Origin of the sequence: Amycolatopsis sp. NPDC051102 (genome assembly GCF_040682815.1) — a bacterium.
Classification (GTDB): domain Bacteria; phylum Actinomycetota; class Actinomycetes; order Mycobacteriales; family Pseudonocardiaceae; genus Amycolatopsis.
Map to the genome: position 1 here is coordinate 879,229 of NZ_JBFBBT010000002.1, position 57,671 is coordinate 936,899.

Consider the following 57,671-nt stretch of genomic DNA (forward strand, 5'->3'; position numbering starts at 1 on the left):
CGGCCTGGCGGGCAGCCGGCCGACGTGCTCCCCCGCCGACGCGTACGCGTTGTTCGACGGGCTGTTCCAGCAGGCCTTGCTGCGCCACCTGGCCGGCGAGGAAACGGCGCTCGACGACCTCCGCCGCGGCGTCCGGGAACTGTTCCCGCGCCTGGTCGATTGACGTTGCGCCAGAAGGGATTTCGTGTCCTCCCGAGCCACCCGTTAGCTTCGGTTTCATGGAATGGAGCTTTCAGCCGGCCGGGGAACTCGCCGCCGCGTTGCGCGCCGGTGCCGTCACCTCGGCGGAACTGACCGACGAGGCGATCGCCCGCATCGAGCGCGACGACGAGCTGATCAACGCGATCTGCGTGCCGGACTTCGACCGGGCGCGAGCCGCGGCGCGCCGGGCCGACCAGGCCCGCGCCCGGGGCGAGGACCGGCCGCTGCTCGGCGTCCCGGTGACGGTCAAGGAGTCGTACAACGTCGCCGGCCTGCCGACGACGTGGGGCATGCCACCGCACCGGGACTACGTGCCCGCCGAGGACGCGGTCCAGGTGTCGCGCCTGAAGTCCGCGGGCGCGGTGATCCTCGGCAAGACCAATGTCCCCTTGGGACTGCAGGACATCCAGAGCTTCAACGAAATCTACGGCACCACCAACAATCCTTGGGATCGCAGTCGCACCTCCGGCGGCTCCTCCGGCGGGTCGGCGGCGGCCCTGGCCGCCGGCTTCGGGGCGCTGTCCATCGGCTCCGATCTCGCGGGCTCGCTGCGCACCCCGGCGCATTTCTGCGGCGTGTACGCGCACAAGCCGACTCTGGGGCTGGTGGCCCGCCGCGGGATGGTCCCGCCGGCCGAGCCGGCGTTGCCGGCCGAGTTCGACCTCGCCGTCGTCGGCCCGATGGCCCGCACCGCCCGCGATCTCACGCTCCTGCTCGACGTCATGGCCGGACCGGACCCCCTGACCTACGGCGTCGCACACCGGCTGGCCCTGCCGCCCGCCCGCCACGAGCGGCTCGGCGGCTTCCGGGTCCTGGTCCTCGACGACCACCCGCTCATCCCGACCGGGTCCGCCGTGCGGGCCGCCGTGCACCGGGTGGCCGCCGCCCTCGACGGCGGCGGCGCCCGCGTCGAACGGCACAGCCCGCTGCTGCCCGGCCTCACCGAAGCCGCGACGCTCTACATGCAGTTGCTGATCTCGGGCACGACGGCACGTTTCCCCATCGCATCACTCCAGCAGCCGAGCGCGGACGACGACAGCCTCGACGCCGTCCGGCTGCGCGCCATGGCGTTGAGCCACCGTGACTGGCTCGTGGCCGACAGCCGCCGCGAGGTCCACCGCCACGGCTGGCGGCAGCTGTTCACCGAATTCGACGCCGTGGTGTGCCCGATCACGCCGACACCGGCGTCCCGCACGACCACCACCCCAACCCGATGGAACGGCGCATCGACGTCGACGGCGTCGAGTACCCGTACTTCGACCAGTTCGTCTGGGCGGGCCTGGCCACCATGCCCGGCCTGCCCGCCACCGCGATTCCCGCGGGCCGCTCCCCCGAGGGCCTGCCGGTCGGGGTGCAGCTGATCGGCCCGATGTTCGAGGACCGCACCCCGCTGCGGCTGGCCGAACTGCTCGAGGAGGAGATCAGCGGTTTCCGGGCGCCGGAATAGGGCATACCGGCCGCACGGGACGACTGCGGGCAGCCGCAACCGCGCCTGGGCGAGAACGCCAGGCGAACGTCAAGCTGCCGTCATGGAGGTTTCGCCCGGGCGCGCCCGGGATGTGGTGCAACGGCAAGGGAGAACGGGCAATCGCCCGCCCCTTGCCGGTCACCGCATCCCGCTCCCGGACCGAAGGGCGCCACCATGTCCAGAATCGCCAAGATGGCCGCTGTCGCGGCTCTCGCCGTGCCCGTTCTCGTGGGCGCCGCCGGAACCGCGGAAGCCTCCACCCCGTCCGGTTGCTCCAGCGTCACCCAGATCGGCAGCACCGCGTACCTCGACGTCGACGGTCAGACCATGGCGTCGGTGAAGCAGTACAAGGGCTGCGGCAAGAACTACGCCTACATGTACATCTGGGCCGGCTACCGCTCCACCCACAGCAGCTGGGAAGCGTGCACGTCCATCGTCACCGGTGACGGAAACACTTACTGGGATGCCTTCTGCGGTGGTGTCAACCCCGTCGAATTTTGGTCCTTCGGCGCCGCCAGCCTGGCGGAGTGCACCCGAGCCCGGGGATGGAACGGCAACTTCCCGGCTGAACCCGGGGACGTCAACGCATTCACCGACGTGCGCTGCTGACCGCACCATGCCGCTTTCGACTCCGCGCATCGCCGCCGGACCGGCCGCGCTCGCGATCTTCGCTGTCCTGGCCTGCCCTGCGTTCGGCGCGACGCAGGCTTCGGCCGCCACCCCCGCCATCCTGCCGGCCGTCGACATGGAAGCCGTCGTGCTGGCCGCCCAGATCGATCCCCGGCGCGCCGACACCACGCTGACCCCGGGCGCCAAGGACTCCGTGCTGGCCGTCGAGCGCGCCCTCCAGGCCCGCAACCTGCTGGACGCCCGCTGGGTCGACGGCTACTTCGGCACCACGACCATCACCGCGTACTCGGCCTACCAGCGTTCGCTCGGGTACTCCGGCCTGGCCGCGAACGGGCTGCCCGGCGCGAGTTCGCTGACCGCGCTCGGGCAGGGCCGGTTCACCGTCACCCGCGTGATCGGGCCGGGTGCGCGGGTTCAGCGTGACGGGTACGTCGTCGACGCGCGGACCCAGGCGATGCTCACCGAGACCGAACGGCTGCTGGGCTTCCGCCTCGTGCTGTCGCAGGGCTCCTACAACCCCGGCGGCGACCCGACCTCCGCCGGCACCCACGACGGGGGCGGCGTCGTGGACATCGACGTCGGCGGCATGTCCGCCGACACCCGCACCGCCGTCGCCCGTGCCCTGCGCCAGGTCGGGTTCGCCGCCTGGATCCGCAATCCGGCCCAGGGCGACTGGCCGTGGCACATCCACGCCGCGGCGATCAGCGACACCGACCTGTCCACGCAGGCCCAGAACCAGACCGGTGACTACTACCTCGGCTTCGACGGCCTCGCCGGACACGGTCCCGACGACGGGCCCCGGATCCCGATCCACACCTGGGAGGACTACCAGCGCACGCACTGACCAGACACACCCGATCACCGAAACTGCACCCAAGGGGAGAACCGTGAAGAACACCCGCATGACGTTCACCGTTGCCGGCGCCGCACTGGCCCTGGCCGTCCCGCTGCTCGCCGCCACCGCCTCGCCCGCGTTCGCCGCGGCCCGGGACGGCGTCTGCGACAGCGGCGAATTCTGCTACTACTACAACAGCAACCAGACCGGCTCGGTCTCCGACTTCACCGGCTCGGTCAGCGACCTCGGCGCCACCGAGCCGTCCTGCTACGACTTCAAGAGCGCCGGCGCCGGACAGGGCATCTGCGTCAAGAACAACGCCGCGTCGGTGTGGAACCGCAGTTCGCAGACCGTGCGGGTCTACTACAACAGCAACTTCGGCGGGGCGAGCCAGGACTTCGCCCCCGGCGAAGCCGCCAACCTCGACGCCACGCTGAAGAACAACGAGGCCAGCCACCAGTTCATCGGCACGGGCGGCGGCTCGCAGACCCCCGTCAACGACTACGACGGCAACGCCCGCGGCTTCGCCCAGAACAACTGCACCGCCTTCGCGGCCTACCGGATCGCGAGCAGGCTCGGCGTCCGCAGCTTCAGCAACTCCTACGGCGGCACCACCTGGGGCAACGCCGGCACGTGGGACGACGCCGCCCGCCGCGTCGGCGTCACGGTGAACACCACGCCGGCCGTCGGCGCCATCGCCGTCAACGACGTCCACAAGGTCGGCCACGTCGCCTACGTCAACGCGGTCCACTCCGACGGCTCGTTCGACGTCGAGGAGTACAACTGGAACAACCCGTTCGCCTACGGCACCCGCACGCACGTCCACGTGAGCGGCGCCCAGGCCGACTTCCAGTGGATGCTCCACTTCTGAGCCCGCCCGGGGTGCCGGCGACCACGCCGGCACTCCGCCGCCCGTCGGTTGTTTCCGGTGATGTCCGGTCTGTCCACGAGTGAATTTCCCCCTGCGAGAACGTGGTTGAACCCGCACAGCCCGCTGATCGAGAATGGTCGGACTGGCCTGTGCCGTTTCGGCGGCTGACCGTTTCCAGGGGGAGGAAATGGGCGGTAACGCCTTCGGGGAGCTGCTGCGCGCCTGCCGGCTCGCGGCCGGGTGGACGCAGGACGAGCTGGCCGGCCGGTCGGGGGTGTCGGCGCACTCGATCAGCGTGCTGGAGGCGGGGCGGCGCCGGCCACGGCTGTCCTCGGTGGGCATGCTCGCCGAGGCCCTCGCCCTCGATCCGCGCCGCCGCGAACAGCTGCTCGCGGCGGCGCGCACCGAGGCCACCCAGGCCGCACCGGTCCCGGAGCCGGCTCCGCGGCCGAGCGCCGCGGTACCGCGTCAGCTGCCCTGCGCGGTGGCGGGTTTCACCGGCCGGGCCGCCCAGCTCAAAAAACTCACCGCCCTGCTGGACCGGAACGACACCGTGGCGATCAACGGCACCGCGGGCGTCGGCAAGACCGCGCTCGCCGTGCACTGGTCGCACCAGGTGGCGGACCGGTTTCCCGACGGGCAGCTCTACGTCAACCTGCGGGGGTTCGACCCCGGCGGTCAGCCGGTCCGGCCGGCCGAGGCGATGCGCGGTTTCCTCGACGCGCTCGGGGTCCCGGCCCAGCGGGTACCGGCCGGGCTGGCCGAGCAGGCGGCGCTGTACCGGTCCGAGCTGGCCGACCGGCGGATCCTCGTCGTGCTGGACAACGCCCGCGACACCGGCCAGGTGCGGCCGCTGCTGCCCGGCTCGGCCGGGTGCCTGACCGTCGTCACCAGCCGCGACCACCTCGGCGGCCTGGTCGTCAGCGAAGGCGCCCGGCCCCTCCCGCTGGACCTGATGACCACCGCCGAAGCCCACGACCTGCTGGCGAGCCGGCTGGGCCCGGAACGGCTGGCCGCCGAACCACGGGCCGCGGGCGAGCTGATCGAGCTGTGCGTGCACCTGCCGCTGGCGCTGAGCATCGTGGCCGCACGCGCCACCCTCACCCCGGCCCTCTCGCTGACCGAGCTGGCCCGGCAGCTGCGCGACGTCCGCGATCGGCTGCAGGCCTTGGACATCGGCGACACCAGCGTCGACCTCGGTGCCGTGTTCTCCTCGTCCTACCGGACGCTGAGTGCCGCGGCGGCCCGGATGTTCCGGCTGCTGAGCCTGCACCCCGGCCCGGTCATCTCGCTGTCCGCCGCCGCCGGCCTCGCCGGAGCCGTCCGGGGGAAAGCCCGCACGGCCTTGTCCGAGCTGGTCAGGGCCCAGCTGCTCACCGAGCCGGCCGCCGGCCGGTTCACCTACCACGACCTGCTGCGGGCCTACTCGGCCGACCGGGCACGCGACGAAGAGAGCGAGCAAGCGCGCCACACCGCGCTGCACCGCATGCTCGACCACTACCTGCACACCGCGCACGCCGCGACACTGCGGCTCAACCCGCCCAACGACCGCCTGCCCCTGACCGGACCCGAGCCGGGGGCCGTCGTCGACGAATTCGCCGGCGACGGGCAGGCGTGGCAGTGGTTCAGGACCGAGCGCCCGGTGTTCGCGGCCGCCGTCGACCGCGCCGCCGACGCGGGTTTCGACTTCCACGCCTGGCAACTCGCCTGCAGCGTCTCGCTTTTCTGCATCCGCGCCGGGCATTGGACGCAGATGGTCACCACCCAGCAAGTCGCGGTCGCCGCGGCCGAGCGGGCCGGTGAACCGCACGGGCAAGCGTGGTCCCTGCGCGAGCTGGGCCGCGCGTACATCCGTCTCGGCCGCCATTCCGACGCCGAGGCGACCCTGCAACGCGCGCTCGAACTGAGCGAGCGGCTCGGCGACCCGGTGGGTCAGGCCCGCAGCTACAACAACCTCGGGATCGTGTCCTACGCCGAAGGCGCGCACCCGAAGGCGCTGGAGCAGGGCAAGGCGGCCTACGCGCTGTTCCGCGCGGCCGGGCACCGGGCGGGCCAAGCGGAGGCGCTGAACGCCATCGGCTGGATGGAGACCCAGCTGGGCCGGCACGCCGAAGCGCTGCGATATTGCGCCGAGGCCCTCGAACTGCACCGGGCGGTGGGAAGCAGGCACGGCGAGGCGGACACGTGGGACAGCCTCGGCCACGCCCACCACCACCTCGGCGACCACCACCAGGCCGCCACCTGCGACCGGAACGCACTGGAGCTGTTCCGGCAGCTGGGCGCGCGCCACCCCCAAGCGGACACCCTCATCCGCCTGGGCGAAACCCACCAGGCAGCAGGCAACTCCGCTGCGGCGCGCGAAGCCTGGCAGCGGGCCCTGCCCATCCTCGACGACCTGCACCACCCCGACGCCCAGGTCCTCCGAGCCCGTGTCCGGCAACGCTGAACCCGGCCCGCGCGGACGCCGGCGCCTGGCGCCGGCGTCGTTGGTTGCGCCGGTTGTCGCCGAGGAAACTGCACTTCAGCCGGGCGTTCGGGGCCGGTTCGAGCTGCCGGGCTGCCCGTTCCGGTGCTCAGCCGTCGCTTCGGCATAATCGCGGTCATGCCGTTCTCCGACTACTTCCGCGCTGCCGACGCCGACGCTGTGCGGCAGGTGCTGGACGCCGAGGACGGGAACTCGCCGGCGGGCGGGGTCTTCGACGGGATCGAGGCGAAGGGCGTCGATCCGACGGTCGTGCTGGCCATGCTGGTCGCGGCGATCCAGCAGGTGCCGTGGCGCGCCGACCTCGTGAGCGACACGCTGGTGTGGCCGGCGGGTGCGGAGCAGGACACCGAATACGACGGCCCGTGGGTCTCGGAGTTGCCCGCGTCGACCTGTGACGTGCTGGCCCAGGCCGGTGATCTGCCCCACTTGGCGGAGGAGTGGGCACGGATCGAGGAGTTCGGCGGCGGCATCGACGTCGCGGACGCGCAGGCGCTGATCGAGGCGTTGGCCGGGCTCGCCCGGCGGGCGCGGGAAGCCGATGAGCACCTGTTCTGCTGGTCGAGCCTCTAGCTCGAAGGCGGTCTCGACGACGGCGGGCCGTCTCCCTGGCTGCAGGGAAACGGCCCGCCGTCGGGAACCGGAACTCAGCCGCGGGCCGCGGCCACCGCGGTGCCGGCCTGCTGGCCGGTGGCCGGCGGCATCAGCGTCGGGTACACCTTCTGGAACTTCTCGATCATCGTCGCGGACGGGATGATCCGGTTCGGGTTCGCCTGGCTCGTCGCCTGCTTCTCGCCCCATGCGCCGGCGGCTTTGCGCTGGTCGGGGGTGCCGTGGCTGTGGTAGCAGTCGCCGATGGAGGCGTCGAGATAGGTGACCTCCTGCTGGGTGCGGGCGTTCCACGCGTAGCCCTTGGCGTGCGCGACGAAGTAGCCGCCGTAGGCGTCGGGTCCCATCTCGGAGGACTCGTTGCGCGGGTAGTTCTCGTGGGCGAAGTCGACTTGGTGGCCGTACTCGTGGCCGACCACGGACTCCACCGAGACGTCGTCGAACCCGAGGGCGTTGACCGTGTCGAGCAGGCCGTCGCCGAGTGCCACGCGCTTGCCGCCGAGGCTGCCGGCCGGCGCGGAGAACGCGTTCAGGGTGATCAGCGGGTTGCGGCCGCCCTGCAGCGCCGGAACTTCGTAGAGCACCTTGGTGGCGAGCGCGGCGGCGCTCTTCACCTTCGCCGGCGCGAGACCGAGGCTGAAGGTCTGCGCCATCTTCGCCTGGCTGCCGAGGTCGGTGCCCTTCCAGGCGACGAGCTGGATGTTCCAGCTTTCGATGTCCCAGAAGCCGCGCAGTTTGTCGATCGTGGCGGTGGCGCGCGCGGTGTACTGGCCATCGGTGCCGAATACCTGCGGGCTCTTGTCGGAAGTGACGCCCTGGACGTAGAGCTGGCTGAGCCCCGACAGCGCGTCGAGCGCCTGGCCCTCGAGCGGGGTGAGCTGCGCCGCGAGCTTGTTCGCGTACGTCAGCAGCGAACCTTCGGTGCACCCCGGGATGGGGCCCTGCGCGGCCTGGGCCCGGGGGCCGATCCGCGGGATGGGCGACTCGATGAGCCGGTCGACGCCGCGCAGCGCGTCGGCGGGCAGGCCTTCGTAGAGGTCGATGACGTCCTGGTACAGCTGCGCGACATCCTCCTCGACGGTGGATGCCGTGGTCGCGGCGGCGGGAACGGCCGTGGCGAGCACGAGCGCCGCCACGGTGCCCGCTGCCGCGAGCGTGTTGCCGAGAAATCCGGTCCGCTTGGGCAAGATGGTTTCCCCTCTGCTGGTCCGTTTCAAGATCACCGATCGCCGCCACAGTAGGGCGGTGCTTGGCGGCGAAACCGGCGCCGGGAGAAGATCCCCGAGATGGCTCACGTCTTTCGGAGGGTTTTGGCGCTGCGGACATCGGCCGAAAGTACTAGGAGCCGCCACGTCGGGAGGCCGGCGCGAGAGGTGCGCGGATCGGCCTCAGCCAGGTCCTCAGCCCGATGACCGGCTGTGGGCGTGGGCCAGCTCGAACACGCAGTGGGCCTCGTTCTGCCCGTCACCGAGTTCGACGAACAGTGAGCAGGCGGCGGCGAGCACGTCGGTCGCCGCCGCGATGTCGCCGAGCATCGCGTAAGCCCGGCCCAGCTGGAGCCGCACCCGCGCGGTGCAGCGCCGATCGCGCTGGCCTTCGACGATCTCCAACGCCCGCGTCAGCTGCCGCAACGCCTTCGCCGGCGCGTTCTGCTTGAGGTTGAACTCGCCGCAGCGGGTCAGCACGGCGGCCGTGCGGTGGTCGTCGCCCAGCGTCATGGCTCGCTCCAGCGCCTCTTCCAGCAGCGTCCATGTCCGCTCGGGCCTGCCCTCGGCCAGGTGCAGCGCCGCCGCGCCCGCGCGAAGCTGGATCTCGAGGTGGCGGGCGCCGGTCTCGATCGCCAGCGCGGTCGCGCGCGCGTTGAACTCCAGCGCCGCGTCGGCCTGGCCGGTCACCCGGTAGGTGGTGGCCAGGCCGCCGAGCGCACGCGCGATCCCCGGCACGTCACCGATTTCCTCGCTGATCGCCAACGACTCCCGCAGCGCGGCGAACGCCTCCGGGAACCGGTCCCAGTAGATGTGCAACTGCCCGAGCCCGAGCAGCAGCGCCGCCCGGCCGCGGCCGCCGGGAACCCCGGTGAGCGCTTCGGTGGTGAACTGGAACCACAGCTCGTTGCGGCCGCTGTGGTCGAAGTACTGCTGGCACATGATGGCCAGTTCCCAGCTGTGGCCGGTCATCCCCTCGGCCACGGCGATCTTGACGGCCGCGTGCAGTGCGGGCAGTTCGGCCTCGAACCACTCCGTGGGGTCGGTGATCGGCTCGCTGTCGGCCGGCCACCGGGTCGCGTCGCCGGGCGCCGGGGTCAGCACGCTTCGCGGCAGCCGGGCCGCCGCCTGTTCGCTCAGGTGGAGCCACCCGCCGAGGGCCCTGGTGATGCTCTGCCGGCGTTCGGGCTCCGGTTCCTCCTCGGCCTTCTCGGCCGCGAAGCACCGCAACAGGTCGTGCAGCCGGTAGCGGGCCGTGCCCGCCGCCCGGCCGGCGGGTTCCACGAGGTGGCAGCCGACGAGGTCCTCCAGCATCCGCTCGGCCGCGCGCGCGTCGATCCCCAGCACCGCGGCGGCCAGCCACGCGCCGAAGGTCGGCACGCACAGCAATCCCAGTCTGCGGAACAGAAGCCGGTGCGTGGCGGACAGCTGGCGGTAGCTGATCGAGAAGCTGGCGCGGACGGCGAGGTCGCCGACCGCCAGCCAGTCCAGCCGGGTCCGCTCGGCCGTCAGCCGGCCGGCCAGGTCCGCGGTGGTCCAATGGGGGCGTTCGGCGAGCAGTGCGCCCGCGACCCGCAGTGCCAGCGGCAGGCCGCCGCAGTGCGCCAGCAGCGCCTCGTCGGGGCCGTGCCGCACGCCGGTGATCGTGCTGAGCAGGCCGGCCGCGTCCACGTCACTGAGCAGGTCGAGCCGGACACGCCGGCCCTGCTCCAGCCCGCCGAGCGTGTGCCTGCTGGTGACGAGGACCGCGCAGCCGGGCGCGGCGGGCAGCAGTGGCCGGACCTGGCTTTCGTGCTGGACGTTGTCCAGCACGATCAGCACCTTGCTGTCGACGAGCAGGTCACGCAGCAGCGCCGAGCATTCGTCCTGGTCGGCGGGCACCATGTCGACCGCGACACCCAGCGCGCGCAGGAACCGGGGAAGCACCGTCGCGGCACCGGAGTCCCCCAGCGTCGCGAACAGCTGCCCGTCCGGGTACGCGTCGCGGACTTCGTGAGCCAGCCGCACCGCGAACGCCGTCTTGCCCAGCCCGCCGACGCCGGAGATGGTCAGCACCAGCGGCTCGCGCCGGTCCGGCGCGCGCAGGTCGGCCGCCAGCTCGGCCAGCAGGCCGGCCCGGCCGGTGAAGTCGGCGAGATCCACCGGCAGCTGCCGTGGCCGGCTCACCTCGCGGGGGGCGGTGACCGGGGGGCGCAGCGTCGGTTCGCCACGCAGGACACCGGCGTGCAGGGCGCGCAGCGCCGGTGACGGCTCGACACCGAGTTCGGTGACCATGGTCCGGCGCAGGTCCAGGTAGACCTCCAGCGCCTCCGGTATCCGCCCGGAACGCGCCAGTACCGTCATCAGCTGCGCCCGTGGCCGTTCCCGCAGCGGGTGGGCGGCGGTCACCTCGGTCAGCTCGTCGACGAGCCCGTGGGTGCGCCCGAGCCGCAGGTCCGCCTCGACCCGGTCCTCGATCGCGGCCAGCCGCAGCTCGTCCCACCGGTCGGCGGCCACCCGCGCGGACGGCACGGCGATGTCGGGCAGCGCCGGGCCGCGCCACAGTCCGAGCGCGTCGTTCATCAGCCGGGTGCCCTCTTCGAGCCGATCCTCCGCGATCAGCTCGCGAGCCGCAGCGGTGAGCGTCGTGAATCGCCCGATGTCCAGTGCTTCCGCGGGCAGCTCGAGGACGTATGCCGAGCGCCGGGTGGTGATCAATGGCCGGGGAAGTGCGCGGCGCACCCGCGAGATCAGACCATGGATTTGCGTTTTCGCCGTGGCCGGCGGGTGCTCGTCCCACAGCTCGTCGGCGATTCTTTCCCAGGTCACCGGCTGATTCGCGGACAGCAGCAGTACCGCGAAGACGGCACGCGCCTGTGGAGAGCCGAGGTCTGTTTCGATGCCTTGCCAGCCCACCCACAGCGGTCCGAGAACATGGATGTCCCAGCTCCCCTCTGGCATGCCGGAACCGTACCAGCCGACGTGGCCCATACCAGAAAAAGCGGCCGGGTACAGGACCGATTGAGTGAATCAGCACTGTGTGAATTCCCTTCGGCCGTACAGCGTTCGAGAAGCGGCCACTGCGAGCATTCCCCCACCACAGGAACGTGGGAAGCGTCTCTTGGAAAGGACAAACAACGATGAAACTCGGCCGAGGTTCCGCCTTGGTCGTCGCGCCGGCGGCCGGCTACGCAAGCACGTCGGCGGCTTGTCCGGTCACTCCGTTCCGCATGGAACACGGCGCCAGCGTTCTCGCCGGCTCCATCACCTGGTACGACCGCAGCATTCACGCCACGGGCTTCGTCAAAGCGGTCTCCTCGGGAAAGACGGCCGTCTTCCAAGGCGAGTCCCCCAACTGCCTGTCGGGTGTGGAAACACGAACGGCATCAGGCGGCGAGACCCGGAATTTCGTCGTCGACCTCCCCTGCGACTTCCCGGGCGGGATCACCGTCGTCCACGTCGAACTGTGGGACACGCAAGGTACTCCCCTGCACCGCGCCATCTGCCTCAGGAACGGTTGCGCCGTCAGGGACTAGCCCGGCGTGACGGACGTTTGCGACTGCCGTCGAACAATGCCTGCTGGCCGCGTATTTCGCCGCCGTAGTCGGTCACGTCTGCCGGATTTCCTCGGGCGTGGGCTGGGTCGGCTGGGGCAGCTCGCCGGGGGCCCGGATCGACTCCGTGCTCGTCGGCACGAGCGCGTCTGGCCGTCTGAGGTCGACTGGCTCGCGGCAGAAGAGGACGTTGAGGCAGAGCTGACGGATCACATTGGGCTGCGGGGCGACCGGGCCGGTAGCTAACGACGTTTGCGGCGACGTAGTCGCCCTCGTGGTCCAAGGGGACCGGGGTACGTGATTGCGGTGGCGGACGTGACTGTCACGCCTTGTCCGGTGGCTCCTCCGGAGAATAGACCAGCGAAACCTCGAGTTCGTCCAGATCCGGCGATTCATTCTGGAGCAGCAGCATCAACTTCGCGTTCCTGCGACGCTCCTGCTGGGTGGTTTGCGGCCGGCTCAGCCCGAGATGCCGGTACAACGCGAACCGGTCGAGGTCGATGATCGTCGACACAGCGGTCATGAACTCGTCGGCCGCCGAGACCGCCGCACGGTAGGCGACGTAAGCCAACGCATAGGGGATGAGTGCGAGTAAGAGCCACAACCCGTCCGTGAGCGTGGCAGCAAACGTGATCACCGTGGCCAGCAGCGACACCGAGCACAACCGGACGGCGAGATCGAGCTGCTCTCGCGAGTCGTGCAGGTACGCGACATGGCTCTCCGGCGCGATGAGCGCGAGGTGTGGTGCCACGGTGATCGCGTCCAGCCCGTACTGACGCCCCGCCCTGTCCTCCACGGCCCGCAAGGCGTTCCCGAGCCGCGTCGGCATCATGCGTGCCGGTCTCGGGAACCGTCTCGTCGCCTTGGCGTAGATGTCCTCGGCCACGGCATGCGACAAAGCGTGGTCGTCTGCCTTCTCGGCGAGATATCTGGCCATCTCGCGCTGCCATTCGTCGGTAGTGAGCTTGCTGGCTCGTTCGCCGAGGTGGTCGTTCAGCTTGAACTGGAGAATGTCCTGGTGTTCCTCGAGCCGGTCTTCGATCTTCTGCGCTTTGGCCCGGTAGTGCGCTGCGCGTAGCTTCACGGCGGCGCGAGCCAGCCGCGACGGACCCCAGTACCCTTCGAGCAGTTGCACTGTCGGGAATTGGAGCGGATGGATGAACAGTCCCACGAGCACGGTGGCGAGCGCCAGCCAGGCAGCCCCGGCCAGGGACCAGTGGGCGAAGGCGTCGCGCACCTCGCCAAGGCGCGGCTCGTGGGCCCAGGCGCCGCTCACGTACAGCGCGTAGACCCACAGCGTGAGGTACAGCGACGGCGCCACCGTCACCACGCTGAAATTCCGGCCGATCTTGCCCGCGACACCGAGCGTCGCATCAGGCAGTGAAGGCGTCGACACTCACTGCCTCTTCGTTTCCGCGTAGTCGAGCACCCTGCCGCACTCGCGGCAGAAGAACTTGCCCTTCTCCTGACCGGCTCGGGTGACGACGGAGCCGTCGTACAAGCAGCGGCGTGGCTTTCGCCTGGGATTTCCTGAGCCGGGAACGCGACGCGAGCCGCCTCGGGTCATGTCACCACCGCCTCCCCAGTGGCCGAACCCCTCCATGGTAGGACTGTCGATCGTTCGAGTCGATGGGAGATTGATGGGCGCGCTTCGCAGGGGCGGCCGGTCGGTACTGGTGGTGGCGCTGCGACGGCCGTGGGTGCCGCCCGGTTTGGCGGTCATGACGGTCGCGATCGGTGGTCAGTTCGGCCGTGGCTGGCTGTACGCGGCCCTCGGCTTGGTAGTCGCCGGCAGTTTGGGGCTTGCGGGCGGACTGTGGTGGTTGGGACGCGAGAATTCGTGACCCGCGCGTGATTCCAGTTGCCACAGATCGGGCTTCTCCTGGGCCTCTCATCGCGCACCAGGCAGATTCGGACGAAAAGTTCGCTCCGCGCGCGCCGGCATGAGCGCGTGTCACACGGGATAGTCACCGGCGGATCGGCTGTCAGCTCCCCGTGTAGAACCCCTGGGGACGGAATCGGTTCGGTCGCTCGCGGTACTCCTCCAGCGCGTGCGCCAGCCACCCCGCGGTCCGCCCGATCGCGCGGATCGTCTCGCCCGCCCCCGGCACCATGTCGTGGGCCTCGGCCAGCACCGCGAGCGCGAGGTCGACGTTCGGCCGCATGCCGGGCCGGGCAGCCACCAGGTGATCCACCGTGGGCCCGATCAGGGCTGGGGCGTCGACCAGTTCGAGCAGCCGCGCGGCCCGCGGGTCGCCCTTGGGATAGCGGGGTTCCCCGAAGCCCGGCACCCGGCCCGTCTCGTGGACGCGGTCGGCTACGGCGGCCATCGGGTCGGGCAGCTCGGCCGCCGAACGCAAGAAGCGGCGCACCGCTTCCGTCGCCGCCCCGTGCGCCGGACCGTCCAGGGCGCCGAGCCCGGTGGCGACCACCGCATACGGATGCGCTCTGGTGGACGCGGCCGTGCGGACGGCCATCGTCGACGACGCAAGATCGTGGTCGGCCAGCAGGACCAGCGCGGCACCGAGTGCGCGGATCCCGTCTTCGTGCGGTTCCTTGACGGTCAGCGCCGACCACAGCCGCACCCCGAGCGGATCCGCCGGCCGGGCGTTCCCGTACGAGGGCAGGGCGTCCACCATCACCGCGAGCAGTGCCCGTCCGGTGCCCACCACGATGGCCGGCTCCACGTCGTAGCGCAGGGGATCCGCCGTGGCGGCCGCGCCGACGATCACCGGCAGCAGGTCCACCGGCCGGGCGTGCTTCGCGAGGGGCCCGATCACCGCGCGTGCGAGTTCGCGCACTGGTTCGGCCGCCACGAACGCCGCGCTGTCGTCCAGCACGCCTGTCCACAGCAGATTCGTGACGGCCTCGAACGTGTTCGTACCCGCGAGTTCGGCAGCGTTGCGTCCCCGGTAGTACAGCGCGCCGTCGCGGATGACGGTGAGCGACGTCTCGATGGGGACGGGTTCCGTTCTCCCCCTGCGGTTTCTCGCCGCGAGGCGCCGGACTTCCTCGGCGTCGAACCGGCTCGTCCGCCCGTCGGCGGCTCGGGTCCGGCTCAGCAGCCCGCGGCTCACGTAGGCGTACACCGTGTCCGCCTTCACCCCGAGCAGGCGGGCGGCCTGCGCCGTGGTGAACGTTCGATCGGTCATGCCGCCAGCGTCTCACATTGATTCCATCAAGATTGACGATATTGATCGCGGCGGCGAAGCTCGGCGGACCGGATCGGGTCGACAGGGGGCGTGGTGTTCGAGAGCCGTATCGCGTGGCGTGGGTTGCCGCCGCTGGCCGTGCCTGCCTACCGGAAGCTGTGGATCGTCGCGGCGCTGTCCCACTTCGGTACCTGGATGCACAACACCGCGGCAGCCGCGCAGCTCGCGCTCTCGTCGCCATCGCCGCTGATCAACGCGCTGCTGCTGGCCGCGGCCACGCTCCCGGCTGTGGTCCTGTCGTTCCCGGCGGGCGTGCTGGCCGACCGGATCGGCCGCGGCCCGGTCCTGTTCTGGGCCAACGCAACCAGTGCTCTGGTGGCGGTGCTCTTCGCCGCGTTCGGGCTGTGGGGCGGCCTCGGGCCGGGCGTGATCCTCGTGCTGACGTTCGCGCTCAACGCGGGGTGGGCCGCCGGCTATCCGGCGTGGAACGCGGAAGTGTCCTCGGTGCTGCCGGCGGATCTGGTGAAGGACGGTTCGGCGCTGAACAGCCTCTCGTTCAACCTCGCCCGCACGCTCGGCCCGGCGGCGGGCGGCTTCGCCTTCGGCGCGGTCGGCGGGTTCCCGGTCTACCTGGCCAACGCGCTGTCCTTCGCCGGTTTCGTCCTGTGCTTCCGGAAGACCCGGACGGTCGTGACGTCGAACATGGCGGGCTCGTGGCGGGATTCACTTCGGGAAACCACGGCGTTCCTCCGGGCCACGCCGCGATACCACGAACTGCTCGTACGCGCGGCGACATTCTTCTCGCTGGCTCAGGCAATGTCCGCGTTCGTTCCGGTGTACGTCCTGACCGTCCGGCACCTTTCCGCCACCGGCCTCGGGTTCGTGCTGGCCGCCTTCGGGATCGGCGCGGTCTGCTCGGCGGTGGCCTACCCGAACCTGCGCCGCCACGTCCCCGAGCGGGTGCTGCGGTCCGCGTGCGCCCTGTTCGCCGCGCTCGCACTCGCGGCGCTGCCCTGGCTCGGCTCGGTGCCGGCGTTGTTCGCGGCAGGCCTGGTGTTCGGCGCCGCGCAGGCGTCGATGGTCACGGTCAACAACGGCTTCCTGCAGGCGACGGTGGCCCTTTCGCTGCGGTCGCGGGCGGTGGCGCTGTACATCGTCGTGCTCTACGGCGCCCAGACCATCGGCGCGGTCACCGCGGGCGCCCTGTCCACGTGGTGGGGCGTCGGCCCGGCGGCGTGGACGATCGCGGCACTGCTCGCCGCATGCGCACTGCCGAGCAGAGTCGCCTGAGACTGCGGCTACCCGCTCAGCGGTTTCCGTTGCCGGCGAAGCTTTTTTCCACCGCTTCCAGCCTGGGTACCGCGACGCCCAGGCGTCGTGCTTCAGCCAGGGTGTCGCGGCAGACCGCCCGCGGCTCCTCGGCTCCGGGGTCGGCGTGGCCCTCGAAACTCCGGCGCATGAGCGGGACATGAGCGGTCAGCCACGCGAACGCGGGGGCCGTCAGGCAGGTCGGTGCCCGGAACCCCAGCGTGCCACTCCGGTGACGCCGCAGGTCGATCCCGCGGGCTTCGAGCACCGGCAGCAGCTCGCGGGCGGCCAGCAGCGCCTCACGCAAGTCCCCCGTCGCGCCGGCCAGTTCGGACAGCGTTCCCAGCCGCAAGCCCTGCGAATGCAAGGCCGCGTTCATCACGAAATGGAGCCACAGCCAGGCACGGAAATCGCGTTTCTCCTGCAGCCGGAAACCGGCCTCGCGAAACACCCGCCGCGCGACCCTCTCACGCTCGGTCGGGGGCCGGCCGAGGGTGCCGAAGACGACCGCGGGCAGCAGCGACGCGCGGAGCACGCCGTCTTCGCCGAAGCCGCCGCCGGCCAGCGGGAAGCCCCACGCCACCTGATCGATGGGAAGAGCGCCGATGGCGGCCAGTGGCTCGGCCCAGATGTTGCCGAACACCAGCACCGTGGCGTTGCCGGCGCGTGGTGCCAGGAAAGCGGCCGCCTCCGCGAGGCGGTGGTGCGGCACGCTCAGCACGATCAGGTCGAAGTCGTGGTCCGGCGCCAGCTCCTCGCGGTAGCGCACCGGCCATGCCTCGACGACGCGCTTCCCCCGGATCCGCTTCCGCGCGTCGAGCAGGTCGAGTTCCAGCGAGCCGCCGTAAGCCGATGCGCGGCCCGGCCGGACGTAGAACTCGATGTCATGACCGGCGCGTTCCAGTGCCCAGCCGTACACCGTGGCGATCACGCCCCGGCCGAACATGAGGATCTTCATGCGCCCCTCGTCGGGTATGCTGAAATTGGAGGTCATCTCCACTTAGCACGCTATTGAGGTGGTACCCGCTTGTCAACGCGAGGTGGTGAATGAACGCCGGCAAGCCGCTGCGTGCCGACGCCCGGCGCAACCGGGATGCGGTGCTGGCCAAGGCGCGGGAAGTCTTCGACGACGGCAGCTTCTTCGACCTGCCCTTCGACGATTTCGCCCGCTTGGCCGGAGTGGGCACGGGCACGCTGTACCGCCACTTCCCGACGCGGGAAGCGTTGGCCGAGGCCGTCTACCGCGAGGAAGTCGCGACGTTGTGCGGCCGCGCCCGCCGGCTGCAGGCAACGCTGCCCGCGGCGGAGGCCTTGGTGAGCTTCCTGCATGGCATGGTCGGCTACCTCGACACCTACCAGGGCCTCGCCCGGACACTGGCCACGCTCATGACGACCGATTCGAGCGCCCTCGCCGAAGGCAGCCGGGAGCTGGAGCAGGCTGTCACCGACCTCGTGGCCGCAGCGGTGAAGGAGGGCTCCATCCGCGACGACGTGGGCGCCGGTGCGGTGATGATGGCCCTGCACGGCATCTGCGCGGCGTACGACCGCCCCGGCTGGCGAACCGAGGCCGACGGCGTCATCACCCTCGTGCTGGCCGGACTGCGCCGCTCACCAGCCGGCTAGCCAATCGGGTAGCCGGTTGCGGCGACGCGGTCGGCGACGGCGGCCAGGGTGGTGGCGGAGTTGAGCGCCGTCACGACGCTCGCGGTCAACGGTTCCCCGGCGTAGACGTGCCGCACTGCGTCGATGTCGATCGGCATTTCGTAGTAGTCCTGGGCCCAGTCCTGGAACGCCTCGGGCGTGCGGTCGGTCAGCAGCCCGAACAGCCAGTCGGCTCCGTCGTCGCCTTCGTCGGGGAAATCGATGACGCCATGCCGCCAGCCGGGATCGTGGTGCTCACGCCACAGGCACACCGTGACCTGCGGTGTGCCGAACTCGTCGGAGAACGCCGGTTCGGCCACGCAGTCCCGGAACAGGTCGGGCACGGCATCGAGCACACCGGGCCAGGGCTTCTGGTCGTCGGTGGCGTGGGGACTCATCGGCGACTCGTGGTCGAACCCGCGCACGTAGGCGCCTGCGGCCGTGAACGTTATGGAGTACTCGTTGCCTGAGCCGTCCCGCATGGACGCCAGCTCTTCGCCGGGCGCCCAAGCGGTGTCGTAGCGGTGGTGCCGGTCCTCGCTTTCGGGGTCCAGCACGACGTCCAAGGCGGCCAGCGCGCGGCACAGCGCGCGCAGCTCCGGGATGTCGGGCAGGCGACGGGCGAGGTCGTACACGGTCACACCGACATCCAACCAGCCGCGGATGCCCGGCTCACCCCGCGGTGCGGCGTCACGGGTTCGCGATCGTGGTGCTGTGGTGGAAAAGCGCCCGGTACTCCTGGGGTGAGGTGCCGATGTGCCGGTGGAACGCCGCCCGCACCGAAGACGGCGCGCCGAGTCCGGTGAGACGGCCGATCCGCTCGACGGGCATGGTGGTCGTCTCCAGGAGTTCGCGTGCGCGGTCGATGCGGGCGTCGGCCAGCCAGGCCATCGGGGAGGTCCCGGTTTCCTGGCGGAACCGGCGGATGAGCGTCCGCCGGGACATGTGGGCGTGTTTCGCGAGAGCGTCGACGGTGAGCTCGTCGGCGAGGTTGTCGAGCATCCAGTCCCGCAGCGGGGTGAGCTCGTCGCCGGTCGCGTCGGCTCGGAGCCGTTCGATGTACCGGGCCTGGCCGCCGGTGCGCCGCGGCGGGGCGACCAGCGCACGGGCGCGGGTGTTGGCCGCGGCCGGGCCCTGGTCGCGGCGCACCAGGTGCAGGCAGAGGTCGAGCCCCGCGGTCACGCCGGCGGAGCTGAGGATGTCGCCGTCGTCGACGTACATCCGGTCCGGCACGACCTCGACCTTCGGGTACTGCCGGCGGAGCTGGGCGGCGTACTGCCAGTGCGTGGTCGCCGGGCGTCCGTCGAGCAGGCCGGCCGCGGCGAGGGCGAAGACGCCGACGCAGATGGAAACCAGCCGGGCGCCGCCGTCGTGCGCCGCGCGCAGCGCGTCCAGGACGTCGGCCGACGGTGGTGTGTCGATGTCCTGGTAGCCCGGGACGATCACGGTGCCGGCCCCGCTCAGCGCGTCGAGGCCGGCCGTGGCGGTGACCGTGAAACCCGCGCCCGGCACCGGTCCGGGGCCGCCTGCTGTGCACACGATCAGTTCGTAGTGCGGATCTGCCGCGAAGACCTGGGTCGCGATACCGAATTCCAGCGCCGGGACGCCGGGCAGGACGAGGACCGCGATCCGGTGGGTCATGGCCCGATGATAGCGGTGGCTGGCCCTCGGGCCACTGTTCGGCGTGGCGGCCGGCTCCTACGGTTCGGTGCATGACCAACGCACTTGCGCTGCCCCGCGGCCCACTGGCCGATGCGAGCCTCGCTCTGACGCGGCAGTCGGTCAGCGCGCCGATCGCCGACCACAGCATCCGCAGCTTCCTGTTCGCCCGCCTGCTGGCCGAGCAGGAAGGCGCCGTGCACGACGCGGCCTACGACGAGGACCTGCTCTTCGCCGCCTGCGTCCTGCACGACCTGGGCCTGGGCACCCTCGCGGCGGGCGAGGCGCGGTTCGAGGTGGAGGGAGCGGACCTGGCCGCGTCGGTGCTGACCGAGCACGGCGTCCCCGCCGCGGACGTCGACCGGGTGTGGGAGGCGATCGCGCTGCACTCTTCCCTGGGCCTGGCCGACCGGCGGGGATTGCTGACTTGCCTCACGCACAAGGGGGTCTTCATCGACGCCGGCCGCTTCGACGACCTCGACCCGGATCTGTTGCGGCCGGTGTACGCCGGTTATCCGCGACCGGCCGATGCCCGCTTCATCCAGGACGCGATCGTCGAGCACGCCGCCCGCTCGGAGGCGGCCGCTCCCCCGTACTCGATCGCGGCCGAGCTGCTGCGTCAGCGACGTGCCGAGGCATGAACCCGTTGCGGTGATTCACGTAACGGGCGGATGCGGGACGACGACCTCCTGCTGAGCGGTCACGAGCGGATCCGGTGCCCGGCCGCTGTGTGGGTGGCGTGGCTGGGGGGTGGATGGCCGAACACGACCCGGTTCCCGGCGCCGGCGGGCCCGACGTGGTGTCGCAAGTGCACAACACCGTGTCCGCCGAGACTGCTCCGGGCGTGGTGATCCAGGCCGGCACCATCGCCGGTGTCGTCCACCAGCAGCTGCCGCCGTACCGGATGCCGGTTCCGCGGCAGCTGCCGCCCGGGCCCGCCCGGTTCGTCGGCCGCCAGGCCGAACTGGCCCGGCTCAGCGCCGTGCTGGACGCCGAGGCGGCGCCGGGCGCCGCCGTCGTGATCTCCGCATTGGCCGGCACCGGAGGGATCGGGAAGACCGCGCTGGCGCTGCACTGGGCGCACGCCAACCAGGACCGGTTCCCCGACGGCCAGCTTTTCGTCGACCTGCAGGCGTTTTCGCCGGTGGGCGCGCCGCTGGAGCCGGCGGTCGCGGTGCGCGGGTTCCTGGACGCCTTCGGGGTGGATCCCGCCCGGATCCCCGGTCCGCTGCACGCCCAGGTCGGCCTGTACCGGAGCCTGGTCGACGGCAGGCGCATGCTGATCATGCTGGACAACGCGGCCGGCGTCGAGCAGGTGCGGTCCCTGCTGCCGGGCAGCCCGGCCTGCACCGTGATCGTGACCAGCCGGCACCGGCTCATCGGGCTGCTCACGGCCCACGTCCGCCTGCTGGATCTCGACGTGCTGCCTTCCTCCGACGCCAGGAGCCTGCTGGCGAGCCACCTCGGCCCGCAGCGGATGGCGGCCGAGCCGGAGGCGGTGAGCGATCTGCTGGCCTGCTGCGCGGGGCTTCCGCTGGCGATCCGGATCGTCGCCGCCCGTACCCAGCACCAGCCGGGCTTCCCGCTCGCGGTGCTGGCCGAGGAACTGCGCGACACGGCCGCCCGGCTGGACGGGCTGGACGCCGGGGACCTGCACTCGAACCTGCGCGTCGTCCTGTCGTGGTCGGCCCGCGCGCTGAGCGGTACGGCGGGGCTCCTGCTGGGTTTACTGGCGATCGCGCCGGGCCCGGACATCAGCCTGCCCGCCGTCGTGGCGCTGGCGGCACTCCCCGTGAGCCGGACGCGGCTGGTGCTGCGCGAGCTGGAGAACGCGTCCCTGGCCCAACAGCACTCCCCCGGCCGGTACCGGATGCACGACCTGATCCGCCTGTTCGCCGCGGACCCCTGGCGCGAGGACCTGGAGACGCGGGAAGCGGCGCTGCGGCGGGTCATCGACTTCTACCTGCACGTCGCCTACGCCGCCGACCGCATCCTGCACCCGCACCGGCCGCCCATCCGGCTCGAGCGGCCCGCGCCCGAGGTGCGCCCCGAGCTGCGCGCCGACGCATCGATCGCGATGGCGTGGCTGGAGACCGAGCACCCCACCCTGCTGGCGGCCCACCAGGCCGCCGTCGACAACGCCTGGCACGACGCGGTGTGGCAGCTGGCGTGGGCGTTGGACACGTTCCACTACCGGCGGGGACACCGCCGCGACCGGCTCCGGGTGTGGCAGCTGGCGGTGGCCGCCGCGGAGCACCTGCCGGACGCCGTCGCCCGCATCGACGCTCACCAGCACCTCGGCCACGCCCACACCGCCTTGGGCCGCACCGAGGAAGGGATCGATCACCTGCAGCGCGCGCTCGACCTGGCCAAGCACCACCACGACACCGACCGGCAGGCCCAGACCCACCGGCACCTGGCGTGGGCCTGGGAGCACGGAGGGGACAACCGGCAGGCGCTGGAGCACGCCGTGCGCGCCCGGGACCTGTTCCGCGTCCTGGACAAGCCGGTCCTGGAAGCCTTCGCGCTCAACGCGGCGGGGTGGCTCGCGGCCCAGCTGGGCTGGTACGACATCGCCCGCCGCCGCTGCCTGACCGCACTGGCCCAGCACCGGCGCCACCGCAACCCCCTCGGCGAGGCGAAGACCCTGGACAGCCTCGGCTACATAGCCCACCAAACCGGCGACGACCGGCTGGCGATCGCCTACTACCGGCACGCCGCGGGCCTCCACCGAGCCCTCGGCAACACAACGGAAGCCGTCAACACCCTCGACCGCCTCGGCCACCCGCACGTGGCCCTGGGCGAGCACGAACTGGCCCGAGCGGCGTGGCGGGAGGCCCGCCAGATGTACCACGACCAAGGCCGCGACGCCGACGCCGACCGCGTCCAGCACCTGCTCGACGACCTGGACGGTGGCGCCCGTTCGAGCGAGTAGTCCGATCCGCTTGACGCGAGGTGGCGTGAACGAAGTTTGTAACTGCTGACTATCCACGGTGACTGACGTGTCGTGAACACAGCATCGCTCGTTCTTTCGATCGTCGCCGTCGTCGTGTCGGTGCTCAACGGACTTCGCCAGTGGCGGCTCTCGCGGCACGCCAACTCGCTTCGGGTGGTAGTGGACCTCGCCCCCATCGCGGGCCACCTCGGGGAATCAGCGGTCGTCGCCTGGGAAAAGCTGCTTCAGTGTGTGAGTTGTTCACAGCGCGGTCGCACAGCCGACGGAGACGGCTCCGAAGACCGGGTGGCCGGATACTGGACTGATGGTGACCGATGAACTCGTGCGCGAAGTCGCGTTCCCGAGTGCCGAGGTGGTGTTGGCGGGGTCGCTGGCCGTTCCCGATAGCCGTGCCCCGGTTCCGGGGGTGGTCATGGTCGGCGGCTCCGGACCGTCCGACCGGAACAACGACACTTTCTTCCCGCCGATCCGGCGGCAGCTCGTGGAAGCCGGGTTCGCCGTGCTCTCCTACGACAAGCGCGGCGTCGGCGCGTCCTCCGGCGACTGGCTCGCGGGAACTATCGACGACTTCGCGGTCGACGCCGCCGCGGCGCTGGAGTTCCTTCGCTCCCACCCTGACGTCGAGGCCGAAACCACCGGCCTGTTCGGCCACAGCGAAGGCGGCTGGGTCGTCCTGCGTGCCGCGGGCCGTGAGGATGTCCCCTGGGTGATCACCAACGGCTGCCCCGGGATGACACCCGCTGTTCAAGACCGTTATGCACTCACCGTTGCCCTCCAGGCCATTCCCGGAGTCACACATCACGACGCCGCGGCCACGCTGGCCGTGTACGACCGCCTCGTCGAAGCAGGCCGACGCGGCGCCGGCTTCGACGAGGCGACGCGGTTGGTTCAGTCCTTCTCGATTCCCGCCGCCGTCGAAGGACTGTTCGGCGATTACTGGGCCGAGATGAACGAGCACCTCTGGGAGTTCATCAAACGCAAGCAGGACCACGATCCGATCCCGGACGTCCTGCGTCTGCGTTGTCCCCACCTGGCCACCTTCGGCGGCGCCGACGAGCTGGTCCCCGTCGCGGACAGCATCGGCCTGTTCGCCGCGGCCGCCTGCCGTGCCGAGCGCGATCCGCGGGCGGCTCTGACCGTCGAGGTGTTCCCGCATGCCGACCACCGGGTTCAGGTGCACGGTGGCACCGCTCTGGTCCCCGGCTACGTCGAGACCCTGGTCCGGTGGATCACCGGGTGTCGCGCGGCGGGCCGGTGATCGCGGCGGGTTCGAGGACGACGACGGGGATCTTGCGCTCGGTGTAGGTCGCATAGCTGGCATACGGCCGGTAAATCGCCACCGCTCGCTCCCACAAGCGGTCCCGCTCCGCGCCCTCGGCGACGCGCGGACGGACCCGCCGGCGTTCGCCGCCGGGCAGTTCGACCTCTGTGGCCGCCATTGCCATCAGGTTGTGGAACCACGCCGGGTGCGCGTCCACGCCGCCTTTCGACGCGATGACCACCAGTCGCGGGGCGTCGTCGAGGTAGATCAACGGGCTGATGCGGGCCTGGCCGGACTTGCGGCCGACGTGGTGGAGCAGCAGCACCGGCGCGCCGCCGAAGTACGAGCCGCCCACCTTGCCGGCGGTCTTGCGGAACAGGAACGTGTTGAGCCGCGTCAGCTGTCGCTGCAGCTTCCAGTAGCGGGATGTGGGTGCGGGAGCCTTGGGCATGCCATCATTCTGTCAGTTGATGACAAGTGTCGTCAAGTGACAAGAGTCCGAGTGTGACGTGAGTGCCGTAGAGTGCTCGGCATGGAGGAGCTCGGCCTGCGGGAACGGAAGAAGCAGCGGACGCGGGAGGCGCTGATCAACGCCGCCCAGGAGCTGTTCTGCGCCCACGGCTTCGAGGCCACGACCATCGACCAGATCGCCGGATCGGTCGAAGTCTCCTCGCGGACGTTCTTCCGGTACTTCACCTCGAAAGAGGACGTCGCGCTGGCCCTCGCGGACGAACAGATCACCGCGGTGCTGACCGCGTTCGCCGCGCAGCCGGCCGATCTGCCGGTGCTCACCGCGATGCGGACCGCCGCGGTCGATGTCATGCGGGCGTTCGAGACCGACACTCGCTTCCACAGCCTGCAGGACGTCATCTCGGCCAACCCTGCGCTGCTGGCGGCGCGCATCGAGCGGGCGACCGCCCGCCTCGACGAGGTGGCGAGCCTGATCGGCACCCGGATGGGCGTCGACCCGGCCGAGGATCCCCGGCCGCACCTGGTGGCCGCGGTGGCGCTGTGCGCGGTTCAGACAACCGTCGTCGCCTGGCGCGCGGCGGGCCGGCAAGGCCCGGAATCCGAGCTGATCGGGCAGGCGTTCGACCTGCTGTCCACCGGCCTCGACTACCCGGCAGAGCCGGCGGTCACCGCACGAAGGTGATCGGATAGCCCGACGCGCCACCGTCGAGCAGGTGGTCGTCGTGGCCCTTCAGGAACCGGGTGAAGAACGACGCCACCAGTGCTCGGGTCGCGGCCACGGCACGGCGTCCGTCGACCGTTCCGACCGCCGCCGCCAGCACCTCGGCCGGTACCCGGCCCGCCAGCTGAGGGAGCAAGGCCTCGGCGTCGGTGAAGGAGGCGTGCGCGGAGTCGTCCAGGGTGACGTCGGCCTTCCAGCCGTGCTGGTGCCGCCAGAACGCCGCCCACGACGGCTCGCGGTGGATGTCGTTCCCGCTCGCTGCCGAACCGCTGCCCAGCAGCAGGAACGGGCGGTCCAGACCGTGCTGGGCGACCTCGCTCAGGTTCGTGCCGTCCGGCTCGACCGAGTACTCCAGCGTGCCGTCCATGTCGATGCCGGCCTTGATCCGACGATCGGTGTACATCATGTTCGCGGCCGTGAAGCCGCCGCCGGACTGCCCGAACATTCCGATCCGGCGGAGGTCCATGCCCGCGCTCAGCCTGCCCGGCAGGCTCGCCAACCGGTCGAGCACCAGGCTGATGTCGGCCGTGCGCGCCTCCATCAGCTTCCTGAAGAACGCCGGCGTCGTGCCGGTGCGGTACGCCTCATCCCACGCCGCGAGCATCGGGCCGTTGCCGGTCACATGACCGTCCGGGAACTGGACCGCCGGCCCTTCCCCGGGGTGGTCGACGGTGACGACCACGAAACCGCGCGAGGCGAGCTCCTCGACCAGCGAAACGTTCCAGTCCCGCGGGTCCCCGGCGCCGGGCGAGTACAGCACGACGGGGAACCGCCCGGGCGCCATCGCGGCGTCGCGCACGGAGTGGGTCTTGGTCGACGCCCAGTCGACCAGGCCGGCCGGCAAGCCGAGGTTGCCCCCGGCCACCGCGGCCACCGCCGCCGGGAACTGGTGGGTGACCGGGGCGGTTCCACTGTGGACAGCCGGGTGGAAGACACTGATCATCAGCTCCCGGTAGGGCTGCGCCGGCACCCACGGATCGGGCCGAGTGCGGTCGACGAGGCGGAAACTCGATTCGCCGACGGCGTAACGGCCAGTCGGCGCGGGAAGCGTGAGCGTCAGCCCCTTGGCCGCGGACGCCGCCGGAGCCGAGACGGCGAGCATGATCCCGGCCAGCGAAGCGGCGACGAAACTGCGCATGGTGACTCCTTCGGCTGCGGTGACGGGCACGGGATCGAGCTTTCCGTCCCGCTGCGTCGTCGACCATCAGGCCGGCAGGGGTTTCCTGTTCCGGAAAACCGTAATCCGCCGAGGCGGAAAGCTTCCCGAGGGATCGGGAGCGGCTTGCGGTCGTGACGTGCATGCCATCGAACCGCTCGAACTCGTGCGCATGCTGCGCGACCTCGGCGCCGCCTGCCGGCCGGCGTGACAGCGGATCCGGTCCAGACCACCGCGACGTTCATGCCCGCTGCCGCCGCTTCCCGACCCTGCTCGACCGGGCCGGGATCGCCGCACGTAGGTAAAGAAGCGTTAATGTACGTGAATCACGGGTTTTGAATCCCTGGAGGAAAACTTCACCCCAACGGCTGATGGGCGCGATCATGGGGCGCGTTAGATTTCGTCTGCGGCTCCGGGATCCCGGGCAAGCTGCCTTGAGTGCCTGTTGCAGGCCACCTTGGGGGAAGGTTCGCTATGCCCGGTTTGTTCGTCGGCGCGCGCAAAAGATCCGTCACCGGGGCTTTGTCCCTCTTTGCCCGGGTTCTCGTTCTCCTCTTGAGCGTGGTCGCCTTGGTGGCGGGTGTGGTCTCGCCCGCGCAGGCGAAGCCCGTGGCTGCGGTGCGGCCCGGTCCCGCTCCCGCGGCGAAACCTGCCGATTTCGGGCCGGATGCGGTGAAATCCGCGGACATCGCGGTCGATGGCTGGGGTGATGCGCAGGGGTATCACCTCGAGGTCGGCCGGGAGAACAGCGGGTTCGCCTGGACGGAAGTCGCACTGATCCACCCGGCCGGGTTCGATGACTCCTCCTGGACCGGTTACCAGTGCCTGTCCGGGAACGGCCGGTTCGCCGCGCTCGCGATCCTGCCCGCCTCGGCGGTGAACACCCAAGCCGCACGCGATCACGGTGCCTTCGCGTACTCCGTCGACCTTGCTTCGGGCGCGGTGCGCGCACTCGCCGGCGGAGTCGGCTTGAAGTACTACTCGCCCGGCTGTGGCATCGACGATGACGCCGTGTTCACCGTCGCGGCCGACCAGAAGACGCGGCTGCTGACCGCGAACCTCGCCACGGGGAAGATCACCGGCTCGGTCACCGCGCCCGGGCAGATCACCTCGGCCGTGCCCACCCGGACCGGCATCGTCGGCGCCGCGGGGAACCGCGTGGTTTCCGCGCCTGCCATGGGAAACCCGGCCGTGATCGCCTCCCTGCCCGGCGCTGTCTACGACGTCCGCCCCTCGGCCGACGGCGGCGTCAGCTTCCTGCACACCGCGCCCGGCGCGAAGATCGCGACCGCGGCCCACGAGCACGGCGGCGTCGTCACGACCCTCGGCACCGGTGACCTCAGTCGCGTGCAGCTGTCCCAGGGCCGCGCGGGGCACGCCATCCTCACCGGCGCCACGCCGGCCGCCGCGGGCGTGCTGGCCACGGCAAACGTCACGGCGGTCGCGGACACCAATCTCGCCCGCGGCGCTTCGACGGCGTCGCTCGACGGCGACGCGCTGCTCGGCCCGGACGCCGACGGGCAGAAGTCCACCCCGGCCGTGCTGGCGACGAAAACGGGGAAGGTCTTCTCCCCCGCCGTCCCGCCGAGCTCCGCCCGGGTCGCCACGGCAGTACCCACGTACTCGGCAGCGCCCGGAAGCGCGGTCCAGGCGCCGCACCAGAACCGGTTGAGCCCGCAGGGTGACGCGGCGGCGGCGAAGGCGTCCCCGAACACCACCCAGGCGCAGACCCCGAAGTGCGCGGTGCCGCCGCTCAACGCCAACCGGCAGGTGATGCAGCCGAACCCGGCTCAGGTGAACTGGGCGGTGCAGATGGCCGAGCAGGGCCTGCTGACCGGCAGCGCTTACACGCGCCCGGCCGGGTTCGGCAACATGGGTTTGGTCGCCTACGCGCCGAACAGCGATTTCCCGCTGATTCCGCTGTCGCACCCGTCGGGTGGGTCGAATTCGGTGCCGCGGTCGATCTTCGAGGGCATCATGGCGCAGGAGTCGAACTGGTCGCAGGCCTCCTGGCACGCCCCGGCCGGCACCGCCGGTGACCCGCTGATCGCCAGCTACTACGGCGCGGGCGGCGACATCGTCTCGATCAACTACGCCGCTTCCGACTGCGGTTACGGCATCAGCCAGGTCACCGACGGCATGCACATCGGCGACCACTCGCTGTCCGAGCACGGCCAGTGGAAGGTCGCGGTCGACTACCAGGAGAACATCGCCGCCGGCCTGCAGATCCTGGAAAACACCTGGAACCAGCTGTACACGGCGGGGATCACCGCGAACAACGCCGACCCGCGGTACCTGGAGAACTGGTACTTCGCGGCCTGGGCGTACAACTCGGGTATCCAGCCGAACGCGGCCAACGGCAACACCACCGGCTGCACGCCTGGCCCGTCCTGCACCGGCCCGCACGGCACGTGGGGTCTGGGCTGGACCAACAACCCGGCCAACCTGGACTACCCGCCCAACCGCGACCCGTACCTGCAGGACACCTACGCTGACGCCGCGCACCCGGCGAGCTGGCCGTACCAGGAACGGGTGCTGGGCTGGACGGCGAGCCCGCTGATCCGCTACAGCAGCCCGGCCTACGCGAAGCCGACCTACAACGGTGGTCAGCACTGGGTGCAGCCCGCGCCCTACACCGCGATGTGTTCGCTGTCGGCCAACCAGTGCGACCCGAACGCCACCAACACCTCCAACCCGGGCGCGAGCCACTGCATGCTCAACGACTTCCAGTGCTGGTGGCACAACCCGGTGACCTGGATCCCCAGCTGCGCCACGACCTGCGCGACCAGTCCCTACGCCGTCTCCGGCGGGTCCGAACCGGCGAACCCGACGCAGAACCCGCCGACGTGCAGCCAGGACACGTCGAAGGTGCCGGGCGGGTCGATCATCGTCGACGACGAGCCGAACCGCTTGAACCTGCAGGGCTGCGGCGGCGCGAACTGGTCGAGCAACGGCACGTTCAGCTACACCTACGGCACGAACTCCGCCGGTGACCCGATCGGCGCGATCGACACCCACCAGCTCGGCACCGGCCTCGGCGGCCGGGTCCTGTTCACCCACACCGAAGACGGCTCGAACCCGGCGCTGATCAACACCGGTGTCTGGACCCCGAACCTGCCGTCGCTGCAGTACTACAAGGTCAAGCTGCACCTGCCCGGCCTCGGCGCGCAGGCCACCAACGTCGTCTACAACATCAACCCCGGCGGCGGCGTCTCGCCGTGGAAGATCCGCGTCAACCAGGCGTGGAACTCCGAGCAGTGGGTCACCATCGGCACGTTCGCCATGCAGAACGGCGGCAACGTCACCCTCACCAACAACGGCAGCTCGGTCGACAACGGCGGCTACGGCAACTCCGACTTCGACGTCGCCTTCGACGCCGTCGCGTTCGTCCCCCAGGGCGGCACCCCCGGCCAGCCCATCGGCGGACCGCCGGGGATCCGGGACGCACCGAAGGGGTCGAACCCGGCGTTCATCGCCTGCGGCTGCGCGCGTCGTACGGCCGGCGACCCCGTCGACACGTCAACCGGTTACTTCGGGCAGGACTTCACCGACCTGACCACCCCCGGCCGCGGCATGGCGCTGAACTTCACCCGGACCTACGCGGAGAGCGTCGCCGACCCGCACGGGCCCAACGGGGCCTTGGCCTCCGATGGTCCGTTCGGCTGGGGCTGGACCTTCTCCTACAACCTGACGGCCACCACGGACGGCGCGACCGGGAACGTCACCGTCAAGCAGGAAGACGGATCCTCCGTCACGTTCGTCGACACCGCCGGTGTGTACGCGCCGTCCGCGCCGCGTTACGACGCGACCCTGTCGAAGGCCGGCTCGACCTACGTCTACACCCGCCGCGGGCGCGAGATCTTCACCTTCGACGCGGCAAGCGGGCGGCTGACGGCGGAGACGGATCCGGCGGGCAGCAAGGCGACTCCCGCGTACCAGACGACGCTGGCCTACGACGGCTCCGGCCACCTGGCGACCATCACCGATCCGGCCGGCCGGAAGTACACGCTGACCTGGACCGGCAACCACATCGCCGGCCTGTCCGACACCGCCGGCCGCCAGGTCACCTACGGCTACGACGCCAACGGCGACCTCACCGACGTCTACGGCGCCGGAACCACCCGGACACCGTCGCTGAAAGACGACGACCACGCCCAGAACGGTTACGACGCCAACCACGTCATGACCTCGATGCGCACTCCGGCCAACTTCGCCGGCCCGGCCACGGCGGTCACGGCGATGACCTACGACGGCGAGGAGCGGGTGCGGACGCAGACCGACGCCGACGGCCACACCACGACCTTCACCTACGGTCCCGACGGCGGCCTGGCTGCCGGGCAGACCCTGATCACCGACCCGGCCGGGCACAAGACGCTGGACACCTACCAGAACGGGCTCCTGGTCTCGGAGACCAAGGGGTACGGCAGTGCCGACGCCGGGACCACGTCGTACACCTACGACCCCGTCTCGCTGGGGGTGAGCACGCAGACGGACCCGGACGGCAACCTCGAGACGTTCTCCTACGACGACCACGGGAACAAGATCGCGGCGTCCGACGCCCTGGGGTACACCACGAACTACACCTACGACGACGCCGGCAACGTGCTGGAGTCCGTCGGCCCCGACGGTGTCGCGACGGTCAACCAGTACGACCAGGCCGGGCACGTCCCGGCGAGCGCCGTCGGCGCGCTGGACCTGACGTCGACCACCGTCACCCGGGCGAACAACGTCGTCGAGTCGACCACGGGCAACTTCGGCCCGGCGCCCGTGCGGACGGCCGGGTTCTTCTACGACGATCCCGCGCACCCCGCCGACCAGACGCGCGCGACCGACCCGAACGGGAAGACCAGCACCTCGGCTTACGACTCCTTCGGGGACAGGACATCGGTCACCGACCCGGTCGGCGACAAGACGGAGTCCGGCTACGACACCGGCACGGGGTGGCTGACCTCGTTCGTCGACGCGAACGGCGTGGCGGCGGGAGTCGTTCCCGGCTGCACCCCACCGGCGAAGGGCTGCACCGCTTACCACCACGACCAGCGCGGCCACCTGACCTCCACCACCGATCCCCTGAACCACACCTCCTCGGCGACCTACGACGCCGACGGCAACCGGACGTCCGTCACCGACGCGAACAACCACACCGTGATCACCACCTTCGGTCCCACGGACAGGCCCGTGAAGGTCACCCAGGCCGACGGGACGTACCAGATCACGGACTACAACCCCGACGGCACGGTCGCCGACACCGTCGACGCGCTCGGCGCCAAGACCAAGTACGGCTACGACGGGCAGGCGCGCAAGAACTCGCGAACCGATCCGGACAACCGCACGACGGCGGTCCACCTCGACCCCGCCGGGCGGGCCCTCACGACGACCGATCAGGACAACCGGGTCACCACCTTCGGCCACGACGCCGCGGGCCAGGTGAAATCGACGACCTACTCCGACGGCGTGACGCCGAACGCCACCTTCACCTACGACCCCGCCGGCCACCGGACCTCGATGACCGACGGCACCGGGACTTCGATCTGGACCTACAACACGTTCGGCGAGGTCACCGCCCGGAAACAGGGCTCCGGGGCGACCGTCGGGTACGGCTACGACGACGCGGGCAACCAGACCACGATCACCTACCCCGGCCAGGCGACCCCCGTCATACGCACGTTCGACGACGCCGAGCGGCTCAAGACGGTCAAGGACACGAACGCCAACCAGACCGTGTTCACCTACGACAGCGACGGGGCACTGAAGACCACTGCCTACCCCAACGGCACGACCGTCACCAACGGGTACGACGACAACGACCAGCTGAGCTCCGCCAACGCCGTCACCGGCACGACCACGGTCCTGTCCATGACGTTCGGCCGTGATCCGATCGGGCAGCTCTCGAGCCGGACGACGACCGGGCAGAGCGCGGAAAGCTTCGGCTACACGCCGAGGGAGCAGCTGGCCTCCGCGGGATCGGCGGCCTACGGCATGGACGCGGCTAACAACCCCGTCACTGTCGGCGCGGTGACCCAGGCCTTCGACCCGGCCGGGCAGGTCTGCTGGTCGCTGGCCACCGGGAGCGTGCCGAATCCGACCTGCGCCGCGAAACCGGCGGGAGCCACGGCGTTCTCCTTCGACGACCTCGGTGAGCGCAAGACGGCGGGGTCCGCGACCTACGGCTACGACCAGGCCGGCGACCTCACCACGTTCAGCGGGCCCGGCGGCTCCGCCGTCTACAAGTACGACGGCCTGGGGCTGAGGACCGCCAAGACGGTGGCCGGGGTGACCACACCGTTCGTCTGGGGCACCGGGGACGTCCCGGACCTCCTCTCCGACGGCGTCAGCACCTACGTCTACGGACCCCGCGGCCTGCCGATCGAGCAGATCACCGGCAGCACCACCCTGTGGTTCGTCCACGACCAGGTCGGTTCCACCGTCGCCCTGCTCGACGGTTCGGGCGCTGTCGTGTGCCACAACACCTACACGCCGTACGGCGTGGTGAGCTCGACGGGCTCGGCCCACACCCCGCTGCAGTTCACCGGTCAGTACACCGACGCGGAATCCGGGCTGGTGTACCTGCGGGCGCGCTACTACGACCCGGCCACGGCACTGTTCCTGACCGTCGACCCCCAAGTGGCGCAGACGAACACCGCGTACGCCTACGTCGGCGGAAACCCGCTGAACCTGACCGACCTGAGCGGGGAATGCTTCATCGTCTGTCTTTCGACGGTGCAGTCCGCCATCAAGTCGGCGGTGAGTGCGACGGACAACTTCATCCAAGCGCATTCGACGGCGATCGGCTGGGTCGAGACGGGGCTGGCCGCGGTTTCGATGGTCACTCCGCTGGGCTGGGTCGCCACCGCCGCCTTCGTCATCGGTACAGTGGCGAGTGTCGCGACGACCGCATCGTCGTGCTACCACCAGCAATGGGGTGGCTGTGCGCTCGGTGTGGCCAGTCTGGGCTTGACCGCGGGCGGCTGGGCGGGTGGCAACGTCGCGAACAGTTTCGTTTTCGACGCGAAGCAGGCGTCGGGACCGTTGGCGAGGGCAGGGAACTACTTCATGGCGGGGTTCAGCAAGTCGATGTCCTTTGTGTCCAACCTCGGTTCGGTGGTGTTCTCCGGGGTGGGCACGGGGCTCGGCGACCGGGCCAACCACCTCTCGCCCGCGCAGTGCGATCAGCTCACCGGCGGTCACTGACGGAGGGGGTGTCATGGGACGGGCCGAGTACTCGGTGCACCCGCTGGGCGATATCAGGGCTTCGTGGCGGGTCAAGCGGAAGGTTCGGCGCATGCGCCGCGCGGGGCGGACGGGTGTCGTCGTGCACGCGCTGATCCGCACGCCGTCGCAGGGTGTGACGTTCAAGCAGACCTCCGTGTGGGTGTCCCGGGACCGGGACACCACGGGGAGGGTCAGCGCGCACTCGCGCCGCCCGAAGTGGCTGGAACTGCCGCCGGGCCGCCACTCGCTCGGGTTCCACGCCGCCCGGATCACCTCCTCGAGCGACTTCGAACGGAGCTTCGCCCTGGAACGGGGGCAGATCCTGGTGGCGATCTGCTTCCCGATCCAGCCCTGGACGATCTTCGGGAAGAGCCCGTCGACCGACCGCTGGTACCTGGGCGTCGTCTGACGGTTGCGGCTCAGCCCAGCACTGCCCGGAACCGGACGGGCACCGCCAGGCGGGCAACCGCCGGTGGCGCTCGGTCCCGGTGCCGCACGGCAGCCCGTCGGTGCGGCCCTGCCCCGGGACACCGGTCGTGGCCGGGCTGGCACACTCGGGCGGTGATCCTCGGATACGTCCTCGCCGTGCTGGCCGCCGTCGCCTCGGGCAGCGGCTCCATCCTGGAGTCGGCCGGGGTCCGGCGGGCCGGTGCCTTCGGCGGCTCGCCCCAGGACCTGGTCGCGCTGCGCCGGCAGCCGCTCTACTTCCTCGGGGTCGGGGTCGACCTGCTCGGATTCGTCTTCGCCGCCGCCGCGCTGCACCGCCTGCCGCTGTTCCTGGTCCAGTCGGTGCTCGCGTTCAGCGTCGGCGTGACCGCGACGATCTCCGCGACCCTCGGCGTCCGGCTGGCCGGCGCCGGGTGGGCCGCGCTCGGGGTGGGGGCGACCGGCCTGGTCCTGCTCGGCCTGTCCGCGGATCCGGGCCCCGCCCGCGTGCTGCCGCCCAGCTGGAAGCTGCTGCTGGTGGGGGTGGCGGTGGTGATCGCGGCGATCGCGTTCACCGCCCAGCGCCGGGACGGCCGCTGGGCACCGATCGTGCTCGGGTTCTGCGCCGGAATGGGGTTCAGCGCCGTCGGGATCGCGGCGCGGACACTCGACGCGTCCGGACCGGTCTGGCACCTCGTCGCGGAACCGGCGCTGTGGGCGATGATCGCCAACGGGCTCGTCGCGGCGGTGTCGTTCGCGCTGGCTCTGCAACGCGGCCGGGCGACCGCGGTCACCGCCATCATGTTCACCACCAACACGGCGGTGTCCTCACTCATCGGCGTGGCGGTGCTGAACGACCGCGTCCGCGAAGGCTTCACGGCCGCGGCCGCGGCGGGGTTCGTCCTGGCGGTCGCCGGAGCGATCGGCACCGCGCACTACGCAGCCGCCCACCGGACAGAGCCCAGTACGTCCGCTGCGTGAGCTTTCCGCCGGATCGCGCCCCGGCATTCGACGCTGCACAAGCGCGCCCGGCAAGAGGCGATGGCGAACATAGGTCTGCCACACCTTGGAGCCCTTTATCGATCATGCTGTTGAGCAGGATAAACGAGGTAGACCTCGACCGGCTTTAACTGAACGGCCGATTGACCCTGGGCGTATGCGGTCGTTCGTGGCATGATGCAACGTATGTTTGAACTGTCAACCTCGCGCAACTTCGACCGACCCCGAGAAACGGAGTTCCGCGCCACTTTGGAATTACCGGGATGGCAAAATCAGAGTGCCTGGGGTTATGACGAGCCGGCTGGCAGCTACTTCGCGCAACTGTGGCGCAACACGAATCAGGACGAAGCACAGCCCGATATCTGGCTATCCGGAATCCGGTCGAAGTACGCACGGCCCGGCAGCATTGCATTGGGGATCATGAGGTCCACCGGAGACGATCCTTTGACCATCGTATCCGCCATGGGAATTCTGGACCCCGCACCGAGGCTGAGGAGTGTGGTGGAGATCAGCAAACAGATCACCGCACTTACGCCGGACCGAAAAGATCCATACGAAGGAGCTCAGTGCGAGGCACTTCTCTGGGTCTTGACCGGCGTCGGCCCCGGCCCTGGTTCCGAGCGCGAGTGGCTGACGGGTGAGCCGAGCGCCCAACAGGTGGCGGCCGAGCATCACTTCGTCATCGGCCGCCTCTACGAGCCTGGTGGTGATCAGGACGTCTACAGCGGTGCCGACGAAGCGCTGATGTGGGCTCTGCACCGGATTGAGGGGTGATCAGCAAGTCCGAATATCCCTGGTGGCGGTTGATCAGTCGGCGAACTACGCCCGAACGACTGCACGTCCGGACCTTGTGCCGTCGCGGGACGGTTCGCGACCATCGTGCCGTGTGGGAGCAGGTGACCACTGAGACCGGCAGAGCAAGCCGACCGCACGGGACCGCGTCGTGTCACGAGTCGGCCTTCGGCTTGCACGCCCCCATGTCCGCAGCTGCCTTCGCCCGCCTGCAGCGGGCAGTCGGCAACGCAGCCGTCCAACGACTGCCTGTTGTCCAGCGCACCGGCCTGACCACGCCGGAAGAGGGACGTCGGCGAGTGCTGGAAGCCCTGGATTCCGCGGTGCCCGAGGAACGCGCGGCGATCGTCACGGCGTTGCGCGCCGCGACGGATGATCCGGCGATCATTTCCTTGCCGAGCCGGCTGGTGGCGGCGGGCTCGTTGACAGCGGTCGCGCGTGCCGATGTTCCGGCTTTGCTCGAATCCGCGCGGAATCTGCCGGTCGGCTCTGATCGGTCGGGAGTCGACAGCGACGCGGAAGCACCGCCGGAGCCGTCGGCACCGCAGTCCGCGGTCATCCCCGCAACGCGGTTGATGATGCCCGATCGTGTCCTGCACGACCGAGTTTCCCGTCGGTTCCCCTTGGGTCGCCGTGCGCTGAACTTCACCGTCGCCGGCGCGTCGCTGTCACTCGCCCCTGGGTGGGCGATCGGCGCGGAGATCACCGGGCATCTCGGTGGCACGCTCAATGCCGATGCCGAGTTCGGGCCCGTGATGGTGCGCGAGATCAGGGTGATCGGCCGGAACGGCCACGCCGAACTGCACGTTGCGGCACGGGCCCGCCTCCGGCTGGTGCTGTCCGGTGGTCTCCGGGGCAGTCTTCGCATCCCCGGTGCCGACGAGCTGATCAGCGTGGCGGGCCGGATCACGGGCACCGGTCAGCTTTCGGCGCATTCGGCGTCCGTGGTCGAACTCGACGTCATCGCGGACGGCGGCGCGCTGACGCTCGCCGGCGCTGTCCGCATTCCGATCGAAGTAACCGGCGGTGTCCGGGCCGACGCGTCGTTGTCCGGCGCTGCTTTTGGTGCGCCGCTCTTCCGCCGGGAGTGGCACCTCGGGGGTGCGCAGAACACGATCCGGTTCGGCGCGGAGGCAGGATTCGGAGTGCGCCTCACGCGCGGGAGGGAACACGGGCTGCACCTGGAATTCACCGCCGACGCGTTCCCGCTCGAATCGATCGAGCGATCGCTGGTGTCCGCTACCACTGTCTCCGGCGGGGGCGGTGACCGCGGTTCTCCCGACGGCGTGGCTCCGCCCAACCAGGGTGAACTCGACGAAGCCGAGGGGCGTCGGCCCTCGGCGGACCGTGAGCTGGACAATGAGATCGCCCAGTCGTACGAGGCGTTCCGTGCCCTCGGCGCGGCTGCGGGTGGGCGCGCGGCCGGCGTCATGGCTCAGGCAACCAACGGCTTCCGTACCGCGGCGTCGGGTTCACGAGACCCCGAACTGATTGCCCGTATCGAGGACAAATGCGCAGAATACCGGCTGCGCGTCGTCGGAAATCAAGCGCATCACGCGGAAAAAAAGATGCTGATGCAATGGGACGGCCCGTTCGGCGTGAACCGCAGCGTGTGCGACGAGACCGGGTCGCCGCCCGGCTCGGCGCATTGCGACGCCTTCCTCCGCGCATGGGCCAACGAAAGTGGCCGCAGGCGGGTCGTCACCGACCCGAGAGGTGTGTGGATCTACCCCGCCGACGGCGGCGCACCCGCGCGGAGGGAGTTCCCGGCGCAACGCTGACAACCAGAACCATCCGCTCGGCGCGTGCGGCGGGCGTGGGGCTCGACGGGCCTTGGCCGGGCGCCTGCGAGACTGGGTGTCGACGTGACGACGCGAAGGAGCTCGCGGTGGCCTCTGATGCCCTCGAAGGACCGGTGTCGAGCGGGCAGGGGCAGCCGGTCCTTGCGCTGCTGGACAAGGCCATCGGCTTGCAGGCGCCGCTGGTCCGCAGGAACATCGCCCGGGCCCGTCAGCGCAACCCGGAAGCGACACCGGCGGAGGTCGTGCGCACCCTGGAGCGGATGTACGTCAGTGCACTGGCGGGCACCGGGGCCGCGGTCGGGGCCACCGCGGCCGCGCCCGCCGTCGGCACCGGGGTCGCCCTGGCGTTGTCGGCGGGCGAGGCGTTCTCCTCGCTCGAGCTGAGCACCCTGTTCGTGCTCTCGGTCGCCGAGGTCCACGGGGTCCGGCTGGACGAGATCGAGCGCCGGCGGACGCTGGTCATGGGGATCCTGCTCGGCCAGTCCGGTTCCTCGACCATCGTCGGCAAGGCCGCCGAGCGCACCGGTCAGCACTGGGCACGCCAGCTCGTCAGCAAGGTGCCCATGTCGACGCTGAACCAGATCAACAGCGTCCTGGGCAAGAACTTCGTCACCAAGTACGGCACCAAGCAGGGCGTCATCGTGCTCGGCCGGGTGGCACCATTCGGCATCGGCGCGGTGATCGGCGGCGGCGCCAACGCCACCCTCGCCGCCCTGGCGGTCCGAGCCGCCCGGCGCGCGTTCGGGCCCGCGCCACAGTCATGGCCGGCGACCGAGTTGCCGCCCTCGGATCGTTGAGCACGTCCCGGGTCGACGCGACAACCGGTGGACCGGCACGTGCGACCCACATAGCCTTCCGTCGAACGGTATGACCTTACGTCCGAAGAGGTGCGGCAGACCTCGGTGAGGCGCTGAACCCGGCCGCCGGCACCCGGGTGCTCGACCTGGCCTGTGGCTCGGGCGAGCTGCTGTGCACCTGGGCACCAGGACAGCTGGGGCCGCTACGCCGCGGCTCAGTGGCTCAACACCCGCCGCTGGCTGGACGCCCATCCCGGCGACGAGCCGGCCGGGCAGCTGCGCGCGGAACTCGCCGCCGCTCCGGCACGCCACGCCCGGTACCAACGCCAGTATCTCGGCTGGGGCGTGTTCGTGCTGATGGACCGCTGACACCAGCGGTCGCGTGAGTCCCGGTGACCCGGCACCGGGACTCACTCACGTCGGCATGTGCGTGCCGTGACCTGATCGAGGTGACACCGGTCGGAGTGCGGTTGACCTGCGTCGGCAACGGCACAACGCCCTGCCCGGTCGCGGTGGCCGGTCAGCCGCGCGGGAACGGCGTGCGCAGGACACGCGAGGCGAGCACGGCGCAGACCAGCGCGATCGGGATCTCGACGAAGACCGCCATCCCGATCGCGGTGGCCAGGTCCGGGCCGGGCGCCGCCGCGGTGACGTCGAACCAGGCGTCCACGAGCAGCAGCACCGCCGTACCGACCGCGGTCAGCACGCACCGGCTGTCCCGTCGCAGCAAGAACCGGCCGGTGGCGAACAGCGCCAGCGCCTCGCAGCTGTCCAGACCGACCCAGGCGAGCGACCAATGCGCGTCCCGCACGCTGGCGGGCAAGGTGACCGAGAGGTAGCACACCCACGGGATCATCGCGAGCCCGGCCAGTAAGAAGGCGACACCGAGCGCCCCCGGCCGGCGTCTGCCGGGGCGGTCGGCGCGGGCGTCCGGACGCCCGCGCCTCGGCCGGGACCCGATCCGGCCGGGGACGGGGTCACGGCCGAGGCTGTCCGTGGCGGCGAGCATGGCGGTCGTCCCCTCTCCGCCCGGCGTCGGCGTCTGATGGTGCGCCGGGCACGATCACCACCCTGGCCGCCGTGGCCCGGCGAATCAGTAATGCGGCTTTCCGTTCCGGGGGTGGTGCCAGGTACAGGCCGAAGCGGGCACCAGAGCCATGGAGCACCGGTCACGTGGTCGATACCTTGGGGGCCATGAACACCGTCCTGGCGCCGATCGGCCGCTTCCTGCTGACGCCCTGGCGCGGGCGGGCGTGGCGCGACCTGTGGTTCGTGCTCCTCTCCTCGGCGCTGAGCCTGCTGCCGCTGGGTCTGATCGGGCTGCCGTGGGCGTTCTTCGCACCCGGCTACCTGCCGTCGATCCTCGCCTGCGCGTTCCTCCCGCCGCTGGCGGCGGTGCTGCTGGGCCCTCAGCTCACGACGCTGCGCCGGTACGCGTACTACGAGATCCGGGGCGCCCAGATCCCCCGGGCCCCGCACACGGCCCGGGACAAGGCGTCCGCGGACGCGCCGTTCCTCCAGCGGATGCGCGCGCGGCTGCGCCACCCGCGCACCTGGCGGCAGGCCTGCTACCACCTGATCGCGGGACCGGCGGCCCACCTGGTCGGCGTGATCGCGGGCACCATGTGGATCTCCGGGCTCATCTTCTTCGGCTGGCTGAGTGCGGCGATCGTTCTCGGCCCGAACTGGAACTTGCTGTCCATGCCGACATCCCTGGCGCTGTGGAGGGCGCTCGGGTGCCTGGTAGTGGTCTATCTCACGCCCTGGCTGGTCATGGCCTCGGTGCGCTGGGATCTGAGGTTCGCCACCACCCTGCTCGGCCCCAGCCGGGCGGAGCGGCTGGCCCGCCGGGTGACCGACCTGACCGAGAGCCGGGCCGCGGTGGTGGACGCCGCCGACGCCGAGCGCCGCCGGATCGAGCGCGACCTGCACGACGGCGCCCAGCAACGGCTGGTGTCCCTGGCGATGAACCTGGGGCTGGCCCGGGCGACCCTGAAGGACCTGCCCGAGGACGCCCGGACCGCGCTGGCCGAGGCGCACGAGGAGGCCAAGGAGGCCCTCGGTGAGCTGCGCGACCTCGTCCGCGGCCTGCACCCGGTGGTTCTCGAGGACCGCGGCCTGGACGCGGCGCTCTCCGGCATCGCGGCCCGCTCGCCGGTGCCGGTGCGGCTGGCGGTGAACGTGCCCCGGCGGGTCCCGCCGACGGTCGAGGCGGTGGCGTACTTCATGGTCTCGGAGGCCCTGGCCAACGTGGCCAAGCACGCCCAGGCGTCCGCGGCCCGGGTGGACGTGTGGCTGGACGACGCCCTGCTGCGGCTGTCCGTCGCGGACGACGGGATCGGCGGCGCCGACGCCGCCCGCGGCTCCGGGCTGGCCGGCCTGGCGCAGCGCGCGGCTTCGGTGGACGGCAGGTTCGAGATGGTCAGCCCGGTCGGCGGGCCGACCACGGTGGTGGTGGAGCTTCCGTGCGAACTGTGATCGCCGAGGATTCGGTGCTGCTGCGCGCGGGGCTGACCAAGCTGCTGGAGACCACCGGCTTCGAGGTGGCCGCCGCGGTGGATGACGCCGCCGGGCTGCTGGCCGCGGTGGAGCGGCACCGCCCGGAATTGGTGATCGCGGACGTGCGGATGCCGCCGACCTTCACCGACGAGGGGATCCGCGCCGCCCTGGTGGTGCGGCGGCAGTGGCCCGAGGTGGCGATCATGGTGCTGTCCCAGTACGTCGAGGAGCGCTACGCCGCCGACCTCCTCTCGACGAGCACCACCGGCGTCGGCTACCTGCTCAAGGACCGGGTCGCGGACGTGGGCGTCTTCCTGGAGTCGCTGCGCCGGGTGGCCGCGGGCGGCACCGCGCTGGACTCCGAGGTGGTGGCGCAGCTGCTGGTGCGGCGGCAGAACACCCCGCTGGACCGGCTCACCGGGCGGGAGCGGGAGGTGCTCGGACTGATGGCCGAGGGGCGGTCCAACGCCGGGATCGCGGAGAAGCTCGTGGTCAGCGAGAGCGCTGTGGCCAAGCACATCAACAGCATCTTCACCAAGCTCGACCTGCCCGCCTCGGAGGGCGATCACCGGCGAGTCCTGGCTGTGCTGCGATTCCTGGAGCGCGCGTCGCCGACCGTGTGAAGCGTGAGGCGCCGAACTGCAGGTGCAGCCAGGGCGGCCAGGTCGACGACGGACTCGCGGCTGTCTGCACGCCACGAGTCTCGTTGGTCATGCCCCGGCACGCGTCGAGCCCACCGGGCGACCTCAGCCCCGAGCGACCTCGGCGGTGTGCGCGGGGGTGTAGCGCTCGCCAGCCACCTGGTCGCTCAGCGGGTCCAGCGCGGCCAGCGCCTCAGCATCCAGGGTGAGCTCCAGCGCGGCCGCGTTCTGCTGCAGCCGGGCCGGGCTGCGGGTGCCCGGAATGGGCGCCACCGCCACCCCTAGCCGGTCGGCCTGGGCGTACACCCAGGCCAGTGCCACCTGGGCCGGGGTGGCATCCAGCCGGTCAGCTACCTCGCGCACCGTCTGCGCGATCTTCTCGTTGGCCTCGCCCGCCTCGCCGGCGAAACGGGGGTTCGTGCGCCGGAAGTCCTTCTCGCCCAGCGTGGAACGGTCCACGGTGCCGGTCAGGAATCCCCGCCCCAGCGGCGAATACGGCACCAGCCCAACCCCCAGCGGGTGATCATGCGCGGACACTCCTCCCGCCCGGCCGACCGGGCGGTACCTCGACGGCTTGCGAACGCCTCCGACGCTAGGACCTGGAGCGCGCTCCACGTCAAGCCGGAGGGCCGGGCCCCGCCGTCGTTCAGGCGTATCGGGTCGGTCTCGGGAACGGGGCGGCCATCGAGGTGGCGAGTACCGCTTCGAAGTCGGACGGCAGTGTCCATTGTGGTGGCCCTGCCGCCGGAATCGGCTCGCCGCGTACGGCTTGGCACAGCGAGTACTGCGCGAACGTGACGTAGCGGTGGGTTTCCGGGCCGGGATCGCGCAGCTGCTGCAGCGCGGTGCGGTACCGCTCGGCGAGTGCGGTGTCCTTGACGAGGTGGAGCAGCGGGTCGTCGCCGTCGGGCAGCCTCGCCTCACGCGTGAAGCTCGTCAGCCGGCGCAGCATGAACGCCGCGACGGTTTCGGCGGTGAGCTGGTCGGTGATCTCCTGGACGTCGTCCGGGTCGTAGACGGCGATCGCGCGGGTGTGGCCCTGCATGGCGCCGGCCCGGGGCACGAAGACGTCACAGCGCACGCCGAGTTCGTCCGCGATCACGGGGACGGCGTCGGCGGGCACTTCCCACACCGCGGCCACTTGCGTGTGCCGCCACCAGCGGTCGCGGGTCGGGTTGATCCGGTCGACGACCTTCCGGTGTTCGACCTCGACGCCGGGCAGGCTGCTCAGCCACCCCGCCAGGGTCCGGGCGGCCACGTCGATCCGCTCGACGCCCCGGACGGTGTCGTCCGCCGTGCGCACCTCCAGTTCGACACCGGCGGGTTCGGCGAGCTTCACGTGTTCGATGACGGTGATCGAGCGCAACGCACTGGTGTGCGTCGCCCCGGACAGCCGTTTGACGAGCACCCGCACCGGGTCCTCCCCCGGGTCCAGCTCGATCCACCGTGCGCCGGAACGCAGGCTCCACGGCATGACGACCGACAGCACCAAACCGAGGGCGACGAGGACGCCGCCGAGCACCAGGGCGGTGTGCCACATCGTGGTCCATCCGAAGAAGACCGCGACCACGGGCAGGACCACGACGGCGAGCAGCGGGCCGGCCACCGCGAACGGGATGGCCAGGCTGCCGGCCCACGTCTTGGCCACCAGGCTCGGGACGCGCGGCACCAACACCAGCCGCACCGTTCCGGACGACGTCGTCACCACCGGGCGCAGCTCCTCGGGGACGGCTGAGGACACGTCCACCGGCATCTCCCTCGCTCGGAGCCACAGGTCGACAGGCTACCTCGATCGCCCCGGTCCGGTGCCGGATTCCGGGTGCGGACAGAGATGCCGCCTGCGCACGATCAGGGCCAGACGTGGAGTGCAGCCGGCCGGTCGCCGGGACGACGGCTTCGCCCGGCTGTGGCGCGGGGCGGTCGGTCACCGCGCGGCAGCAAGGACTTCCAGGTAGAACCGGTCGAGGAACGCGTTCATGAAGTGGGGGTAGTCCAGCACCGTCACGCCCACCGGCATGGTGAACGTGTCGAAGCGGTTGCTCTTGAGCACAGTGCGCACGTTCTCCGCCGTCACGGCCGCCGCTCGCGGCAGCAGCGACGAAAGCTCCTGCCAGAGGCGCTCGCGTTGCTCGGCCGTGCGCCAGCTGTGGAAGCCGTTCGCCATGTCGTCCGGGCGAGCCTCGGCGAGCGGCCCGGTGTGGTGTGCCGGCAGTCCGTCGGTCCAGGCCCGCGCGAGCAGGGCCAGGTCGTCGAGGACGACCTCCTCGTCCCTGAGGTAGAGCAAGTGAGCGTTGGTGGGCAGGTAGAGCCCGTGCGCGCTGAACACCTTGATGCTGCGCGGGGTCAGTGCTTCCACCAACCGGAAGACCAAGGCGGTCAACGCATCGAGGTTCTCCTCCACCCGTGGATTCACCTGCGCCTCGTGCGGCCCCGGGTCGAGCAGCGCGACGAACGGGCGCACGTCGAACACCGACAGCGCGGCCTCTCCCCCGATGGCGCGGTCCTCGTGGTTGCGCACCGTCCACTCCGGACCCCACGCCTCCAGCCACACGCCTGCCGAGCCGGGCTCCGGAGTTCCACGGGGAAAGCGCCAGCAGCTGAACGAGGACCGGGTGGAAAACAACTCGTCCGCGGCGCCGTGGTCGTGCGCCGCGGCGCACAACCCGGCAGTGCTCAGCGGAGACGCCGTTTCACCGACCTTCGTGTGCCGGTCCGACTTCAGCACCTTCAGGCCGCGGAATTCGGCACTCGCCTGAGGCCACCCCGCGAACACCTCGGCGAGCCGGCAGACCAGCTCGCCGGGAGGAGGCGGGACGTCGTCGAAGTACACGGCGATGCGCAGTTCGGTGCTCACCGGCCACCCCTCTGCGTGGTGAACTTGATGTAAACCGGTTTGCCGTCGACGAGGCATTGCTTGCCGTTGAGCATCAGAACGCTGTCTTTCACGGTGTACCCGGGGGTGGTGATCTTTTCCTTGGTCACGATAGTCTGCCGCAGCACGCGACCGGGGCCGAGCTGCTGCGAGGTGTGCTCAAGCTGCTCCAGACCGTGGGTGATGTCGCTGCCTTTCGCCTCGTAGACATGGTACTGGCTGTTCTTGGTCACAGCCACGACGTCGGCGGACAGGTCCTGCCCGAGCGAGCCGTTGATCAACTGGTCAGCCTGCTCTCCCAAGTAGACCTGCTCGACACCGGACTTGCCGGCGGCGAGCTCGGCCGCGACCGCTTCCCGGTTGGCGTCGGCGTACACCCGCGACTCCGGGTCGCCGATGATCTTGTCCACGTTCTGGATGTTCTTGCGGTTCAACCGGAAGGAGCCGTCCGACCGTTCGGCGACCTTCGCCGACGCGTCGATGGGTGGCGGGTTCTGCCGGTCCGGCGGCTCCTGGTCGGGTACCTGCTCCTTCGGGGTCACGTCCGGCGGCTTGGTGTCCGCATCCACCACGGGTGGGTGGGGATCCGAGGGTGGCGGCGGGTCCTTCACCGGCGGGGCCTTGAGCTTGCGGACGGCCTCCAGGAAGGACCCGGCGAGTTCGCCCGCGATCCACACGAGCCCGGCGATGATGCCGGCCACGGCGAGTCCGATCGCGCTGTCCGAGGACTTGTCCACGTCCTCGTCGCGCTCCGCGGCGATCAGGTTCGCGCTGACCAGCTCGGCGAGCCGTCTGACGAGGTCGGTCGCCTGGGCGGCGACGAACGCGGCGAGCACCGCCTCGCCGGCCGCACCGGCGACCGCGAGGCCGGCGGCGCCCCCGGCGATCGCGCCGGCGGCCGTTCCACCGGGGCCCAGCAGCGACCCGAGCGCACCGAAGACGACCGCGCCGGCACCGGCGAGGATGACCGTCACCCAGCCCATCAGGGCGCCGGCCATGTTGACCACGTGTCGCACGAGGGCGAGCGGGAAGTCCAAGAGGGCGAGCAGGTCGGTCCAGAGGTCTTGGAAGAACGTGCCGATCGACGAGCCCCGGGGAGTGAACAGCCGGTGCGCCGAGGACTTCCAGTCCTCCCCCAGCGCGACGAACTCGTGCCCCACGGCCGGCCACGGCCACAGCATCGTCTTGAGGAGGTCGATGACGAGCTGCTTGACGCTCAGCTTCGACCACTTGTGCGCGCTCGCCGTCCAGACGGAGGACAGCGCGTGGCCGAACGAGAGGGACGACCGGGCTTCGCCCGACCCGGTGGCCTGGCGCTGCACGACCGGAGCCCGTCCCGGCCCGGCCGGCGCAGGGCTCGCGCCCGGAGCGTGCTGGAGGACCTGCTCCCGTGCGCCCTCCGGCATCCGGGCCTCGATCGTCCCGGCGATCTCCGCGCCGCGGCGCTGGAGGGCGGCGTCCGCTTCCTCCCGTGCCGAGGACACCCACTTGACGAACTTGGAGATCGCCGCTACCTGGGTGATCGTCTTGTCCAGGCTGAAGCTCGCGATGCGACCGGCCATGCCCGCCACTCCGCCGAGCACGCTGCGGGTCGACGCGGCCGCGCGGCCGGTGGCGGCGGTCCAGCTCGCGCGCAGCCGGTCGAACGACGACTTCACCTGCCGTTCGACCGCCTCCCTGGCGGCACTGACCTGCGCGGCGACCCGCGCGGAGACCGCAGAGAGGGAGTTCCGCACGGAAGCCCACGCCGAGTTGATGCCGTCCCAGAGCGACCGCAGCCCGGAGAGCAACCGGTCCACGACCGCCGTGGCGACGCGGGCGAGCACGCCGCCGACACCGCCGATGTCCGCCGCCGTCCCGCGCAGTCGCTCCCAACTGCCGCTGATCCGCGCGAGGGCACCCGCCGCCGCCGTCCGGACCCGGTCGACCACGCCCGACGCGAACGTGCCGAGGTTGCGCACCGCGCCGGTGAAGCGGGTGGTGAGCCCCTCCCACAGGACGCGGCTTCGCGCGTTCAGCGCGCTCGCGGCGGCCGTCAGGTTGCCGAAGACCCGGCCGACCGAGCCCTTGACCGACGCGTACGCCGCGCGCATCCCCTCCGCGTCCATGCTGGACAGTGCGTGGCCGAGCGCGCCGGCGGAACCCTTCACGGTCTCCAGCCCCCGGTGCATCGTCCGGGTGAAGCTCGAGGTCAACCCGCTCAGCGTCTTGGTCGCAACGCCGAAGCCCGCGGACACGCCGGCGGAGATCGACGACCCGAGCCGGCCGACCTCCTCTACGCCGCCGCGCGCCGCGTCACCCAGGCCGGTCAGCAAGTTCCCGGCCGTCGACCGCAGCGAGTTCCACCCGGAGCTCAATGAGCCGGTCAACGAGCCGATCCGGCGCTTCGCCGCGTCCAGTGCCGCCCCGGCGAAATCCCCCACCGCGTTGGCGGCGCGGGTCACCAGGCCCGCGCCGGGCAGGTCGGACAGCCCGAAGCGCTGGACGGGCGCGGGAGCCCCCGGAGCAGGGGCGGTCGCGTGGTCGGCATCGTCGTCGTTCGTCGGCCTGTCGACCGGCGTCACGCCGGCATCACCCACGGCGCCGATCACGTCGCCGAGCTCCGGTGGGTGGTCCGACGGCGACGGCTCGTCGTGGTCATGCGGGGAGTCCCCTTGCGCCTGCGCACCGGGCGCGGGGCCGAGCGCCGGTAGGGCGCGCTCGGCCTCGACTGGCGCATCCACGACGATCTCGGGGCCACTCGAGGCGGCGGGCGAATCGACCGACGGGGCCGGTGCCTGGCGGCGCGCGAGCATCGACGCCACGGCGGCGTTGCCGGCCGAACGCTGCAGAGCGACCAACGTCCGAGGCGCGCTCGCGTTCAGCTGCACCGCGCCCTTCGCTCTCGCGGTGTCCACCTCGCCGTGAGCTTCCCGGCCTCGCACGGGAGCTCGCGCGGCCTCGGGGTCCAAGCTCGGTATGTGGCGCTCGGCCATACCTCATGCCTAGCCGCCCGGGGGAGGGACCACAACGCTCGTCGGGGCTCCGGAAAAGGGCGGAAAGAACTGCCCGATCGGGCAGGAACCGTGGCCGGCAAGTCCGCCGTCCCGCGGGCGATGTTTCCCCGCGACCATCACGAACGGGCAGACCGGACACGCTCTGCAGCGTGAGCGGACGTGGCCGTCAGTCGTCGCCCATGGTGTCGAGGAGCAGGTCGCCCGGGATGGCGAGCAGCCGGCGGAGGAGCGGGCGGTCCAGCTCGATCGCGTGCTCGGTCGCCTGGGACGCCGCCAGGCAGAACCAGTCGGCCACGTACCCCTGATCGCTCAGCTGCCACAGGGTTTCGGCCTTCGGCTCGAGGTGGTCGAGAAGCCGGTGAAGGTGGTCGGCGAGCTCGCTGACCGGCGGCAGGTCCGATGACAGCAGCTACAGCGATCCCCGGCGGATCGCTCTCGAGACGCCCGCGAGCCGGTTGCGAGCCGGGCCCCGGGTGCCTATTCGAACACCCCGTACCCCTCGACGGCGTGGGCGCGGACGCCGTCCATGTCGAGCTCCACGCCGATGCCCGGGGTGTCGGGAAGCGTGATGTAGCCGTCCTTCACGATCGAGCCGCTTCCGTCGGGAGCGTGGACGTAGCTGTCCCACACCGCGCGCTCCTCGAGGGCGTGCCATTCCTGGACGAAGAAGTTCGGGATCGCCGCGCACTGCTGGGACGTCGCCATCGTGCCCAGGGGGGTCGACACCAGGTGCGGGGCGAACGGGATGTAGTGCAGCTCCGCCAGGTTGGCGATCTTCTTGGCCTCGGCGAGGCCGCCGCACTTCGGGACGTCCGGCTCGATGACGTCCACCGCGCCGCGTTCGAGCAGCTCGCGGAAGCCCCAGCGCAGGTAAAGGTTTTCTCCCGCGCAGATCGGGGTCCGGGTCTGCTCGCGCACGCGGACCAGCGCGTCGACGTTCTCCGCCGGCAGCGGCTCTTCGAGCCACATCAAGCGGAACGGCTCGAGCTCCCACGAGATCCGGCACGCGCTCGGCACGTCGTAGCGGGCGTGGAGGTCGATCGCCAGGTCGATGTCCGGGCCGATCGCTTCCCGGACGGCCGCCACCCGCGAAACCATCGAGCGCAGCTCGGCCGCGTTGATCGTGTGGTTGAACGCGTCGAGCTTGGCCGGGTGGTGCAGGTCGTCGATGTCGAACTTGAGGGCGGTGAAGCCTTCGGCGACCATCCGCTGGGCACGGTCGACGCAGCCGGCGACCGAGCCCGCCGGGTCGTCGCCGTCGCCGCAGTCGGCGTACAACCGGATGCGGTCGCGGAACTTGCCGCCGAGCAGCCGGTGGACCGGCTGACCCGCCGCCTTGCCCGCGAGGTCCCACAGCGCCAGCTCGATCCCGGACAGGGCGATCACGAACACCCCGCTCTGCGCGCCCGCGAAAACCTTGCTGCGACGCAGTTTCTCCCAGCACCGCTCGACGTTGCGCGGGTCCTCCCCGATCAGCAAAGGCGTCAGGGACTCGATCATCCCGACGACCGCCGCCGCGCCGGCATCGGGATTGGCCTCGCCGAACCCGCTGAGCCCCTCGTCGGTGTCGATCCGCACCAGGGTGGCCTGACCGTGGTAGGCCACCACCGCCGTCGTCACGTTCACGATCCGCATTGCTCTCCCGCCGCCGGGTAGTGCCGAAAAGAACGGACTGTCGCGAGGTCCAACTTGTCCTATAAGCTGATGACATGCCAAGGAGACAAGAGTCTCCGGACGCTGTCAAGGTCCGGACTCTCCCGGTGCAGGTGGCGGCCCACCTGACCCGGCGGATCGTCCGCGGCGAAATCGAGGACGGCCGGGCGCCGTCGGAACTCGACATCTCGGGTGAGTTCGGGGTGTCCCGCGTGGTGGCGCGGGAGACGCTCAAGATCCTCGCCTCGCTCGACATCGTCGACGTCGCGCAGGGCCGCCGTGTCGTCGTGCGCCCCCGCGCGGAGTGGGATTACCTGAGCCCGTTGCTCATCGAGTGGCTGCCCCCGGAGATCGTCGACGAGCTGCTGCAGGAACTGCACCAGATGCGCGCGCTGCTCGAACCCGAGCTCGCCGCGATGGCCGCGGCCAGCATCACCGACGAGACGCTGGAGCGGCTCCGGGGCGAGATCGGCCGGATGGCGGCGCTCGAGGCGGACCCCGAGGCCTACCTCGAGGTCGACCACGAGTTCCACATGGAGATCTGCCGGGCGGCCGACAACCGCATCCTCGACCGGATCATGTACTCCGCCCGCTGGCTCGGCACGGCCAGCCGGCGCGTCACCAACGAGGCGCCGGCCGGGCTGCACCGCGCCACGGCCCAGCACACGGAGATCTACGAGGCGCTCGTCGCGCGCGATCCGGCCGCGGCGCGCGCGGCGATGCGCAATCACCTGAGCAACAACTATTCCACGCTCCTCGCGGAGAAGGGGCAGCGAAGCAAGCGGGCCGCCAAGCGGCGTTAGCGACTGGGCACGACCGAGTTCCGGAACCGATGACGAGGACGGACGAGGCATGGCAGCATCGGCGCACCCACCGATCCGGCTGGGGCTGATCGGCACCGGTCTCGCGGTCGAAAAGCTGCACTGGCCGGCGTTGCGTGGGCTCACCGACCGGTACGAGGTCACCGCGTTCACCGACTCCTCCGCCGAGCAGCGCGGACGGTTCGCCGGCTACAGCGGGACCGATCCGGCCCGGGCCGTCGCCGACCGGGCCACGTTGCTGGCCCGCGACGACGTGGACGCCGTGCTGATCTCGGTGCCGATCCCGCACCTGTACGAAGTGGCGTGCGACGCGCTCGCGGCGGGCAAGGACGTGTTCTGCGAGAAGCCGGCCGGCGTCGACGCGGAGCAGGCCGCGGCCTTCCTCGCCCTCGCGGCCGGGCACCCGGACCGCACCTTCATGGTGGGCGAGAACTACTTCTACCGCGACGACCTGCGCTACGCCCGTGCCCTGCTCGACGACGGCGCGATCGGCCGCCCGCACCTGATGGCGTGGCGGCACGCCGGGCAGGTGGTGCCCCGCGAAGGCCGGTTCACCAGCACGCCGTGGCGGCAGCGGCCGCAGTACCGCGGTGGCGTGCACCTCGACTTCGGCGTGCACAACATCGCCCAGATCCGGCTGCTCTGCGGTGACGTCGCGTGGGTGCACGGTGCCGTGCAGGCGGCCAACAGCACGATCGACGCACCGTCGGACCTCACCCTCAACCTCGTCTTCACCGGAGGCGCCATCGGCAACTACACCGCGTCCTTCCCCGAGATCCCGGTGCCGCCCGAGCCCAACGAGATGCGGCTGTACGGTACCGAGGGCGTGCTCGTGCTCGCCGGGTCCGAGTCCGAGCGGCACGTGACGCGCAGCAGCCCGGACGCCAGCACCCACACGACAGTCTTCCGCGGGAGCGACAACGGCTACCGCGCGGAGCTCGTCGACTTCGCCGACGCCGTGCAGTTCGGCGTGCGGCCGGTCGGCAGCGTCGCGCAGAGCGTGGCCAACGCGATGGTCGTCCAGCGGGCGCTCGACTCCGCGGAACAGGCGGCCGCCCTGGCGCTCGACCCCGTGCCCGGCGCGGGCCCGGTACCGCTGTGGCGGCCCCGCGGCTCGGCGGGGCTGTTCGACGGGCTGCCGGGACAACGCATCAGCAGTTCGGCGTCCTTCGCCGCATGAACGACCGGCAGCTTGAAGACTCACAGTTTTGAAGACTCACCGCTCTGAAGACTCACAGCGCGGCACTCGCCCCGCTGCCCCGCCGGACGCACTGTCGCCCCGTCGGTACGAGGAGTTGTCATGGAAGAGAAGAATGACCTGTCGAGACGCACGTTCCTCGGGGTGAGCGCGCTGGGCGTGCTCGGTCTCGCCGGGTGCGGGAGCGATCCCGCACCCGCACCGAAGGTCGACGTCCAGGTGCCCCAGCCGCTGCTCGACCAGGCGGCCGCGCTTCGCGGCGGCTCGGTGGGAATGCTTTCGCAGAAGCTGTATTCGGAAGCCGCCAACAAGGCGCTGGACCGGTCGTTGCAGGTCTTCGCGCAGGCCACCGGCACCACGATCCGCAACGACCTGGTCTCCGGCGACGCCGGCGACATGGTCGCGAAGATGGACGCGGAGGTGAAGGCGGGCACCAACCGCGATCTGGCTTTCGTGAGCGACCGGCGGTTCGTCGGCCAGCTCCACAACCTCGGCGCCCTCACCGACGTCACCGACGTGGTCACGGAGATGAAAGCGCTTTACGGGGAGCCGGCCACGGCGTCGACCAAGTTCTGCGTGTTCGACGGGCGCTGGTTCGCGATCCCGTACCACTTCATCGCGTCCGGGATGTACCTGCGCAAGGACTGGTACGCCGAAAAGGGGCTCCCACTCAAACCCTATTACACGTGGGAAGAGCTGCGCGACAACGCCTTGGCGGTCTCCGACCCGGCGAAGCGGCGCTTCGGCTGGGGTCTCACGGTGAACCGCTCCGGCGACGCCAACGGCTTCATCCAGAACGTCATCGACACCTACGGCGGGGCGATCGCGGACAACACCGGCACGAAGGTGGTGTTCAACTCGCCGGAGACCGTCGCCGCCGTCACGTTCATCGGCGACATCTACACGAACCCGAAGTACAAGCCGATGCTGCCGCCCGGGGTCGGGAGCTGGACCGACTCGAGCAACAACGAGAACTGGCTGGCCGGGATCCTGGGGCTCACGCTCAACCAGTTCAGCGTCTACGCCGACTCCAAGACCAAGAAGAACCCGGTGTACGCCAACACGCACGTGTTCAACGGCGCCACCGGACCGGCGCTCGACCGGCCGCTCGCGTACGGCGAGTCCAACTCGTTCGTCGTGTTCAAGGGGGCGAAGAACCCCGACCTCGCCAAGCTGGTGGCGAAGTTCATGGCCGGCGGGAGCGCGCTGCTCGGAGTCGCGAAGGAAGCACCGTGCCTGGTCAACCCGTCGTGGAGCAAGGTCTGGGACTCCGACCCGTACTACACCAGCGGTGACCCGGCCTTCCCGGCGCTGCGGGAGCAGACCCGCACGCCTCTGCCGGTGACCACCAAGACCGGGTACGCGTTCCCCCAGGCCCCGAGCCCCGGTGAGCAGGCCGCCCTCGCCGCCTACCTGCTGACCGACATGATGCAGTCGGTCATCCAGGGCACCAAGCCGGCCGACGCCGTCGCCGCGACCCACGGCCGGATCGTGCAGATCTTCGAGCAGCAGGGCTACCGGCAGTGACCGTCCTGCGTCCGCGCCCGGCGCCGGCCCGTCCGGCGCCGGGCGCGTCTTCCTCCCTCACCGGAACGCAGCGGCGGCTCGGGCGCGACTGGCGCCTCGCCGCCGTGTTCATCGGGCCGACGCTGGTGCTGGTCGCCGGCCTGATCCTGTTCCCCATCGTCAGCTCGGTCTTCACCAGCGTCACGGAACGCCACGGCGCGGAGACGATCTTCGTCGGGCTGGACAACTACACCGCCCTCATCGACGACGCCCTGTTCCACAAGGGAGTGCTCAACTCGTTCGTCTTCACCGCGTACGCCGAGATCTTCAAGGTGACCCTCGGCCTCATCGCGGCGATGATCCTGCACCACATGCGCCGCGGCCGGGCGATCGTCGCCGGGGTGATCCTGCTGCCGTGGGTGATCCCGACGGTCGTCACGGCGTTCACCTGGCGGTCGCTGCTCGACCCGATCTTCGGCAGCGTCAACGTCCTGCTCACCGACTCCGGGATCGGGCCCTTCCTCGCCGCGATCGGGCTCGTCGACAAGTGGCCCGCGGAATGGCTGTCCGACCCCGCGCTCGCCATGCCGGCGGTCATCCTGGTCAACGTCTGGAAGGGCATCCCGTTCTTCACGGTGACGTTCCTGGCCGGGCTCAAGGCGATCGACAGCAATCTCCACGAGGCCGCGATGGTGGACGGCGCCTCGCCGTGGCAGCGCTTCGTGCACATCACGCTCCCGGGCCTGCGTCCGGTCATGATCGTGACGGTGCTGCTGTCGTCGATCTGGACGTTCAACAACTTCGACCTGATCTGGCTGATGACCCAGGGCGGACCGGGGGACGCCACCGCCCCGTACGTGATGGTGGCCTACTCGAAGGCCATCCAGCAGCTGCAGCTCGGCGCGGGCGCCGCGGTCACGCTGGTGATGCTGCCGGTCATCGCCGTCCTCGTGGTGATCCTCGTGCGGATGATGCGCCGCAGCGACCAGCCGGGCGCGGCCGACCTGGGGCACCGGCGGCTGAGTCCCGTGCAGCGCCGGGCGCTGCCGTGGGTGATCGTCGTGGCCTCGGTGCTCGTGCTGGTCTGGGCGTCGCCGCAGATCGTGTGGAAGGCCGCGCTCCTGCTGGGCGTGTTCGTGGTGCTCGCGGCCGTGGTCGGCCGGGTGGTTTCCGCGCTCGCCGCGCGAAGCAAGCGGCTCGCCGCACGCCTGGTCGGCGGCACCGGCTCGGGGGTCGCGCTCGTGGGCCTGCTGGGCTTCGTGCTCGCCCCGATCTACTGGATGACGATCACGGCCTTCAAGTCCGACGGACAGATCGTCGCGCGCACCGACGACCTCTGGCCGACCCCGTGGACCACCGAGCAGTTCACCAACCTGTTCACGGGCGCGTTCGGCACCTGGTACGTCAACACGATCCTGGTGTCGGTGGCGTCCACCGTGATCGCCCTGATCTGCGCGGCCCTGGCCGGCTACGCGCTGGCACGACTGAAGTTCCGGGGTTCGGAGAGCTTCACGGTGACGATCCTGCTCACCTACGTGATGCCGGGCGCGCTGCTGTTCATCCCGCTGTACCAGCTGATGAGCGGGATCGGGCTCAACGACTCGCTGTGGTCGCTCGTGCTCGCCTACCCGACGTTCACCCTGCCGTTCGCGACGTGGCTGCTCGTCGGCTACTTCAAGTCGATCCCGGCCGACCTCGAGGAGGCCGCGCTGGTCGACGGCTGCACGCGGTTCGGCGCGTTCGTCCGGATCGTGTTGCCGCTGGCCAAACCCGGCCTGCTGGCCGTCGCGCTGTTCACGCTCACCAACGCGTGGAACGAGTTCCTGTTCGCCTTCGTGTTCATCACCAAGAACGAAAACAAGACGCTGCCGGTCGGCATGCAGTCGATGATCTTCGGCGACGTCGTGCCGCAGGGACAGCTGGCCGCGGCCTCGCTGCTGGTCAGCATCCCGGTCGTGCTCATGTACGGGTTCGGGCAGCGGTTCCTGACCGAAGGCCTCACCGCGGGGGCGGTGAAGGGATGAGCGCCGTCTCGGAGGAGCACGTCGCGACGGCGTCCCGGCCGAGCGACCTGCGCATCACCGACCTGCGGGTGGCCAATCTGGCCGGGGTGCCGTTCCGTTCGTCGATCATCCGGATCGACACCAACCAGGGCCTGTCCGGCTACGGGGAGGTGCGCGACCAGGCCAGCGCCACCTACGCGCTCGTGCTCAAGAGCAGGCTCGTCGGCGAAAACCCCTGCAACGTCGACAAGATCTTCCGCAAGATCAAGCAGTTCGGGCACCACGGCCGGCAGGGCGGCGGGGTGTCCGGCGTCGAGATGGCGCTGATGGACCTGGCGGGCAAGGCGTACGGCGTGCCCGCGTACGCGCTGATCGGGGGCCGGTTCCGGGACGAGATCCGCTGCTACGCGGACACACCGTCGCTGCCGGACCCGCACGAGATGGGCGCCCGGCTGCTGGAGCGCAAGCGGCGCGGGTTCACCATGCTGAAGATGGACGTGGGCATCGACCTGCTGTGGGACGTACCGGGAGCGCTGATCGCGCCGCCGGGCGCGCGGGACGACGTCACGACGATGCACCCGTTCACCGGCATCCAGGTCACCGCGCGCGGTGTCGAACACCTGGTGTCCTATGTGGACATCGTGCGGTCCGTCGTCGGCTACGACGTCGCGCTCGCCGCCGACCACTTCGGCCACATCGCCCTCGACTCGGGCATCCGGATCGGCCGCGCGCTGGAGCCGTTCACGCTGGCGTGGATCGAGGACCTGATCCCGTGGCAGCTGACCGGCCAGTGGCGCCGGCTCACCGAGGCCGTCGCCGTCCCGACGTGCACCGGCGAGGACATCTACCTGCTCGACGGCTTCCGGCCGCTGCTGGACGCGGGTGCGATCCGCGTCGTGCACCCCGACCCGGCGACGGCGGGCGGGATCGCGGAGACCAAGCGGCTCGGCGACTACGCGCAGGAGCGCGGGATCGCGATGGCGCTGCACCTGGCGGCGTCACCGATCGCGACGATGGCGTGCGTGCACCTGGCGGCGGCGACGGAGAACTTCCTGGCCCTCGAACACCACGCGGCCGACGTGGACTTCTGGAGCGACCTCGTCACCGGCCTCCCCCGCCCGCTGATCCACGACGGCCACATCACCGTGCCGGACACGCCGGGCCTCGGATTCGGCGACCTGGACGAGGAACTGCTGCGCCGCCACCTCGACCCGCGCGACCCGGTGTTCTTCGCCGAGACGACGCACTGGGACGCCGAATCCAGCCACGACCGGCTGTGGAGCTAGGCGCGGCCCTGTTCGGCGCGCCACCGTTCGTACTCCGGCCGGGCTTCGTCCGACAGCGGGTAGTACAGCCGCATGTCGCCGCCCTCGGAGAGCCGGATGCGGGAGAACTCCTCCCATTCCGCGTGCTCCTGGGCGTGTGCCACCAGTGCAGGGGCGAGCTTGACCGGCACCACGACCGCCCCGTCGTCGTCGGCGACGACGATGTCGCCCGGCTCGACGAGGGTGCCGCCGCAGGCGACGGGCACGTTGACCGCGGCCGGGACGATGCCGGTCTGGGCGTGGAAGTTCGGGGTGGCGCCCCGGATCCACAGCCCGAGCCCGAGCTGCTTGGCCTCACCGGTGTCACGCAGGCACCCGTCGACGACCACGCCGGCGCCACCGCGGCCCTTGAAGTAGGTCAGCATCATCTCGCCGAACACACCGCTGCTCATGTCACCGCGCGCGTCGACGACGATCATGTCGCCGGGCCGGGTGTGGTACATGACGTGCCGGTGCAGCTGCTTTTCCGGTTCCTCGTACTCGTCGACGGGGTAGCGGTCCTCCCGTTTGGGCAGGAACTGCAGCGTCAGCGCGGGCCCGGCCACGCGCACACCGGGGGTCACCGAAACGGGCCCCTGGATGAAGGCGCTGCGGATCCCCATCCGGCTGAGTTCGCCACTGGCGGTCGCGCTGCCGATGGCCGCGAGGGCCGCACTGAGTTCGGCAGGCGGGCGAACGATGTCGTGCGTCTCGACCACGTGGGCAGCTCCCTCGGTTCCGCGCTGACCGTTGATATCGGAGATCTCCGAGCCTAGTCCGCCGAACCCGCTTCCGCGATCTCCGGCGGCAGGTGAAGTCCGGCCGGTGAAGTCATTGTCCGTAGGAGTAGCGAAGATCGGCGAACAGCAGCTGGTTGAGCCGTCGCCGGAGGTGTCCGGTCTTGCTCTGGTCGGGCGCTTCGGCGGGAGTCAGCAGGGTGAACCTCAGCAACGTCCCGCCGTCCGGGGAAGCCGTCAGGGTGAAATGGACCTGGTCCTCGGGCCGGCTCGGCCACAGTGACGACCACACGACCCGGCCGGGCTCGTCCGCGGCGAGGACCCGGGGATCGACTTCGTCGGCCAGCAAGCGAAGCCAAGGACGAGCCCCCGGCCGGCGAGGCTCCACGAGCGATTCCCAGACGACGGACGGAGGTGCCGGCAGGGTGCGCGCCCGCGAACCGATCTCGATCACACCAGCAGAATATGTCGATCCGCCACCGTGCACACAGCCGATTCGGCAGTTGGGTGTGTGTCCGTCAGGGGATCTCGGCTGGGAAGACCCTGAACGGTCGCATCGGGCTGACCTGCCGCCCGGTGTCAGTAGGCTTGTCGCCGGTCAACACCGCTTGAGGGGGTGCCTGGATGGCTTGGCTTGACCGGGACAAGACGCCCGCGCTGTTCGCGATGACCACTTCCGTCGCGAGCGGCGTCATCCTGATCGTCCTCGTGAAAGTCCTGCAAGTGGGGATTTCGGCGGGTGCCACGACCTTCTGGTCCGCTCTGGTTTCCGTCGTCGTTGCGATCGTCATCTGGGCTCTTGCCGCGACGACGCCACGGAGGAGGCCGACCGCGGCTTTCATGATGACTTCGGCGTTCAACCAGAAATATTACGTGGCGGCGCTGGTTCAGCGGGTGCACAGCGCTCTCGACCGAGAGAATGTCGACCTCGTACTCAAAGTGCCGGACCGCGACTATGACGCGGGGGCACAAGCTCATAACCTACGCCGCATCCTGAGCCGGAGACACGCCTTCATCGGCGGGATCATAGTCGCCGGAGAGGTGGCCAGGCTGCGCGGCGACTTGGTGACGTTCTGCAAAGAGTCGCGTATGCCGATCGTGTTTTCCGATCTCGATCCATTCCCGACCGAGTCCGAATACCCGTCCAACAGCACGTTCATCGGCTACGACACGGGCGAGCTCGGCGAAATGGCAGGACAGTGGCTGGTCAAGCAGTTGCGAGCGAAGACAGGACCGCATGTGCTCATCATCGCC

Annotated in this window: 47 protein-coding genes and 1 pseudogene (2 of these 48 only partly in view); 30 read left to right on the forward strand and 18 right to left on the reverse strand. The window is 70.6% G+C overall.

What is annotated here, in order from left to right; translation table 11 throughout:
* From AB0M93_RS10030 to AB0M93_RS10060, 7 genes and pseudogenes are all read left to right on the forward strand, one after another.
* Nucleotides 1–163 carry the 3' portion of a TetR/AcrR family transcriptional regulator gene (locus AB0M93_RS10030; RefSeq protein WP_364270467.1) on the forward strand. Its footprint begins 455 nt before the window's first position, so only the last 163 of its 618 coding nucleotides appear in the window; its start codon lies off the left edge, out of view; it ends in the stop codon at nt 161–163.
* Nucleotides 164–218: 55 nt separating this feature from the next.
* A pseudogene (locus tag AB0M93_RS10035) lies at nt 219–1,648 on the forward strand (amidase).
* Nucleotides 1,649–1,861: 213 nt separating this feature from the next.
* Nucleotides 1,862–2,278, forward strand: a complete 417-nt coding sequence (locus AB0M93_RS10040) for a hypothetical protein (RefSeq protein WP_364270469.1) — start codon at nt 1,862–1,864, stop codon at nt 2,276–2,278.
* Nucleotides 2,279–2,285: 7 nt separating this feature from the next.
* On the forward strand, nt 2,286–3,143 hold the full coding sequence (locus AB0M93_RS10045) for a peptidoglycan-binding protein (protein ID WP_364270472.1): 858 nt from the start codon (nt 2,286–2,288) through the stop codon (nt 3,141–3,143).
* Nucleotides 3,144–3,186: 43 nt separating this feature from the next.
* Nucleotides 3,187–4,005, forward strand: coding sequence for a CHAP domain-containing protein (locus tag AB0M93_RS10050; RefSeq protein WP_364270474.1), 819 nt, complete (start codon nt 3,187–3,189; stop codon nt 4,003–4,005).
* Nucleotides 4,006–4,192: 187 nt separating this feature from the next.
* Nucleotides 4,193–6,451 (forward strand): tetratricopeptide repeat protein, encoded by a 2,259-nt coding sequence (locus AB0M93_RS10055; RefSeq protein ID WP_364270476.1) that lies wholly within the window; start codon nt 4,193–4,195, stop codon nt 6,449–6,451.
* 156 nt (nt 6,452–6,607) lie between these two features.
* On the forward strand, nt 6,608–7,060 hold the full coding sequence (locus tag AB0M93_RS10060) for a hypothetical protein (RefSeq protein WP_364270479.1): 453 nt from the start codon (nt 6,608–6,610) through the stop codon (nt 7,058–7,060).
* A gap of 74 nt (nt 7,061–7,134) precedes the next feature.
* Here the strand turns inward: AB0M93_RS10060 and AB0M93_RS10065 are convergent, their stop codons facing one another.
* Both AB0M93_RS10065 and AB0M93_RS10070 read right to left on the reverse strand, forming a co-directional pair.
* Nucleotides 7,135–8,283: a hypothetical protein gene (locus tag AB0M93_RS10065; RefSeq protein WP_364270482.1), complete on the reverse strand. Its 1,149-nt coding sequence runs from the start codon at nt 8,281–8,283 to the stop codon at nt 7,135–7,137.
* Between the two features lie 213 nt (nt 8,284–8,496).
* Nucleotides 8,497–11,241 (reverse strand): BTAD domain-containing putative transcriptional regulator, encoded by a 2,745-nt coding sequence (locus AB0M93_RS10070; protein WP_364270485.1) that lies wholly within the window; start codon nt 11,239–11,241, stop codon nt 8,497–8,499.
* Between the two features lie 179 nt (nt 11,242–11,420).
* Between AB0M93_RS10070 and AB0M93_RS10075 the strand changes: the two genes are divergently transcribed.
* On the forward strand, nt 11,421–11,816 hold the full coding sequence (locus AB0M93_RS10075) for a hypothetical protein (protein ID WP_364270487.1): 396 nt from the start codon (nt 11,421–11,423) through the stop codon (nt 11,814–11,816).
* A 340-nt stretch (nt 11,817–12,156) separates the two neighbouring features.
* On the opposite strand, the gene AB0M93_RS10080 is transcribed toward AB0M93_RS10075, so the two are convergent.
* Nucleotides 12,157–13,230, reverse strand: coding sequence for a hypothetical protein (locus AB0M93_RS10080; RefSeq protein WP_364270490.1), 1,074 nt, complete (start codon nt 13,228–13,230; stop codon nt 12,157–12,159).
* 589 nt (nt 13,231–13,819) lie between these two features.
* On the reverse strand, nt 13,820–14,986 hold the full coding sequence (locus tag AB0M93_RS10085) for a citrate synthase (protein WP_364270493.1): 1,167 nt from the start codon (nt 14,984–14,986) through the stop codon (nt 13,820–13,822).
* 93 nt (nt 14,987–15,079) lie between these two features.
* Here AB0M93_RS10085 and AB0M93_RS10090 point away from each other — a divergent pair, with 93 nt between their 5' ends.
* The gene (locus AB0M93_RS10090) at nt 15,080–16,276 is read left to right on the forward strand and encodes an MFS transporter (protein ID WP_364270496.1); all 1,197 of its coding nucleotides are present in this window, start codon (nt 15,080–15,082) and stop codon (nt 16,274–16,276) included.
* A gap of 16 nt (nt 16,277–16,292) precedes the next feature.
* Here the strand turns inward: AB0M93_RS10090 and AB0M93_RS10095 are convergent, their stop codons facing one another.
* Nucleotides 16,293–17,252 (reverse strand): 2-dehydropantoate 2-reductase N-terminal domain-containing protein, encoded by a 960-nt coding sequence (locus AB0M93_RS10095; protein ID WP_364270499.1) that lies wholly within the window; start codon nt 17,250–17,252, stop codon nt 16,293–16,295.
* 89 nt (nt 17,253–17,341) lie between these two features.
* Between AB0M93_RS10095 and AB0M93_RS10100 the strand changes: the two genes are divergently transcribed.
* Nucleotides 17,342–17,917, forward strand: coding sequence for a TetR/AcrR family transcriptional regulator (locus AB0M93_RS10100; RefSeq protein ID WP_364270502.1), 576 nt, complete (start codon nt 17,342–17,344; stop codon nt 17,915–17,917).
* Here AB0M93_RS10100 and AB0M93_RS10105 read toward each other — a convergent pair.
* Both AB0M93_RS10105 and AB0M93_RS10110 read right to left on the reverse strand, forming a co-directional pair.
* Nucleotides 17,914–18,576 (reverse strand): hypothetical protein, encoded by a 663-nt coding sequence (locus AB0M93_RS10105; RefSeq protein ID WP_364270505.1) that lies wholly within the window; start codon nt 18,574–18,576, stop codon nt 17,914–17,916. The genes AB0M93_RS10100 and AB0M93_RS10105 overlap by 4 nt on opposite strands.
* A gap of 49 nt (nt 18,577–18,625) precedes the next feature.
* Nucleotides 18,626–19,576: a helix-turn-helix domain-containing protein gene (locus AB0M93_RS10110; RefSeq protein ID WP_364270508.1), complete on the reverse strand. Its 951-nt coding sequence runs from the start codon at nt 19,574–19,576 to the stop codon at nt 18,626–18,628.
* A 71-nt stretch (nt 19,577–19,647) separates the two neighbouring features.
* Between AB0M93_RS10110 and AB0M93_RS10115 the strand changes: the two genes are divergently transcribed.
* From AB0M93_RS10115 to AB0M93_RS10125, 3 genes are all read left to right on the forward strand, one after another.
* Nucleotides 19,648–20,235: an HD domain-containing protein gene (locus AB0M93_RS10115; RefSeq protein ID WP_364270511.1), complete on the forward strand. Its 588-nt coding sequence runs from the start codon at nt 19,648–19,650 to the stop codon at nt 20,233–20,235.
* A 113-nt stretch (nt 20,236–20,348) separates the two neighbouring features.
* The gene (locus AB0M93_RS10120; RefSeq protein ID WP_364270513.1) at nt 20,349–22,529 is read left to right on the forward strand and encodes an NB-ARC domain-containing protein; all 2,181 of its coding nucleotides are present in this window, start codon (nt 20,349–20,351) and stop codon (nt 22,527–22,529) included.
* 343 nt (nt 22,530–22,872) lie between these two features.
* Complete coding sequence (locus AB0M93_RS10125; protein WP_364270516.1) at nt 22,873–23,808, forward strand: alpha/beta hydrolase; 936 nt, start codon at nt 22,873–22,875, stop codon at nt 23,806–23,808.
* Here the strand turns inward: AB0M93_RS10125 and AB0M93_RS10130 are convergent.
* Complete coding sequence (locus AB0M93_RS10130; RefSeq protein WP_364270519.1) at nt 23,780–24,262, reverse strand: nitroreductase/quinone reductase family protein; 483 nt, start codon at nt 24,260–24,262, stop codon at nt 23,780–23,782. The genes AB0M93_RS10125 and AB0M93_RS10130 overlap by 29 nt on opposite strands.
* Nucleotides 24,263–24,343: 81 nt before the next feature.
* On the opposite strand from AB0M93_RS10130, the gene AB0M93_RS10135 reads away from it, so the two are divergent.
* Nucleotides 24,344–24,964, forward strand: coding sequence for a TetR family transcriptional regulator (locus tag AB0M93_RS10135; protein WP_364270522.1), 621 nt, complete (start codon nt 24,344–24,346; stop codon nt 24,962–24,964).
* Here AB0M93_RS10135 and AB0M93_RS10140 read toward each other — a convergent pair.
* On the reverse strand, nt 24,948–26,141 hold the full coding sequence (locus AB0M93_RS10140) for a hypothetical protein (RefSeq protein ID WP_364270525.1): 1,194 nt from the start codon (nt 26,139–26,141) through the stop codon (nt 24,948–24,950). The genes AB0M93_RS10135 and AB0M93_RS10140 overlap by 17 nt on opposite strands.
* On the opposite strand from AB0M93_RS10140, the gene AB0M93_RS10145 reads away from it, so the two are divergent.
* The 8 genes from AB0M93_RS10145 (at nt 26,140) to AB0M93_RS10180 (ending at nt 38,556) form a co-directional block, all read left to right on the forward strand.
* Nucleotides 26,140–26,370 carry a hypothetical protein gene (locus tag AB0M93_RS10145; RefSeq protein ID WP_364270528.1) on the forward strand — a complete coding sequence of 77 codons (231 nt, stop codon included), beginning with the start codon at nt 26,140–26,142 and terminating at the stop codon, nt 26,368–26,370. The two genes, AB0M93_RS10140 and AB0M93_RS10145, sit on opposite strands and share 2 nt — an antisense overlap.
* A gap of 350 nt (nt 26,371–26,720) precedes the next feature.
* Nucleotides 26,721–33,350, forward strand: a complete 6,630-nt coding sequence (locus AB0M93_RS10150) for an RHS repeat-associated core domain-containing protein (protein WP_364270531.1) — start codon at nt 26,721–26,723, stop codon at nt 33,348–33,350.
* 91 nt (nt 33,351–33,441) lie between these two features.
* Nucleotides 33,442–33,780: a hypothetical protein gene (locus AB0M93_RS10155; RefSeq protein WP_364270534.1), complete on the forward strand. Its 339-nt coding sequence runs from the start codon at nt 33,442–33,444 to the stop codon at nt 33,778–33,780.
* A gap of 152 nt (nt 33,781–33,932) precedes the next feature.
* Nucleotides 33,933–34,778, forward strand: coding sequence for a hypothetical protein (locus tag AB0M93_RS10160; protein WP_364270537.1), 846 nt, complete (start codon nt 33,933–33,935; stop codon nt 34,776–34,778).
* A 204-nt stretch (nt 34,779–34,982) separates the two neighbouring features.
* Nucleotides 34,983–35,570: a hypothetical protein gene (locus AB0M93_RS10165; protein ID WP_364270540.1), complete on the forward strand. Its 588-nt coding sequence runs from the start codon at nt 34,983–34,985 to the stop codon at nt 35,568–35,570.
* 317 nt (nt 35,571–35,887) lie between these two features.
* Nucleotides 35,888–37,369 (forward strand): hypothetical protein, encoded by a 1,482-nt coding sequence (locus tag AB0M93_RS10170; RefSeq protein WP_364270543.1) that lies wholly within the window; start codon nt 35,888–35,890, stop codon nt 37,367–37,369.
* Between the two features lie 107 nt (nt 37,370–37,476).
* Nucleotides 37,477–38,187: a hypothetical protein gene (locus tag AB0M93_RS10175; protein ID WP_364270545.1), complete on the forward strand. Its 711-nt coding sequence runs from the start codon at nt 37,477–37,479 to the stop codon at nt 38,185–38,187.
* 153 nt (nt 38,188–38,340) lie between these two features.
* Nucleotides 38,341–38,556: a hypothetical protein gene (locus AB0M93_RS10180; RefSeq protein ID WP_364270548.1), complete on the forward strand. Its 216-nt coding sequence runs from the start codon at nt 38,341–38,343 to the stop codon at nt 38,554–38,556.
* A gap of 151 nt (nt 38,557–38,707) precedes the next feature.
* Here the strand turns inward: AB0M93_RS10180 and AB0M93_RS10185 are convergent, their stop codons facing one another.
* On the reverse strand, nt 38,708–39,196 hold the full coding sequence (locus tag AB0M93_RS10185) for a hypothetical protein (protein WP_364270551.1): 489 nt from the start codon (nt 39,194–39,196) through the stop codon (nt 38,708–38,710).
* A 185-nt stretch (nt 39,197–39,381) separates the two neighbouring features.
* Here AB0M93_RS10185 and AB0M93_RS10190 point away from each other — a divergent pair, with 185 nt between their 5' ends.
* Together AB0M93_RS10190 and AB0M93_RS10195 are read left to right on the forward strand one after the other, a co-directional pair.
* The gene (locus tag AB0M93_RS10190; RefSeq protein ID WP_364270553.1) at nt 39,382–40,665 is read left to right on the forward strand and encodes a histidine kinase; all 1,284 of its coding nucleotides are present in this window, start codon (nt 39,382–39,384) and stop codon (nt 40,663–40,665) included.
* A complete protein-coding gene (locus AB0M93_RS10195) occupies nt 40,653–41,309 on the forward strand; it encodes a response regulator transcription factor (RefSeq protein WP_364270556.1) in 657 nt (218 codons plus the stop codon). The genes AB0M93_RS10190 and AB0M93_RS10195 overlap by 13 nt, the downstream gene beginning before the upstream one ends.
* A 123-nt stretch (nt 41,310–41,432) precedes the next feature.
* Here the strand turns inward: AB0M93_RS10195 and AB0M93_RS10200 are convergent, their stop codons facing one another.
* From AB0M93_RS10200 to AB0M93_RS10225, 6 genes are all read right to left on the reverse strand, one after another.
* Nucleotides 41,433–41,942 carry an aldo/keto reductase gene (locus tag AB0M93_RS10200; protein ID WP_364270559.1) on the reverse strand — a complete coding sequence of 170 codons (510 nt, stop codon included), beginning with the start codon at nt 41,940–41,942 and terminating at the stop codon, nt 41,433–41,435.
* Nucleotides 41,943–41,973: 31 nt separating this feature from the next.
* Nucleotides 41,974–43,074: a hypothetical protein gene (locus AB0M93_RS10205; protein ID WP_364270562.1), complete on the reverse strand. Its 1,101-nt coding sequence runs from the start codon at nt 43,072–43,074 to the stop codon at nt 41,974–41,976.
* 177 nt (nt 43,075–43,251) lie between these two features.
* Entirely contained in the window at nt 43,252–44,181 is a 930-nt protein-coding gene (locus tag AB0M93_RS10210; RefSeq protein ID WP_364270565.1) for a hypothetical protein, read from the reverse strand.
* Nucleotides 44,178–47,096, reverse strand: coding sequence for a hypothetical protein (locus tag AB0M93_RS10215; protein WP_364270568.1), 2,919 nt, complete (start codon nt 47,094–47,096; stop codon nt 44,178–44,180). The genes AB0M93_RS10210 and AB0M93_RS10215 overlap by 4 nt, the downstream gene beginning before the upstream one ends.
* A 265-nt stretch (nt 47,097–47,361) precedes the next feature.
* Nucleotides 47,362–47,490: a hypothetical protein gene (locus AB0M93_RS10220; protein ID WP_364270571.1), complete on the reverse strand. Its 129-nt coding sequence runs from the start codon at nt 47,488–47,490 to the stop codon at nt 47,362–47,364.
* Between the two features lie 182 nt (nt 47,491–47,672).
* Nucleotides 47,673–48,830 (reverse strand): mandelate racemase/muconate lactonizing enzyme family protein, encoded by a 1,158-nt coding sequence (locus AB0M93_RS10225; RefSeq protein WP_364270573.1) that lies wholly within the window; start codon nt 48,828–48,830, stop codon nt 47,673–47,675.
* Nucleotides 48,831–48,904: 74 nt separating this feature from the next.
* On the opposite strand from AB0M93_RS10225, the gene AB0M93_RS10230 reads away from it, so the two are divergent.
* The 5 genes from AB0M93_RS10230 to AB0M93_RS10250 all read left to right on the forward strand — a co-directional run bounded on the left by AB0M93_RS10230 (nt 48,905) and on the right by AB0M93_RS10250 (nt 55,662).
* Nucleotides 48,905–49,651, forward strand: a complete 747-nt coding sequence (locus AB0M93_RS10230) for an FCD domain-containing protein (protein WP_364270576.1) — start codon at nt 48,905–48,907, stop codon at nt 49,649–49,651.
* Nucleotides 49,652–49,700: 49 nt separating this feature from the next.
* Nucleotides 49,701–50,849, forward strand: coding sequence for a Gfo/Idh/MocA family oxidoreductase (locus AB0M93_RS10235; RefSeq protein ID WP_364270579.1), 1,149 nt, complete (start codon nt 49,701–49,703; stop codon nt 50,847–50,849).
* A 120-nt stretch (nt 50,850–50,969) separates the two neighbouring features.
* Nucleotides 50,970–52,394 (forward strand): extracellular solute-binding protein, encoded by a 1,425-nt coding sequence (locus tag AB0M93_RS10240; RefSeq protein WP_364270581.1) that lies wholly within the window; start codon nt 50,970–50,972, stop codon nt 52,392–52,394.
* The gene (locus tag AB0M93_RS10245; RefSeq protein WP_364270584.1) at nt 52,391–54,397 is read left to right on the forward strand and encodes an ABC transporter permease subunit; all 2,007 of its coding nucleotides are present in this window, start codon (nt 52,391–52,393) and stop codon (nt 54,395–54,397) included. The genes AB0M93_RS10240 and AB0M93_RS10245 overlap by 4 nt, the downstream gene beginning before the upstream one ends.
* Entirely contained in the window at nt 54,394–55,662 is a 1,269-nt protein-coding gene (locus AB0M93_RS10250; RefSeq protein ID WP_364270587.1) for a mandelate racemase/muconate lactonizing enzyme family protein, read from the forward strand. Before AB0M93_RS10245 ends, AB0M93_RS10250 begins: the two co-directional genes overlap by 4 nt.
* Here AB0M93_RS10250 and AB0M93_RS10255 read toward each other — a convergent pair.
* Nucleotides 55,659–56,399, reverse strand: coding sequence for a ribonuclease activity regulator RraA (locus AB0M93_RS10255; protein WP_364270590.1), 741 nt, complete (start codon nt 56,397–56,399; stop codon nt 55,659–55,661). The genes AB0M93_RS10250 and AB0M93_RS10255 overlap by 4 nt on opposite strands.
* 112 nt (nt 56,400–56,511) lie before the next feature.
* Nucleotides 56,512–56,871, reverse strand: coding sequence for a hypothetical protein (locus AB0M93_RS10260; RefSeq protein ID WP_364270593.1), 360 nt, complete (start codon nt 56,869–56,871; stop codon nt 56,512–56,514).
* Between the two features lie 170 nt (nt 56,872–57,041).
* Between AB0M93_RS10260 and AB0M93_RS10265 the strand changes: the two genes are divergently transcribed.
* A protein-coding gene (locus AB0M93_RS10265) for a substrate-binding domain-containing protein (RefSeq protein WP_364270596.1) crosses the window boundary here: on the forward strand, nt 57,042–57,671 show its 5' portion. It continues 444 nt past the right edge of the window; the window shows 630 of its 1,074 coding nt (coding positions 1–630); its start codon is at nt 57,042–57,044; its stop codon lies beyond the right edge, outside the window.

Bases quoted from the DNA above. Each gene is read 5' to 3' on its own strand.
- AB0M93_RS10145 (WP_364270528.1), top strand. From the start codon at position 26,140: ATGGTGACTCCTTCGGCTGCGGTGACGGGCACGGGATCGAGCTTTCCG.
- AB0M93_RS10040 (WP_364270469.1), top strand. From the start codon at position 1,862: ATGGCCGCTGTCGCGGCTCTCGCCGTGCCCGTTCTCGTGGGCGCCGCC.
- AB0M93_RS10060 (WP_364270479.1), top strand. From the start codon at position 6,608: ATGCCGTTCTCCGACTACTTCCGCGCTGCCGACGCCGACGCTGTGCGG.
- AB0M93_RS10235 (WP_364270579.1), top strand. From the start codon at position 49,701: ATGGCAGCATCGGCGCACCCACCGATCCGGCTGGGGCTGATCGGCACC.
- AB0M93_RS10135 (WP_364270522.1), top strand. From the start codon at position 24,344: ATGGAGGAGCTCGGCCTGCGGGAACGGAAGAAGCAGCGGACGCGGGAG.
- AB0M93_RS10155 (WP_364270534.1), top strand. From the start codon at position 33,442: ATGCGCCGCGCGGGGCGGACGGGTGTCGTCGTGCACGCGCTGATCCGC.
- AB0M93_RS10240 (WP_364270581.1), top strand. From the start codon at position 50,970: ATGGAAGAGAAGAATGACCTGTCGAGACGCACGTTCCTCGGGGTGAGC.
- AB0M93_RS10045 (WP_364270472.1), top strand. From the start codon at position 2,286: ATGCCGCTTTCGACTCCGCGCATCGCCGCCGGACCGGCCGCGCTCGCG.
- AB0M93_RS10250 (WP_364270587.1), top strand. From the start codon at position 54,394: ATGAGCGCCGTCTCGGAGGAGCACGTCGCGACGGCGTCCCGGCCGAGC.
- AB0M93_RS10085 (WP_364270493.1), bottom strand. From the start codon at position 14,986: ATGACCGATCGAACGTTCACCACGGCGCAGGCCGCCCGCCTGCTCGGG.
- AB0M93_RS10100 (WP_364270502.1), top strand. From the start codon at position 17,342: ATGAACGCCGGCAAGCCGCTGCGTGCCGACGCCCGGCGCAACCGGGAT.
- AB0M93_RS10140 (WP_364270525.1), bottom strand. From the start codon at position 26,141: ATGCGCAGTTTCGTCGCCGCTTCGCTGGCCGGGATCATGCTCGCCGTC.
- AB0M93_RS10110 (WP_364270508.1), bottom strand. From the start codon at position 19,576: ATGACCCACCGGATCGCGGTCCTCGTCCTGCCCGGCGTCCCGGCGCTG.
- AB0M93_RS10070 (WP_364270485.1), bottom strand. From the start codon at position 11,241: ATGCCAGAGGGGAGCTGGGACATCCATGTTCTCGGACCGCTGTGGGTG.
- AB0M93_RS10185 (WP_364270551.1), bottom strand. From the start codon at position 39,196: ATGCTCGCCGCCACGGACAGCCTCGGCCGTGACCCCGTCCCCGGCCGG.
- AB0M93_RS10120 (WP_364270513.1), top strand. From the start codon at position 20,349: ATGGCCGAACACGACCCGGTTCCCGGCGCCGGCGGGCCCGACGTGGTG.
- AB0M93_RS10055 (WP_364270476.1), top strand. From the start codon at position 4,193: ATGGGCGGTAACGCCTTCGGGGAGCTGCTGCGCGCCTGCCGGCTCGCG.
- AB0M93_RS10165 (WP_364270540.1), top strand. From the start codon at position 34,983: ATGTTTGAACTGTCAACCTCGCGCAACTTCGACCGACCCCGAGAAACG.
- AB0M93_RS10130 (WP_364270519.1), bottom strand. From the start codon at position 24,262: ATGCCCAAGGCTCCCGCACCCACATCCCGCTACTGGAAGCTGCAGCGA.
- AB0M93_RS10190 (WP_364270553.1), top strand. From the start codon at position 39,382: ATGAACACCGTCCTGGCGCCGATCGGCCGCTTCCTGCTGACGCCCTGG.
- AB0M93_RS10095 (WP_364270499.1), bottom strand. From the start codon at position 17,252: ATGAAGATCCTCATGTTCGGCCGGGGCGTGATCGCCACGGTGTACGGC.
- AB0M93_RS10230 (WP_364270576.1), top strand. From the start codon at position 48,905: ATGCCAAGGAGACAAGAGTCTCCGGACGCTGTCAAGGTCCGGACTCTC.
- AB0M93_RS10075 (WP_364270487.1), top strand. From the start codon at position 11,421: ATGAAACTCGGCCGAGGTTCCGCCTTGGTCGTCGCGCCGGCGGCCGGC.
- AB0M93_RS10115 (WP_364270511.1), top strand. From the start codon at position 19,648: ATGACCAACGCACTTGCGCTGCCCCGCGGCCCACTGGCCGATGCGAGC.
- AB0M93_RS10225 (WP_364270573.1), bottom strand. From the start codon at position 48,830: ATGCGGATCGTGAACGTGACGACGGCGGTGGTGGCCTACCACGGTCAG.